The sequence below is a fragment of the Rhodococcus jostii NBRC 16295 genome (assembly GCF_001894825.1).
In the GTDB taxonomy this organism is placed as follows: Bacteria; Actinomycetota; Actinomycetes; order Mycobacteriales; family Mycobacteriaceae; genus Rhodococcus_F; species Rhodococcus_F jostii.
The window spans coordinates 228,250-285,920 of the sequence record NZ_BCWY01000001.1 but is presented as its reverse complement, the minus strand read 5'-3'; the positions used below and the strand labels follow the sequence as shown (position 1 = coordinate 285,920).

Below are 57,671 nucleotides of genomic sequence, written 5' to 3'. Positions count from 1 at the left end.
ATCTTGTGCTGTGGTGGGTGGATGTAAGAAGGTGGTGCCAGGTCAGAGCACCCTGCGGAGAAGGTCGACGATGGCGTCCGCGTCGCCGACCGGGACCGGGTTGGTCTTGTTCGTGAGGGCGTCGAAGGCGCTGGTGGCGACTCCCGGCAGATCGGACTCCTTGACCCCGTAGTCCGAGAGCCGGTTTCTGATGCCCAGCCGCACGGCGAAGTCCCGGAGGAACTGGGCGGCGGCCGCCGCAGCCGCGTCGTCGCTCATCCCACCGGTATCGACACCCAGGGATTGGGCGATTAGGCGCTGCCGGTGTGCGTTCGCCGGCCGGTTGTAGTCCATGACCTCCGGCAGCACGATCGCCGAGCACGCGCCGTGCGGCACGTCGCAGCGTGCGCCGAGCGGAAGGCCTATGCCGTGGCTCATCCCGAAGGGGATCAGCCCGAACGAGAAGATGGACATCATGGCGGCCTGCTGGCAGGCGCTGCGCGCGACCAAGTCGGCAGGGTCATCGACCGAACGAGGCAGCGCCGTGGCCAGCATCTCCAGCGCCCCCAAAGCAAGCGCGTCACCAAAGGGCAGGTGCTCGGTCGAGCAGACGGTCTCGACGCAGTGGTCGACGGCACGCAGCCCGGTGGAGCCCCACAGCCAGTCCGGTGTGGCCTGGGTCAGCTCGGCGTCGAGGATCACTGTCCTGGCTCGCATCTGCGGGTCGCCGAAGGCGTCCTTGCACTGACGGTCCGGATCACTAATGCCGGTGAAGGCGGTGAACTCGCCCGCCGACAGGGTGGTCGGGATGGCGATCAGCGGGATGAACTTCCGCTCGCTGACCTGCCCGACCAGGCCGCCGCCGGCGCGTGGCACCATCCTCAGCGCGTGCAGGTCGTCCGTGCTGCGGACGTCGTGGGCCAACGCCATCGCCACAGCCTTTGCGGTGTCGTTGGCCGATCCGCCGCCAAAGCTGATGACAGCGTCGATGCCGAGTCCACGAGCTTGCTCGGTGGCGGCGAGGACCGACGTCCGCGACACGTGCTGCACGGATTCCGCGAACACTCCTGCGCACCGCGTACCCAACAGCGATCGCAGCCGATCGACCAGGTCCGTCTTGGTGGCCAGGGTCCGCCCGGTGATGATCAGGGCCCGGGACGCGCCCGCCGCGTCCATCTCATCCGCGAGACCGGTCACCGAGCCGGGGCCGGTAATCACCCGCTCGACCGGGGAGAACCTGAAGTCCCCGCGGAAGGGGCCGCCGTCGTCTGGCTGCCCGAAAATCGCGGACGCGTTCTCGCTCATTGCGGTACTCCTCTTCGAAACTCACCGTCCACCGGACATGGTGGACGGCTCTGTGTTGGTCGCGACCCCGTCGCACCTCGGCGCAGGACGGCAGCCGGTGCCACACCACGTTCGACCGCATTGACATAGCGGGCGCCGCAGTGACGACGACTCGCGATGTCGCGCCGGCGAGCAGAGCTCCGACGGCGAGAACGGTCGATCCGCGGAGCTAGCAATCCGAGCCACTCTCCTGGTCCTGCCGGCGCGTCCCACTAGAGCTGGACTTTTCGAAGCCGGGACGCGGAATCGTCCGAAGCCAGGACTGCGCCAGCCCACCGTCCACCGCCAGTTCCTGCCCTGATAGGTAGCTCGCACTGTCCCCTGCGAGGAAGAGAACTGCGTCCGCGACGTCGGCCACGGTCCCGATGCGCCCGAGCGGTACGGCTGCCTCACGTTGGGCCAGGACAGCCGGATCGGCGTACATGCCCTCGGTGAGTTGTGTGCGGAGCAGGGCCGGGCTGACCAGGTTGCTCCGGATTCCGTACTCGCCGAGCTCGATCGCCAGAAGGTTCGACAGCATCCTCACCGCGGCCTTGCTCACGCTGTAGGCGCCGCTATACGGCTGCGGCAGGCTGCCGGAGACGGACCCGATGTGGATCATGCTGCCCGCGATTCCCGCGTCCGCCATTTGCCGGCCGAACGCCTGCGCACAGCGAAGGTAGCCGTTGAGGTTGACATCCATCACCCGTTGCCAGCGGTCGACGTCGATGTCCAGGAGCGCATCGGCGTACAAGGCAGCCGCGTTGTTGACGAGGACTCCGGACGGGCCGAGCTCTGCGGCGACCGTTTCCGCCGCAGCAGCGACGCTCTGAGTCGACGTTACGTCGCAGTCGACGTCGATCGCTGTGTAGCCCTGCTCCCGTAGTGTCGCCATGGCACGAGACACCCCGAGCCGGTCGATGTCCAAGCCAGCGATTCGCCCGCCCGCCCGAGCCAGTGTCAGAGCGATCTCGCTCCCGATTCCCCCGGCTGCACCGGTCACCACGCAGACCCGTCCGCGTAGGCCCAGCCCAACATTCCCAGCCACGCTCTCACCTTCCTTCAATGTCGGCGGACGGTTTGGTCAGCGCGACCGAGATGTCCTCGCCGACCAGCGCGCCCGAAAACGGATCCTTCGCGACATGGGAGTTGCAATGTCTTCCCCTTGGAGTCGCGCGGCATGGGCTCGTCCGCCCGCGTCCGGCAATTCCTCGGTGCTGACACCTACACTCCTCCTCGGTCCCGTGTCGGTGACCGGTTCGGCTACCACGGATCACGCTAGGCGCCGCTCCATGTCTCTTCCGTGTCGATCGCGGGCTGACCTCGAACATCGGGACTATATGAATCGGCGGCGTCGCCAGCTAGCATGAGCGCATGCTCAGCGCGGAGCGCCCTTCGCCCGCCACCCACAGCTCGTTCTTGCCCACCCCTCCGGGCCAGGGGCAGCGGGCAGTCGTCGTGGTCGGTCAACGGCCGGGAGAGACAGAACGTCGGCTCGCCAACTTGGTCGGTCAGGTCGGCTGGAATTCGGTGCGAGTTCTCGACGAGGAGAACATCGTGTGGGCGGCCACCGTGCACCATCCAGCTGCGGTGATCATCGTCGCCGACGCCGACGACTGGACGGTGCGCACCGTCCGCGCCGTGCGCGCCGCCACGCAAGGCGTGATCGTCGTCGTGGGACGGCTTGACGCGCTTCGAACTGTGCACATCCTGACGGTCGGCGCCGATTCGGTCGTCACTGACGATGCGCCGGACGCCGAGATACTTGCGCGACTGTTCGCCCTCATCCGCCGAGAGCCGGGAACCGTCGAGGAAAGCACTCACTACCTGCAGGCGGATGGACTGACCTTGGATCTGCGCAACCGCGAGGTCACGCAGGCAGGCGACACAGTCCGACTAACCTCGACCGAGTTCAGGCTGCTCCAACTCCTGATGCAAGAGCACGGTCGCACGGTGCCGAATCAGAAGATCATCGCGAGAGTGTGGGGTGGTGGCGCGGCGGAGGGGATCAACACCCTGCGAATCTTCATCGCGCGGCTTCGCCGCAAACTCGGTGATCCGGCGACGAACCCGCGACTGGTCGCCAGCATCCGCGGCCACGGCTACCGGTTCCTGCCGCAGGTAATCGAGCTGCGTACGGACGGGCGCGACGACCCGGCACCAGACGCGGAGCCCATGTCAGGCCTCGACGCGGTCGAGCGGCTCGCGCACTCGCTGGCCGGCTGCGCGGACACCCGGACGGTCAGCGAAGCGTTCGTGCACTTCCTCGTGAACGGGACGACGGTCGACGGTGTCGCCGTCCACCGCAAGGTGAACCGGCGGCTGTTACTACAGGCCCAGTACGGTCTATCGCCCGAGTGGGTCCGCCACGCCACCGACCTCCCGATCACGGGCGGTCTCGCGGCCGGGGCGGCCCTCGAGGCGTCGTCGGAGCTGGTCGTCCTCGACCGTGGGCCCCGACGTTTCAGGGACACCGCCCGCCTGCTGCAGGACGAGGGGGTCGCATCCACCCTCTTCCTCCCATTCAACTTCGGGCCCAACGCAATCGGCTGCGTCGGGGTCACCCGCCGTACGACCGGGCCGTGGAGCGCGCGCCCCCTCAGCGTGCTGCGCGCCCTCACCGCCGTCTACGGCAGTCAGGCCGCCGCACGGACTGCATAGCTGCCGGGGTGCGAGGAACAACGCAACTTCCGTCGAGTTGCTGCGCGTCAGCGCGCCTTGGACAGCACCTCACCCACGGTCCTCCACCCCAGCCGCACAGCTGACGACGGCTGCAGATCTCGGTTCGGTGTGCCTGAAAGACATAGTGCACGTTTCAGTTTCCCAGAAGAGGGGGATTTTCCGAGTTGCGGTGGGCGGCGCAAACTGCTGATTGCCGCACACATCACAGCTTCTGGATCGGCCTGGCGGGGCGTCATATGATTGCCACGCGCACTGGCTCCGCCATCCGTGGCGTCGCGGAGTAGCGCCTCCCCAGGTCAGCCAAACCCAGTGGCTGACGGAGGCTTCCACGCTTCGACGGTCCGACTTCACCCGACTCGGGACCGTCGATGGGAACCCCGCCTTCCCGCGCCGTGGGACGGCGGGGTTCCACTTCCTGAGCGAAGCTTGGGAACACCTCGTTGCTCGCAGACCTAGGGGATTTACTCAAGGGCAGTGATCTGGGCAGAGTTGAAAAACGGGTAGTCGGTCCACAATGATGTTCGGGACAAACCTCACTCGCACGGGCTCAGTCGCGCACCGTGAAGCGGTCCCGGCGATGAACGAGTACACCCACGGTCCGTCATCGAGAGCGACGATGGCGATTGTCACTGGGACGAGTTCTCCGTGGAGGCCGTCGACTTCACGATGCACCACTCTCGACGAGACAATTGATCCTGTTCCAGTGGAAGCGATGGGCTCGAGTTGAGAGCTGCAACATCGGGAACATGTCGCCATCATGGGCGCGAGTAGCGTCCCGCATTGTTCGCAGATCTGAATCAGCAGGTTCGATCGAGCATCTACCTGCTTCCGAGTCACAGATTGCAGAGTCACCGCGCGAACCGACCGCTAGATGCGTTGAGCACCGTCCTCATCGCATAACCGAAACAGTGGGGGTCATCAATGAGCCAGTCGTGTGTGCCCGCCACAGTGAACACAGGGGGCCCACCTAGAGCATTCCGGAGTGAGAAGTAGCTCGAGCGCGGGATGACTCGGTCGTTTCGTCCCCATAGAAGAGAAACAGGAAGTTGCCTGGTGGCAAGGCATTCGAGTTCCCGAGTTAGATCCACTGCCTTCGCGGTGACAGCGCTTGGGTGGAAGTTCCGCGGAAGAGGTGTCTGCGCCGTTGCCCCACCGAGAGAATTGACGAGGACGAGTTGCGCAACTCGATCGGGCCTTTCGTAAGCCACTTTTACGGCGATTGCACCACCCACAGAGTGACCGACCAGTGTGATGGGTGTGTCAATGCCTATTCCGGAAAGGAAGCTATCCAGCCAGCTGACGCAGTCGCTCAGCCACAGGTTCATGGATCCAGACGGCTGGTCCGCCGAGTATCTCGGTAACCGAGGCGCGTACACGTTCACGCCATTGTGAGCTAAACGGGACAACGCGCTCTGATAGCTGCGGGGTGATCCCCAGCCATGCACAAAGATCGCCGCAGGGCCAGCGCCGGCGACGCCATAGACGGCGTACCGACCTTGGGCAATGACGTGCCGCCAGCGAATCGGGGGTGGTCGATGATTCATCGGCGGAAGCGTGAGCGTGCGACTGGAATTTCGAACGGTGTTGTAGAGATACCCTTTCGGGTACAGAGCGGATCGGTGGTACATCATGATTACCTTGGTCGAGCCCGATTCCGGTGGATCGCGTTGTGTGCGCCCCGACAGCTAGTCTCGCGCATGCACTGTTGGCCGAATTCGGTTGGTTTAGACGCGGATTGGCGCGCAGATGCTGATGTTCTTGTGTCGCGAGCGACGACGCCGATACCCTATTACAGCCGTTCAGAGCCGATCAGCCGAGGGCTGATTGCATGAGTTCCGCGCCCGAGAGCGTTCTTCCATTCCCATCGACAGGCCGAGATGAAGTGACTAGTTGTCGAAAACACTTCTGATCCGTTCCTGTGGATTTCGGTAAGCGTACTCACGTGACCTGGAGATTCGATAGGTTGCAACACAGAAAAGTGGACGTGAGGCAAATCACATCGCGCTTGTAGGGCGTTCCCCTTGCGTTTCCCTGCGACGGGAAACGTGAGACACCGTGCGAGGCGGAACGTCACGCCGGAGGGGAACGAGGGTGGGTGCAGCCAGGGTCGTAGCCTGAGTTCCTGTGCGGTACACATCCGAACCCGGCCTGGACCTGACGCTGCTTCGCGGGCTGCGCACTCCGTCGGCGAAATGCGGACCGGCGGCCATCGGCGCCATCCTTCCGCGGATCGAGGCGCACCTCGCCGCCCATGACGGGTACGTCGCGTTCTCCGGCGGCAAGGACTCCCTGATCGTCCTCGACCTCGCCCGGCGCGTCGAACCGGAGGTGCCGGTGGTGTTCTTCGACTCCGGCCTCGACTACCCCGAAACCTACGACTACCTCACCGAACTCGCCCACACCTGGCGGCTGGACCTGCACCGCATCCCCACCGACCCACCACTACTGCAGGTGCTCGCCGACTCCGGCCACTGGGACCACTCCGCCCCTGTCGGCGCGGCCGTCGATTTGCATGAGGTGCTGATCACCGCACCCTCCCGCCGAGCCCACGAACTCCTCGGTGCTGGTGAGCTGTGGGGTGTGCGGGCCGACGAATCCGCCGCCCGCCGGCACCTCTACACCCGCGGTGGCCGCCGCGATGGCGTCATCTCCCGCGCCGACGGCACCACCGCGTACGGGCCGATCTGGGACTGGACCACCACCGACGTCTGGGCGCACATCGCCCGCCACCGGCTCCCGGTGAACCCGGTCTACGCCAAACTCCGTGAGCTGGGTGTCCCCGAGCAGCAACACCGCCTCTCCCACCTCATCGACGGTGGCCACCTCGACCGCGGCCGGCTGACCTGGCTTCGCCGCGGATGGCCGGCCATCTTCGAGCAACTCGCCGACACCCTTCCCCGCCTCCGCCAACTGACGTGACACGACGTCCGGACAAGCGATTGAGGCGATGACCTCGGGAGATGACATGTCCCCCATTGCACAGCCAGCCGCGGGATTCGTGTCTCCGCCGGGTTGCGGAACAGGAGCCACGTTTCGCTGCCGTTGACTTCGGGACAAAATCTTGGGGTTCAGGGCCGGTAGGGCACCGTGGAAAGTCGCACAGGCACCTTCTCGTAGCCCTCGGAGTCGAGTAGCTGTTCGACTGCTTGTTTGCGGAGTTCCGGGTGTGGCCCGGGCCCGACGACGACCTCCGCGACGGCATGGGCGGGGAACCCGATTTCGACATAGGGGATAACGCCCAATGCGCCTGACCTGAACTTGAGGTTTGGATTGGTTCTGTTGATAAGCAAGACACGCCACTCGTTCTCATGTTGGAAGGCGTCGTGCTTCATGAAGGCGAGTGCGGGAAGACAGATGTAAATGGCGTCGAAGCCGCCAGCTGAGAACGGGGCGGCGTTGGCGCCGAAGGACAGAATCTTCTCGACGACCGTCGCGCATCGTCGTTCTAAGTCCTTCGGGTGGTAGAGCACCCGCTGCGGCTTGGGCAAGGGAGCAGTGGCCTTGTCGTCTCCCTGCGGTTTCAGCTCGTGTGCGAGTTCGGCCAGGGCATCAGTACGGAATCCGATCGCGAACCCTCCCCCATTGGCTCCGTAGCCGCGCCATTGGCCGAGCTGGTCCCCACCTTCACAAAAGCACGTCACATAGGCGCCCCCGTGCGGGGACGTGTCGAAGAGCTGACCGCGTGCGAGTGCCGTAGCGGTGAAGCGAAGCGCGGTCGTCCGTGCAACGGCTGCCTCTTTCGCTTCAGCATCTTCGCCGGCGGGTGCCTGTTGATCGGCCGCTTTCCGTAGCGCCGCGACCATGGTCTCGCACCCGTGGCGTAGTTCCTGGGTGTCGTTGAGGTACCGGGTGTCTGTCGCCCAGAAGTTGCGGTTCTGGAGGATGCCGAGCAGACCTTGCGAGTCGGTGTAATGGTGAAGGGTCTTTGGGGTTTCGTCGCTCACTGGTCGGCCTTCCGGCGCTTCTCGTAAAGAGCGTCTGCCCGATGGATGGTCCGAACTGCGACGTCCAGCACCTTCGACAGCCCGTGATAGCTGGGTGAGAAATCGGCTTGAAAGCTCGTGCTGTCGAGCGTCCGGCGGCTAGTTTCGGCTGCGAACACCTGAAACGACCAGAATTTCCCGTGTGACATGCCAGAGCATGCGCGCCAGGCGAGTTCGACGGACCCCATAGTGTTTGGAGCATCGTCGATTTCCTGGACGACAGCCGTGTACCCCTTCCACTGGCAGTTCCTCAGGGTGAGGTCGGCGTCGCGAAGCAGTGTGCTCAAGCCGCTCTTGTGCTGCTCGGCGTCGTCCTCAGCAGCGCGTCCGGCGGCCTTGATTGCCTTCGACCGTTCCTTCGAATTGTCGATGTCGAGAGCGACGCGGCGTTGCAGGCGAGTAGTGCGTTCATCGGAGTCGAGGAGCCAGACGGCGGTGGCGGCCGACTCGAGAGCGCCCCGGATGAGCACGTAAGGCGCGTAGTGCTGGGGACCGTTCACAACGAGCAGTCGGTCGAGACCCCATAGACAGTCCAAGCTGTGGTGAAGAGCCCGATCGACGCTGTGGCTGACAAGAAGTCCGGTCATCCGTTCGTGGTCGAGGGCGAGGTCGCTGCCCGGATCGATGCTGTAGCCACCGGTCTCCCGTTTGCGTTCGACATCGGCGAGGGTCTTCAACAGTTGTTGAGTTTTCGCGCGTCCTGCTTCATCGAGGACATCCAGGCTGGTGGTCGTATCAGCGGTCACCGGCGGAGTCTACGGTCAGCGCCCGACAGAAGATCGACTGAATAGGTGAGCAAGGGGCCTGATTGCGGATCTCGACCGGTCGCCGGTCACTGATACACGTGCCACTCGCCTTTCTAGCGCTATCGCAATCGGGGGCTATGGTCGGCCGCACTGCAGATCTGTTGACCGGAGGCGTCACCCCTAGTTCGGATCGGTGTCTCCTGTTTTCTGTTGCGCAAGACGCTCCACGGCCTCCGCTTCTTCAGCTCCCGCCGGGCGCGTTGCTTCGGGCCTCGACCACAGGTTCGCACACGGACTGCTCATCAGCGGGGCGGTACTGGGCTCCTTGCGGCACGTCCTATGCCACGGCAAATGGTCGTAAACCCACCTTTTGATCGACTCGCAGTGGTAGATCCCGAAACTTTGAGACTGGCCGTTACTCTGCACTCAAACCCTTTCCGAAATGCAAATAGCAGCTACTAATGGCGGGGAATTATTTGTTCTCTCGGGAAACTTTTCTAATTGCATTCGGCCTCACCGACACGCGAGTCGAATCCGTGGGACGATTTCTTGACCTGCAGCGACGGAAGTATTACGCTGCAAGTCCGCCCGCGGACGCGGGCAGCTCGGCCGCTCACCCAATTTTACTGATGGCCCGAAGACTGCCCGAAATCGCGGACCGAAAGAAAGGTAATAATAAAATGCGCTTATAGAATAAGGAGAAACATAATGAGCGATATTTCTGATAGTAATGTTATTTCTAGAACTGATAGGTACGGACGTTGGATCAGTCAGCTCAGGAAGCTCGCAGGGTGTTGCCTGCGCGCGCTCTGGCTACTGCTGCAGATCCTTCGAGTCATCGACACGATGCGCTGGCTGGTCAGCCAGGCACAGAGCTGCATTGAGGAGCTCCGTGACGGTGACTGGCTGGATGGATGGAATCAGCTTCGGCGACATGCTGGAAACGATCTAATCCCGCCCAGGTTCCCGCCGGGGTGAACCACAACCACGGTTCACTCCGGCGGCGCCGGCCATGTTTCAAGAATCCGGTAGTTCGACCTCAAACGGTCAGGCGTTGTTCGCCGGCCCTCGCAGGCAGACTTGAGCGCTGCGGGCCGGTCCACGTGGCTATCGGTGGGACTTAAGTCCTCGCACCCAGTCGTGGATGTCCGCGATGACCTTGCGGGGGCGCGGCATCGTCGAGTGCACCCGCACTTCCCGGTAGCGGGGATGGTCGATCGCCAGCGACGGCAAATCGTCCTCCCGGAGCCGCACCACCACACACCCGGCCGCGAGCAGATCCCGGCTCTTCCGCTGATCGACGAGCACCTTCGCGTCCGCGGAATGCCAGTAGGCGCCGTCGTACTCGATCACCACGGTCAGCCCCTCGTGGTCGACGCTGATGTCCGTCGTCCAGGAGCTGCGAGTGGTGTACGCGTCGTCGGTCATGGTGATTCCGGAGCGGGCATTGCCGAACACCTCCACCGCGGCCGCATAGTGCTCGAGTTCGACACGCGATTTGCCGGCTTGTCGGCAGTCCGGGCACTCCGCCCCATTCGACCGGCTGCTCAGCTGTGCGCGCCACACGTGGGCGGGGTCGGTGGCGCAGACCCATTCCGGAACGAACGCCAGCGACGCATGCGGGCGCACGTGCCAGGCGGTGACCGCGTTGGTCGGACTCCACTCCGCGGCCAGACCCGGATCGTGCCAGGCCAAAGAGCCGAGGATGGTGCGGCAGACCGGGCAACGCAGCCGGCTGCCGCCGTCGCGGGCCCGCACCATCGTCTGCCACTCGTGCCCGCAACAGTCCGCCCGCCACCACATCTCACGCTGCGAGTCCCACACCACGTTCTGCGGGGTGTATTTGCCGTTACGGGTCGGATGCCACTGGGCGGCGATTTCGGGCAGCAGGTCAGCGAGCCACTTCTTCGACGTCGCCGACCCACGACAATGCGGACACCCCGAGGTGAGGAAACGCAGGGTTCTGATGCGGGGATGGTGCCCGTTCGGGCACCGGAACCGACGCAGCTCCCCACTTTCGTCGACCATCACCTCGCGGGGGTCGTCATCATCGGCCCATGCCGCTGCCAGCTCCGGAACAGCGGCCACCGGGGTGATCTTCCACCGCGTTCTCTCGACTTCCCACTCCTCGCGACGGCGGGCGGAACAGGCCCGGCATGCCGGACGGCTGGTCATGACGTTGACCTTCTCCTCGAACCGCAGCCCGCACTCCGGGCATCGCCAGTGGCAGGAGCGAGTGGCCAGGACCGTCACCGTGTCGAAGGCGGTGGCCTCGTTGTGGTCGTGGTCCCACCAATCCAGTGCCGGCGATTGCGATTCCGCCAGCAATGCCCGACCGGGTCGGGGTCTGCTGGGGTCGGAGGCGCGGGTATTGCGTGCACAGGTGCAGCCCGAGCTGAAGTCGGCCATCTGTGCAGCGCTGATCCGGTGGCATCTGCGGCAGCGGGCGAGTACCGGGTCATTGTTGTCGTGGACTTCACCGATCGGGTCGACGAGGTCGTAGCCGTGCTCGGCGAGGTGGCTGGCGATCCGTTCGTGCGGCCACCATCGCTGTTCGAGGAATTCGCGCACCTCCGGCTGCGGGTGTGCGTGAAGGATCTGCTCCGGTGAGTGGTGCCGCAGTAGTTCGAGCATTGTGCGGTCGAACTCCATCCACGGGTGTGAGCGGGTTCTGTTCGCCCGCTTCGTCCAGTGGCACGCCCGGCAGGTCGGTGTCCTCGAGGCGTTCTTTCGGACGACGTAGTCGAGTCGGTAATGGGCGCGCACACCGCAGGTCCGGCACGTCGTCAACCGCCAGGCGGCCGGCGTGGTGAACGGCTCCGCTGGTTCGAGGCCACCCGTGTGCAGGATTCCGTCGATGCAGTCGGTGCACCACGCGGGTTTGCTTCGGGACACGAAGGCGGCCGGCTGACCGCACCCCGTGGTTGCACAGTCCTGGGTCTTCATCGTCGCTGCCACCCTGTCCGCGCACGGCCCCGACCCCGCCCGCACCGTCCTCCCGCGCTCGAAGTAGTCGCGTCACCGGAATATTAGCGGGACTGACCTGCGGACATGGCATGTCCCCCAGGGCCAGTGACGGGAGCTACTCGAAGCGGTCTGGGGTGACCGCTCAGGGGCGGAATCAGGTCGATGCCGCGCGGAGAATGGAAGCAGGCGTCTCGGGGTCGGAGAATGCCTCGTCCACCATGCGCAGTGCGGGGACGACGACCGTTGCCTCGATGTGGTCGATGTGTTCGCACGTCCACCCGGTAATTCCCTCCGGCCCCTCGGATTCCGGTCCGAAGAACCGGTCGATACCTGCATCGCTGTAGCCCCAGTCGATGAGATCGTTCCGCGTGCACCATCCATCGCGCGGCTCGGTGACAGTGATCAGATAGGTGGTGGTACCGCCGACCACGTTCCCGTTCTCGTCGAACGCGCCGCCGCTGTTGCTGGCGGTGAGTCCAGGGGCCTTGTCGCGGATTTCGTCCTCGGTCGCCGGCCGTTGATACACGTACCACTCGCCTTTCTAGCGTTATCGCAATTGGTGGCTATAGTCGGATCACTGAATATGCACAGGATGAGCCGGAGGCGTCACCCCTTCTCGGGGTTGGTGTCTCCGGTTTCTTCTTTCGCGCGGAGCTCGGCGCCCAGTCGTAGTTTCAGCTCGCGGCGGGCACGCTGCTTCGGTGTCTCCTCCGGCTCGGGTTCATCGTCGACCGGCCGGAACGTCGCCCGTCCCAGCTTGATGTCCGGATGGACCACGAGCTCGGGGCGGCCCTTGTCGTCGGTGAACAGTCCCATCCTCATTCCCCTCATTCCTCGGTGATGCCCCGCAGCTGCACGATCATCCGCCGGCCGATACTGCCGTCAGGGCGACGGTATCGCCCCTCCCCAGCCGAGACCACCTCGAACCGCATCCCTCGCGGCAGCAGGTGCGCGGTGTCGTCGACCGTGTCCGAGCGGCCCAGATACATGCCCCGGCCGGTTTCGATCTCGAACACCACATCCCGATCGCCCAGCGTTCCATCGAGTTCGTGAGCGGCGTGGGTGGCCATCGTGTGCCGGTCGAAATCCAGGCGGGATCCGGGATGCAGGGTCGCGGGTAGGTTGACCGCCTGCTGCGGCACCGCGTGCGGGAGGGTCACCGCGCAGTACAGGATGTGGCCGCGATCGTTGAACCGTTCGGCGGTCTGAATCGCCCGGTCCACCCGCTGGACCTGGGAGCGCATCTTCTCGTCGAGTTGCTGCGCGTCACCGCGAGCCGCGGACAGCGCCTCGCCGACGGTCTTCCACCGGTCCGGGTCGCTGACCAGGTCCTGCACGCCGGTGTAGCCGACCTTCGGCAACTGCGACTGCGCCTTGTGCTTGTTCACCGACCGGACCTTGCGCTGGCGTGAACTCGGCGGCTGGCGAATCGAATCCGGGATCGGCAGCTCCCGGCGTTTACGCTCGGACACATCGGGGACGGTCGCGCGGGGGAAGGCGCGCTCGAGGTCCTTGCGGGCCCGGGTGAATTCGGCGTCCTCGACCATCCGGTCCAGCTGCCGAGCACCGTCGCGCTCCTGGGCGCGGTCGTCGTAGGTGGCGGCCGGCCGATAGCCGGCGGGCTTGGAAGCCGGAGTGGTGCTGGTGCCGGCCTCCGGATCCAGACGGGTCGGCGGCGCATCCGGGCTCACGTTGTACGCCACCAGATCTCCTCCCGCTGCGTCGAACACGCCCCAGATATGACGAAGCGTGGCAGGCATTAGTGTCCCAATTGACGGCCTGCCACGCTCGGACCCGACCGCAAGGCGGGTCTACCGCGGGAGAAGTATCCCGGTGACCAAACCAGTAACTCGCTCCCACGCGTGCTGTCGGCGTTTCCGCCGAACGCACACCAGCATAGCGAAACACGGCGGCGGCCGAGCCGGAGCAACTTGGGAAGGCAGGGGTGACCTTCCCGAACACGCCACGGTACATCGCGGCAGACGAATCGACCGAGTCCCCGAAGTCGGCGCCGTTTACGATCGGGGATGGCGGGGGAACGCCAATCACGCGAACAACGAGGGGGAACACGCATGTCTGCAAGTGCGATCACACAGGCAGAGAAGGCCGGCGCCGCCCCATAGAGTCAGGCGCTGCTGTCGGTATACGACACCGTCGTGCTGAGGTGGAGCAACACCCTCGTCTGGCGCTGCCCCAGCGAACGCCTGCTCGCGCACTACAACTCCCACCTCGGTGACCGGCACCTCGACATCGGCCCCGGAACCGGTTGGTACCTCCGCCGCGCCACCTACCCGACCCCGAACCCGATGGTCGAGCTGCTCGACCTCAACCCGAACACCCTGCAGATGACCACCACACGTCTCGCCGACCGTGGCATCACCGCGGCCGCGCACACCGGCAGACCAGATCGGCGCCGAGCACGTGTCCGGCCGCCGTCGACGCTCGTCCCGGAATGGGATCCTTAACCGGAGCAGCCACAACCTGTTTCCAGTACCAGGCGCGGAGATCGTGGGATTCTACTGTTCACGTGGACTGCGGATAGCTTTCAACGCGACGTATCGGCAGGCACATGGGTGGACGAAAGCCTGAAGCGATTCGCCATAGACCATCGTGCCGGCCTCGTCGGTCAGGTGGTGCCGCCGGAATTCGATGCATACGCACGGATATTTCATCCTGCCCATCGGCGCACAGGCACCTCCGCTGGGCAACGCGAGCCCATCACCTGGCACGCCGTCGCAGCGGCGAACGAGCGTGCCGCGCATCCACTGATGGAATGGAAGTAAAACAAGCATGAGCGAGGACTGCACCTCTACGGTCCAAGAATTCGGGATCGACCAATCAGCATTGGAATTCGAACCATTTGTGCAACTCTGACCAGAGAGTTTGCCGTTTCGGCGAGAAGTTGTGCATATGTGCGCTACCTCCAAGCTCGTAGAGTGTCACCTGCGGACTGGCCTTGTAGGCGTTGGACTCGTCCTTGAGATCCGGAACAATGTCGATCTGTCCCGTACCGACGAATACTGGAACATCCACCAGTGCAGCCTCTTTCCTGACAATCCCGTCGTTCAGGCACTCCGTCACGAATGGTGGGAACGTCTGAGATATCCAAGGCGGCAGGTCATGCGCCCGCCTCGTGGGAAAGCCGACGTTCATGTCTTCGTCGACCAGACGTTGAGGGACGTCGTCGCAGTGATATGCAAATCGCAAATGCGAACTATTCTCGACGATCGGTCCAGTCCAGGCGTCCTCGAGGTTCGTCTTGGCTCGGTCTGATTCCTGAACCCCGGGCTCGATGTATCCGTTAGGCGTCGGGATCATCGAGTGGACTGCGCTGAATCCCAGGACCGCGATCGCATCGAACGTCGAGTACAGGGCTTGTTGCACGATCAGTTGCATGGCCCCGAGCGAATGCCCAATGCCTAGAGTCTTGTCCACCTCGACACTTCCCCAGGAGCCGCCGAGAGTTCCGGCGCGCAGTCGCTCCAAGGTCCAGGCGACAGCCGAATCGACCGCACGGACCGTTGTTTCCAGGTCTCGTTCTTCTTGAGCTAGGCGTGTTCCATCGCCATCGCCGAAGGGATCGCAGCTGATGAAGACGATTCCGCGGCGTGCATGGTATTCGGCCTGGCTGGGCCGAGTCAGGTCAGGGTGATCGAGCAGGTAGTAGAATTTGTTGTATCCGCCACCTGGAAATCCGAAGCACACGGTGCGAGGACCGGAGAATTCCGGGTCAATGACCAAGACAGCACCGATTTTCCGCACACTGCCGGTCGGAACGGTCGGTGTCGCCTCCATATTGAAATGGAATTGCAGAAGTTCACGATCGGCCATGGAGCTACTCAATCCTATTCCTATTCGAATGGAGCCATTGTGGGGGAAATTGAAATGCGCAGCTCGGCGAAGATCTCTTCCATGACATGACGAATGCGCCGACAGCGGTCGCAGCCGCGATGGATCGAGATAACAGGCCGACTCTTCGGGTCAGAGAGACTGCGGCCGGTCCATCGACAGTGCCCGTGCACCACTGTGGGTGTCTGCGCTGCTCCCGGAGTCATCTCGGGCCGACTGTTCGACAAAATGATCGTCGATCGCAGACTCCTGAAGGAGGAGGGTAGCCAACAGTGCGACGATTCCGGCGGCAGCCATGTAGCAGGCGATAGCTGTCCAGCTTTGGAAACTACCCAACAGGTAGGTGGCGATCATCGGCGCGATCGACGCTCCTATCACCGCACCCACATTTGTGCTGATGGCGAGACCGGAGTATCTGACCGCCGTCGGGTAGAGCAACGGATAGAAGGCGCCCTGTACGCCATAGGTCGCCGAGAACCCGACGAGTGGGACGAGGAATCCGAGGACCATGAGCCCGAGGTTGCCTGTATTGAAGAGCGGGAACCAGATGAACGGCGAGACGATCATGACCGCAATCCCAGCGCAGAAGATGAGCTTCCGATCGATCCTGTCACCGAGCCAGCCGAAGAACGGAATGACGACCGTGAGCAGTGCCGCGACGATCATCGTGGTGGTGAATACTTTCGTAAAGCTGACAGCAATCGTTTTTCCGTAGGCAGCCGAGAATGTTGTTACAACGTAGAACGTAATTCCCACGGGCAGCGTCGACAGCGCAGTCAGGATGAGTGTGCGCGCGTGCCTGCGGATCAGCTCGGCCGAGGGCCGACTCGTTGTTTCCTCCGCAGTCTTCGCAGCAGTGAATACGGGACTCTCTTCGAGTTTGAACCGAATATAGAAGGCGATGATCAGAAGTGCGAGGCTGAGCAGGAAGGGCACTCGCCACCCCCAGGACAGGAGTTGGTCCTCTGGCAATTGACTGATCGCAAGGAACACCCCGTTGCCCAAGATCAGGCCCCAAATGTTGCCCGATCCCACGATTCCCGCGAAAAGCGTCCGATGCGACCGCGGCGCGTGTTCGAGCGTCATGATGAACCCGCCACTTGCCTCACCGCCAAGCGACAAGCCCTGCAGCAGACGCAGCAGAACGAGACAGATGGGCGCAGCGATGCCGATCTTGTCGTAGGTGGGCAGCAGCCCGATCGCGAACGTGGCGACTCCCATCCCGGACAGGGTGATCATCAGAATCGGGCGGCGACCTAGGCGATCGCCGAAGTGGCCGAGTATCCACCCTCCGACTGGCCGAGCGACAAACGCAATTGCAAAAGTCGACAGGGACAACAGGGTACCTACCAGCGGGTCGAATGTAGGGAAGAACAGCTGGTTGAACACCAGAGACGCCGAAAGGCCGTAGATGAAGAACTCGTAGTACTCGATTGTGTTCCCGAGCAAGGTTGCCGCTACGACCTTGCGGCCCTGGTACAGCTGGGATTTGTCGCCCTGTGAGGTGGATTTCATTGTCTCGCTTCGCTTCGCTTCGATCGTGCGGGTACTGGCACGTAGGCGATCTGACCGTCTCCAGACCACCTGTCTTTACTTGCCCTCGAGTGTGCTGCCGCCATCAACGACGAGAATTGCACCCGTCACGTAGCTGGCTTGGTCGCTTGCCAACCAGACACCGATGTTGACGATCTCGTCCGGAGTGCCCATCCGTCCGAGAGGAATGCCCGCTTCGAGTGCGGCGATAACGGCCGCCGGATCTGGCGAAGCGTCGGCGTATCCGCGCGCCATCTGCGTGTCGATGCAACCTGGCGCGATTGCATTGACCCGGATGTCTGGCGCGAGCTCGACGGCGCACGATTGGGTCAACTGTAGGCAGCCGGCCTTCGATGCCCCATAGGGAATTTGAGTTGGGTACACCCGGAATCCGCCCATCGAGGACACGTTGGTGATGGAGGCTCCGCGGCGACCGCGCATCAGGGGGACGAAAGCGCGGGTGACGAGAAAGACTCCCGTCAGGTTGACATCAAGTGTCCTGTGCCACTGTTCGTCCGTGATGTCGGCAAGGGGACTGACCGCCATCACCCCTGCGTTGTTGTAGATGGTGTCGACGTGCCCCCGAGTCGAGCGCACGTGCTCGGCCATGGCATTCACCGCTGAGCTGTCGGTAATGTCAGCTTTGTAGAACTCGACGTCATGTCCAATAGCGGTCAACTCGTCTACGAACTCCTCGGCGCCAATATCGGTGACGTCAGTGGCGACAACAGCGGCACCTTCTGCGGCGAATCGCCGGCATGCAGCGCGACCCATATCTCCCATCGCCCCGGTCACGAGTGCGACCTTTCCGTCCAAGATTCCCACAACTACTCCAATCTGAGGCGACCTGACGAGTCGCCAACTTTCGTATGACTTTCACGACGAACCTGGACAGTGGGCGCCGGCAGCAGTCATCGACGTGCTCGTGGGGTGAACTCGATATGAAGTTCATCCAGGCAACGCACGACATAGTTGGGTCGATAGGTCAGTGCATCTGGAGAGTCCACGAGTCGTATCGATTCGAAGCGCTCGACCATCGCCTTGAACGTGTGATACATCTCCCGGCGGGCGAGCGTGTTGCCGAGGCACACGTGAAGCCCGGTGCCGAACGCGAGATGCCGCCGCGGGTTCTTTCGATCAAAGTCGAGCTCGTCCGGGTCTTCGTAGTGCCGTTCATCTCGGTTCGCGGATCCAAAGCGAAGATTGACCACCGAGCCGGCCGGAATGGTGACCCCATGTAACTCGACGTCTTCGGCAGCCTGCCGGAACATTCCTTGTACGGGGGCCTCCAGACGTACCACCTCTTCGATGAACGTATCGAGGTAGGCGTCGGGGTCAGATGCGAGCTTGTCGAACATCTGCGGATTCTCTGCCAGGAGTCGCGCGCCACCGGCTAATGCACCCGTGGTCGTCTCGCCGCCGCCGACCATCATGTCCGTCGTGACGAATCCATGAAGTTCCTCGTCCGTCAGAACACGATGCCATTCGGGGACCGGGGTGTTGACGATCGTGCTGAGGAGGGTGTCGTCCGGCTCGCGGCGTACACGCTCGAAGTGAGACTGTGCGTACTTCTGGAAGTCGAGTTCTAGCTTGGCGGCGCGTTGCTCGATGTCTGGTGTCGCCATGAGGCCTGCACGGGCAATCCATGCGAGGGTCATGTCCTTCACGAGTGGCAAGCCGGTTGCTGGCAGTCCGACGTGCTTCATGATCGCGGTCAGCGTCATCGGCGCCGCGAACTGGCTCACCCACTCACACCGACCGTCGTCGATGAATCCGTCGATCAAGTCGTCAACGGTCTCACCCACGATCCGATCGAAGTGCGCCTGATTCGTTGGCCGGAACGAGGCCTCGAAGAGTGACCGTCGGACCTGAGAATGCTCTGGTTCGTCGCGTGCGTTGAGAGCGGGGCCTGGCTCCCATCCGTCGTTCTCGTAGGCTTTTGCCAGGGCGTCGTTCTTCAGCTGGGACTCGAAACGCTGCTTCGAATCTCCGCCGTCCACTGACAGTCCGATCTCTCCGACTGTCTGCGTCGAGATCGTGTTGCGGAAACGTTTGGTGTCCATCTCGACGGCGCGTATGTCGTCGTAGCGTGTGAGCACGAACATCCCGGTGGTGGGGTCTTGCCATACCGGCGAATCGTTGCGTAGCTGGCGATAGGCCGGAAATGGGCAATCGTTTGTGCGCCGGTCGAAGAAGTCGACGTTGTGGGCTGTCTCGGTCATGTTCGTTCCTCCGTCTTTCGGTGTGCCTGCCAGTACCGACCCTTGTTTCGTTCAGCTGAGGCCCGTCACCCACTCATCGACGGTGAGGACATCCGCATGCGCGGGGAAGACGTTCTCCAGCAACATTCGGTGCACTGCCGTATCACCGTCAGCGCACCCGTCTGACAGAACCTTGATGTGATAGTCCAGGTCGGCGGCTGCCCGCAGCGTCGACAGGACCACGCCGGAGGTTGCCACGCCAGCTAGCACGAGAGTTTGGATTCGTCGCGAACGGAGGATCATCTCGAGGTCGCTGCCGGCGAATGCGCTGACACGCCGTTTGGTAACCAGAATGTCCGATTCGCGGGGTCGGAGCGCGTGGTGGACTTCCGTTGCCGGATTCTTCTCGGTGAAGTCGAAGTTGGCGGTGACAACTCCGAAGATCTTGTTGGTCGAGGCGACTTCGGGATATCCGTCGCGGAATAGGACGCGCACGTGGATGACGTCGATGTCGGATCGTCGTGCAACTTCGGCAGCGCCTGCCAGTCGGGCCAACAGCTCGTCATCCCCACCAAAAGCGGGGACGACGATGGGCATGAGGTCCATCAGCAGCAATGCCGATCGAGCCTCGTTTCGTACAGCTTCAACTGCCTTACTCACAAGTCCTCCAGTTTGGGCGGCGGACTGAGCCGCCGCGTGAGATATCCTTCGTAACAATCGGTTTGCCAATAGTCATGAGGTTCGCCACTGGCAGTGGCGGGGCTGCTACTCAGTCGGACGTCGAGAACTCGCTTGGAGCAGCTCCTCGAGTCGGTGGATCTTTACTCTCGCCCTCCCCAGCCTCGCCCCGCGTGCTACCTCGGCGCCATCGATCGCGTTCCATCCGTCCCAGGGGACGACCTCGACGCCACGTTGACGCAGCAACGAGACGACGGCGCCGGGATCGCGTTCGAGAGCACGTGGGAAGTCTCTGGCATTGCTTAGAAGTGCCTTCACGGTCTCCAGCGAATCGCGGCGATTCGTTCCTATCACTCCTGTTGGTCCCCGCTTGAGCCATCCAGCGACATAGACCGCGGGGCGAGTATCGTCGCCATCGAACACCCGACCGTTCGTGTGCGGCACCGTGGCGGTGACTGCGTCGAATGGGAGCTCCGGAAGGGGTTCGGCGCGGTAGCCGACGGAGGTGAGCACCAAACCGGCTTCGATCACCTCCCGGCGCGCACGTTCAGCCTTCCCGTGGTCGTTGTCGCCTTCGGTTGCCTCCAGTACGACGGATTCGGCTCCCGGGTGCCCGAAGACTGCGACCGGGCGACGGAAGAACGTGAAATGTATCCGGCGCGCACGTCCCCTCGGCAGGCTTCCGAGTGTCCTCAGTGCCGCGACCATGCGGGCGGTCGGGGGAGCGGCTTGTTGCAACTCGGATTCGGTCACACGTAGGACGCATGGGTCAACGATGACGTCGACATCATCGAGTTTTCCGAGTTCGACAATCTCCTTTGTGGTGAACTTCGCTTGCAGCGGTCCCCGGCGTCCCACGATGTGCACGTCCGCGATGGGGCTCTCCACGAGGAGTTCTAAAACGTGTTGCGGCACATCCGTTTGCAGCAAGGTTTCACGTGGATTGACCAGCATCCGAGCGACATCGAGAGCAACGTTGCCGTTACCGATTACGACCGCCTGTTCGGCTGTGAGGGCAAGGCGTTCAATTGTCGCGTTCGGGTGCCCGTTGTACCAGGCGACAAAGTCCGCCGCCGCGAAGACTCCGGGGAGGTTCTCGCCCGGGATGCCAAGTCGCCGCGTGCTGTTGGCCCCACAAGCGAAGATCGCGACGTCGTAGTGCCGCCGTAGGTCGAGCATCGTGATGTCGCTTCCGTATGCGACATTGCCCAGAAATCGGACGTGTTCGTGGGACAGGATCTCACCGAAGGAATCGATGATGGACTTGATTCTCTCGTGATCAGGTGCCACACCGTAACGCACGAGACCGTATGGCACAGGCAATCGTTCGATGACGTCGACGGATATCGACGTGTCCGGCAGGGACTCGAGTAGTGCCTCTACGCAGTATGCCCCGGACGGCCCGGAGCCGACGACGGCCACGCGAAGATGCCGATGGTGCGGTTCAGACACTACTTTTCCTTCGGCTCGAGCTCACGAATGGAGGGTGGGTCGAACCCGAGTGGGCCGTGCTTCTTCGCGCTGCGCGGAGAGCCCACTGCGCTGAACACCTGGTCGGTAGCTGCGAGGAATAGTGATGTTTCAGGGCCGTCCTCTGCGTAGAGGACGGCGTCCTGCGGGCAGACCAGTTCGCAGGCGCCGCAGTCGATGCATTCGTCGGGCTGGATGTACATCATCCTGTCGCCCTCGTAGATGCAGTCGACTGGGCATTCGAGAACGCACGACTTGTCCATGATGTCGACGCAGCCGGCTGTCACGACGTACGGCATGGTTCTTCTCCTCTCTGTCGAAGTGGGCGACGACGGAATCGTCGCTCCATTCCGTCCCCGGTGATGGGCGCTGCGCTATCGCAGGATGGATCCACCATCGATGGCAATCTCTTCACCGGTCACGAAGCTGGATTGGTCGCTCGCCAGCCACAGCGCAAGATCTGCGACCTCGGACGACTGACCGAACCGTTGCAGGACGGTCTGCTGGCTCATGGTCTCCCACGCTGTCTCGGGATTCGGCAGCCCTGCCGCGAAACCCCTCGCCATCGGGGTGTCGATCATTCCTGGGCAGACGACGTTGACTCGGATGTTCGGTGCAAACTCGACGGCTGCAACCTTGCTGAACTGGATGACACCGGCTTTGGCCGCGCCATAGACAGAGAGGCTGTCCCATGCCCTCAGCGCCCCCGTGGAGGACAGGTTGATGATCGACCCTGACCGGTCGGCCATCAGGGGTGCGAAAGCCCTCGTCATGAGGAAGACGCTCTTGAGATTCACATCCAGTATTCGGTCCCACTCATCGTTGCTGGTTTCGAGGATGGGCTTCAGCTGCATGAGTCCGGCATTGTTGTAGAGGACATCGATGCTTCCGTACTGCGCGGCGACAACCTCGGCGGCTTCGTCGACCTCCACTGCTGAAGATACGTCCACTTTTCGGAACTCGAACTTCGAGCCAGCCTGCGCCATCTCCTTGGCGAACAGTTCCGAACCCTCGTCAGTCCAGTCCATTCCGACAACGGTCGCGCCTTCGGCGCCGAATCGCTCGCATACAGCGCGCCCCATTCCACCGAGAGCTCCCGTCACTACGGCGATCTTTCCGTCAAGCGTGAGCATTGCATTCCCTTCTCCACGTGTACTGGTCATTTCAGAAGCGCAAACAAACGTGGTCACGTCTCCGAAGCCGGCGCCGCGGCTCACCCATCGGCACTGACGGGCTGCGTCCTTACTCGAACAATCCTGATTGCCTGTTCTGGGCAGCTCTCGGCGCCCAACGCAGCGGTGTCTTCCCTCCCCGGTTCGACCTCGCCCTCAGAGCCACGCTCAGCGTTGAAGCCATCGTCGTCCGCCTCGAAGACTCCCGGAGCGAGCGAGTAACAACGGCCATGACCCGTACACAGGTCCCCATCAATCGAGTACCTCATCGGGGATCGCCGACCTTCGCACCTGGTGTGAATGTGACTGGCAGTTCGTTGATGATGCGCAAAAGACCTGTGGAATAGGTGACGGTGGCATCGGCCTTGAGCGCGATATCGGGCAGGCGGCGAAGAATCTGTTCGAGGGAGGTCTTGAGTTCGAGTCGCGCAGCATGCGAACCAACGCATCGGTGCGGACCCAACCCGAATACAGCACTTCTGGTCTGATCACGATCGGGCCTGAACTCTAACGGCTCGTCATAGACTTCGGGATCGCGGCACGCGGCAGCGAAGTTCACCACGACACGGTCGCCTGGCTGAAACTGGGTGCCGGCCACCTCGATCGGTTTCGTCGCCGTGCGAGACGTTCCCGTAACTGGAGAGTTCAGTCGAAGCAGTTCCTCGACCGCACGTTCGTGTTCGTCGGGATTCGCTGCGAGCCAGTCCCTGTCCTCGGGGTGGCTTGCCAGGTGCAGCACCATGCTGCCGATCGCGGATGCTGTGGTTCCGACTGCTCCTGAGAGGAAAAGCGTGGCAACGTTGACCTTGTCATCCCAGGAGCATGGTTCTCCTGTTTCCGTGTCCACCCCCTCCAGGATCGAGTCGATGAAGTCGCCCCGGGGTGGTTGCTGTTGGCGCTCCTCGAGGTACCCCTCGATGTACGTGTGCAGGGCCGCCCAGGCGGGGCCTTGCTCCTCGGGGGATCCCATGATCGCGTCGTCGACGACGTCCACCAGTCGGTCGAGATCCTCGAGAGGCGCCTGCAGCAGGGTCACGAAGAACACCCGGCCGGGCAGAAGCGCCGCGAATTCCTTCACGAAATCGCACTCACCAGTCTCGATGAAGTTGTCGATAAGGGCGTCGACTTGCTTGCGCACCGAGTCCTCCCACTCCGCCACCTTGCGGACTGTGAAGTGCTTGTTCAGTGCGCCCCGCCAATTGGTGTGGTAGGGCGGATCGATCTCCTCAGGAAGCACAGGAGGCATACCGTCCGGACGATTCGGAAACATCCCGTCGACACTGGTGAACGTCCGCCAATCCTGAGCGACCCGTCGAACATCCTCCTGCCGATTCACGACGTAGTAGCCGCGACCTACCTTGCTGTGAGCGACCGGGCATTTCTCGAGAAGTTCCGCCAGCACCTCGTCGTAGTCGTCGTTGAACTCCGTCGAGTCGAGATCGAAGTCGCTGAAATGGTCGCGCATCGCGGACCGCTGCTCTGTGGTCACCGGCACATTCCTCCATCAGTGTGATCTGAACCACTTTCATAGAATGAAGTTCATCATGCACCTAATGCGCCCATAGTGCAATAGCTCACACAGACAACCTCAACCCCGCCGACCTTGGTCCCGGCACGATGCCGCAGCTAGTGCAATCTCCGTAAGTTGCTGGCGCTCCGACTAATCGGCTGCACTCGCGATCGCCACCGCACCACCATGGTGGACTCCCCCATTGACATCGATGCGCCAATGGCGCCCGCGCTTCAGCCGTCGCCGACTCCGAGTTGTCTAATTAGGCGCATTATTCTTCTGTTACATTTGCCTCTTCGCCGCGGCGAACTACTGACGACCGCGGTGCGCGTACCGATTGATTCGGCATGCGACATTTTGAAACGACATGTGAGGAATGCTCGGATGAGAGATAGCTCCGTCATCGTTGCCGGCGCGCGCACCCCGGTGGGCCGACTGATGGGATCGTTGAAGAACTTTTCAGGATCAGACCTGGGCGGAATCGCAATCAAGGCTGCGCTCGACAAGGCCGGCATCTCTGGCGACGAGGTCCAATACGTGATCATGGGCCAGGTCCTCACCGCGGGAGTGGGTCAGATACCTGCGCGGCAGGCTGCGGTCTCGGCCGGCATTCCCATGACCGTTCCCGCGCTCACGGTCAACAAGGTCTGCCTGTCTGGGATCGATGCCATAGCGCTCGCTGACCAGCTCATCCGTGCCGGAGAATTCGACGTGATCGTCGCCGGCGGCCAGGAGTCGATGAGCCAAGCACCTCACCTATTACCCAGGTCCCGAGAGGGATTCAAGTACGGCGAGGTCCTCATGACCGACCATCTCGCCTACGACGGTCTCTACGACATTTTCACCGACCAAGCGATGGGCGTGCTCACCGAAACCCGGAACGCCACCGACCCGAGGCCCGTCACGCGCGAGGAGCAGGACAACTTCGCTGCCGATTCGCACCAACGTGCAGCAGCGGCATGGAAGAACGGGGTGTTCGACGACGAGGTTGTTCCCGTCACCGTGCCACAGAGGTCGGGCGAACCGCTCGTCGTCAGCCGGGACGAGGGCATTCGACCCGACACCACGGCCGAGACGTTGGCGTCCCTCCGGCCAGCGTTCAGCAAGACCGGCACGGTCACGGCCGGCTCGGCATCCCAATTATCGGACGGCGCAGCCGCAGTCGTCGTCATGAGTCGATCCCGTGCCGAAGCACTCGGGCTGCCCTGGCTGGCTGAAATCGGGGCGCACGGTGTCGTTGCCGGCCCTGACTCGACTCTGCAGGATCAGCCCGCCAATGCGATCGCCGCCGCCTGCTCGAAGGAAGGCATCGCGCCGTCCATGCTTGACCTGGTCGAGATCAACGAGGCGTTCGCCGCGATCGGCATCGCCTCGACCCGCGCCCTCGGACTCGACCCGGAACGGGTCAACGTCAACGGTGGAGCGATCGCAATCGGGCATCCGCTCGGCATGTCCGGCGCCCGCATCACCCTGCACCTTGCACGCGAGCTCCGGCGGCGCGGCGGCGGAACAGGGGTGGCCGCACTCTGCGGCGGCGGCGGGCAGGGCGATGCCCTGCTTCTACACGTACCGCGTCCGTAGCCACTTCGAAGCTTGATATCGAACGTCAGCCGAGCCGCGACCGGACGAGTTCAGCCAACTCCTCCGGTCGCGCACTCTGCACAGAGTGCAATTCGGTGTCGATGGTGACGACTTCAATAGTTCTCGCCCGTCTCACGAACTCGGTAGCGTCCTCGAGTGGGACGACCCCGGATCTCGCTGCACGGACGAGTGTCACGGGGACCGTGAGTTCACTGACCCTCGACCACTGTTCGCTGTAGTCGACTGGTCGGCTGTCCGCATTGACGCGGCGGCGATGATCGGCGCGCCAACGCCACAGCCCGTCCGTTCCCTGTATTGCGTTGTGCCGGACTCCCCGCCGTAAGCCATCGCGACTACGAGTGGGTTGCACTGCAGCGGCAGCGTCGACCATATCTTCGAAAGTCACGAAGTGATCAGACCCTGCGGGCGGCCCCACCCTCCCGGTGTCGTGTGCGTGCCGTGCGGCTACACGGAGACCGGATTGCGGGGTCACATCGACGACGACGAGGTGGCGCACCCATGTGGACTGTGTAACCGCGAGGCAGATTGCGGTCAAACCACCAAGTGACATCCCAACGAGAACGCACGGGTTCGGCGCACCGTGACGTAGGTAGCCCGCGACAGCGGCGGCGTGTGACGATGGCGTGTAGTCAGGGTCATCATGCCAGTCCGAATGCCCGTGCCCGGGAAGATCCACTGCGAGAGCAGGACTGCCCAGTGCGAGAATGGTCGCATCCCAGGTGTGCGCGTTCTGCCCGTTTCCGTGGAGGAAGACAACTTCCGGTGCGCTTGTGCCCCAATGCAGGCCACTGACAGTCCGGGTGTCCACTGTGCGGTTGGCGCGACGCACGACAGGCACTTGAAGTGTCGGTGAGATGGACCGCGCAATCTCCGGCAAGCTAGCGAACTCGTCCATCATGAGAGGTTCGGGTATGCGATCGTTAAACTGTGCATCTCGTCGTCGGCACAGTTCGATTCAGGGATGACCTGCCACAATTTCTCGATGAACCGACGCTTGGTCATTCCGAAGTTCACGAGGATTTCCTCCTCCGTTGCGCCCCCATATGGTGCCCACATGTTGGCGAACTCGATGAGGCGCTCGGCCTCGGTGTCAGGATGCTTGCGTTTGCGGTTGGCTTCGAGCCAAGCAGCGCGACGCCTCTGGCGCCATTGGCGATACTCGCGGGAGTTCATCGGATTTCACATCAAATCAGGACTGAGAACAGCTTCGGAGTTTGGCGTGATCCCTGCGGCCCGCACTGCGAAGGACCCGAGCCGCAAGGCGCTCCTTCCGGAGCGTCGAAGCTGTTCGGGTCCTTCGCGGTGTCGGATGCTCCTTGTGCCCGATCCGGACGGCAGCCGGTGCTTTAGGACGGCGACGGGTTCGGACTAGATAGGAGGCCCGGGGTCAGCTCCTGTCAGCGACGGTGGGAGCCCGTCGGTGATTGTCGACGTCGTCGGCGTATCTGCTTGAGACTGCCGCCGAGACGACGTCGGGTCCTTGATCAGCACGCGGTGTGGCTGTGCCCGCGGCGCCGGCGGCCGAGGAGTCGGTACTGCTGCGCCTGTTCTTGATGGTCAGTCCCAGAATGAGCGTCGCTATGCACATTCCCGCGCACATCAGCCACACCGCATTGAAAGCCGCCCATGAGGGAGAGTCCGAGGCAGCCGCTGCATCCGTTGAGAGAATGCTTGCCGCGATCTGAGCTCCGGAAGTTGCACCGACTGCTTTGACCACGAAGTTGAGGCCGCTGAAGGCCGCAACCCGCTCAGGGGGGACGCCAGAGACAACAAGGTTCATCGCCTGGGTGATCGAGATACCGCACCCGAATCCGACCAGGAGCAACCCAATGAGAACCATGGTGAAGTTGCCGGCGGACGCCATGAGGGAGAACGCCGCTGCTGCGATGGAGACCGGCCCGACAATCGTCGCGGTGCGCTGGCCGAGTTTGCGTTCGATCCACGTGGCGAGCGGCGCGGTGGTTCCGATGAGCATGGCCGGAACCAGCATGAAGCCGGTGAGGGTCGCGGATGCTCCGAGCCCGTATCCCGTGCCGATCGGCTGCTGGATCTGCATCGGCACGGCGACGAGCATGGCGTTGATGCAGAAACCAGCCATCACCATCAGCCCTGCTGCTGTGAAGACAGAGTGGTGGGCCAGGAGGCGGACGTCGACCAGCGGATCACTGATCCGCAATTCGGCTAGGCCGAAGACGAACAGGAGGCCGAGCGCGGCCCCGAGCAGCGCCAGGAACCCAATCGAGGTCCAGCCCCAATCGGGAGCGTAGGTGAACGCGAGGAGGAGTACCGAGAGGCCGGCGCCGAGCAGCGCGCTTCCGAGAAGATCTATACGCCCGTGGCTCATGTTTGCCGGCGAGGCGGGGACGAGCCACCAGACAGCGGCAATGATGAGAATCAGAAGGAAGAACGGGAACCAGAACAACCAGCTGTAGTGGAGGTTGTCGGCGATCGGACCGGAGACGAGCATGGCGAGTGCGGTGCTGCCGAAGATGGCGCCCACCATGATTCCGTTTCCGGCCTTAGTCCGCTCGACTGACTGCGTCTCGCGCATGATTCCTACTGCTAGTGGCACCGTGCTGAGACCGAATCCCTGGAGCATCTGTCCAGCGATCAGCATCGGCATGGACGCCGACAGGGCCGACACGAGAGCACCTATCGTGACGATGACCAGGACTCCCAGCAGGACCCGCCGCTTGTCCCAAATCTCTCCGAGTCTGGCGACAATGGGCGTCACGATGGGACCGGTCAGCAGGACGCCGGTCAGCACCCAGGCGATGCTGGCACGCGAAGCGCCGAGTTCGGCCTGCAGGATCGGCAGCGCAGGTGAGGTCATCGATTCGAGCCCCTTGTAGGCGGCCACGGCGCCGATGACAACGGCGAGTATGACGCCCGCCTGGGCGCGCTGGGCTGATGGAGCAGGGGATTTCATCGGCGTTCTCCAAGACGTGGATCGGTTGAGCGCTGCGGTGAGGGATGGGCCCGCATTCTGCAGATCAGGTGTACGCGGGACGTGGAAGCGACGCATCTCCGGCCTCCAGGCGCGGGGGGCGGAAACAGAGATCGTCGACACATTGGGTGCATCCGGACTATTCGTCGCATGATTACCCAATAGAATCACGTGACCTGAGTCACGTCAAGATGCACCGTCCCTGGCGGCCCACCTCGCCGGCCACGACCGGTCGCCCCGCGCTCCCGGGCGACCCCGCCAGGGGAGTGCGCACCCGACGTCGTCGTTGACGTGACGTGCGCCACGTGCTTCTATTTGTCTAATCATGCGCCGAATGCGCCTGAAGGTGAGGAGTTACCTTGTTGCCTACCCGTTCGCCACACGCGAGCTCTAGTCCAGCCGCGGTCATGCCGCCGTCGTCAGCTACTTCTACGGATTCGAACGCGAACCGCGGGTTGAACAGTCTCAGCGTCACAGCCCAGAACGTGAGCCTGGACTTCCCAACCCGCGACGGATCGTCGTTGCGAGTCCTCGACGATGTCTCCGTACAGATCGAGCCGGGACAGTTCGTCTCACTCCTCGGCCCCAGTGGGTGCGGCAAATCCACCTTCCTCAATGCCGTCGCCGGCCTGGCGACGATCTCCTCCGGCACCCTGCGAATCGGAGGCAGGGAACTGCAGTCGATCAATGGTCGGGCCGGTTACATGTTCCAAGAGGACACCCTGCTGCCCTGGGCGAGCGCCCTCGACAATGTTCTCCTACCAATGCAGGTATCCAATCGGGTTGACCGAGCCGAAGCCGGTCGCCTTCTCGCGTTGGTCGGGCTGGAAGGCTTCGAGAACCGCAAACCTCGCGAGCTGTCCGGCGGTATGCGCAAGCGAGTGCAGTTCGCCCGCCTCCTCGCGCAAACTCCCGAGATCATTCTGATGGACGAACCGTTCGGTGCGTTGGACGCGTTGACCAAAATCGTTATGCAGCAGGAACTTCTACGTGTATGGCAGATGAACCCGAAGACAGTTCTCTTCGTCACCCACGATCCGAGCGAAGCAATCCTGTTGAGCGACCGAATCCTGATGTTCAGCGCTCGCCCCGGACGCATCGTCGAAGACTACTCGGTCGACATCGAACGTCCGCGCGGCGATCTGGCACAGATCATGAAGCGCGATGACTACCGCGAACTCTATGACGAAATCCTGCACAAACTGATGTCCGGAGGCGACGACCATGCCTGACACCGCGGTAACGACCGACAAACCCCGCGAGTATGAAGGGGAGAAAAGTCCCGGTTCGCGGACCACCAGCAGGAGAAAGATGCGGTTGGGTCCGACCCTGAAACTTCTCACCCTGCAGGTTCTGCTCCTGATCGTGGCGCTCGCCATGTGGCAGGCGGCGGTAGAGATCGGCTGGATCGACCCATTCTTCGTCAGCGAACCCACCGCAGTGATCGAACGACTGCGCGAAGTCCTCGTCGACAAAGAACTCTATGTCGATGTGGCATTCACGATGCAGAACGTCCTCGTCGGATTTGCGCTGAGCGCGGTCACCGGTGTCGCCAGCGCCTGCATCATGTACAAGTTCCCACTGCTGCAGAAAGTGGTCGACCCGTACATTCTTGCCCTCTACAGCACCCCCCGCATCGCGATCGCCCCGTTGTTCATCATCTGGTTCGGGATCGGACCGGCGTCGAAGATCGCCTTGGTCTTCTCGCTGTGCTACTTCATCATGCTGCTCAATACCTATGCGGGCCTGACCAACGTCGATCAACGGCTCATCAGCCAGGTGAAGATGATGGGAGCGAGCGATTGGTTCATCTTCCGGAGGGTCAGCCTGCCGGCGTCGGTGCCGTGGTTGCTCTCGGGTACACGCGTGGGATTGGGATTCGCCCTCATCGGCGCGGTCGTCGGCGAACTCATCATCTCAGAACACGGACTGGGCCTACGCATCTCGCGGGCGTCAGGTCTGTTCGACACCACCGGGGTCTTCACCTATCTGATCATCGTCGCGGCCCTGGGCGTGATCCTCGATCAAGCGGTGCGCCTGCTCGAAAAGTCCCTTTCCTCTTGGGGCAGTGCCACCGCCAAATAGTCAGCCACGCCTCTCGACCCGTCTGACGGCACCCGGCCACACGCCTGAAGTGCTCGCAGGCTCGTCCTCCCCAACCCGAAAGGAACACGCCATGCGAACGCGTGTTTTGCCTGTACTTATTGCCCTCTCGACGCTCTTGTTCGTCAGCGCCTGCGGCGGCGCCACCTCCCGCAACGCCGACGGCAATGCGATCAAGATCGCCGGGGTCAATTTGATGTGCTTCAGTCCCGCCTTCGTCGCCGAGAAGCTCGGCTACTTCGACGACGAAGGCCTCGACGTCACCATCGTGCCCACCGACAGCGGTGATGCCTCGGTCACGGCACTGCTCGGCCGCAGCGTCGTCGCCGTGACCACGGGCTTCGACACCCCGATCGAACTGACCGGGAAGGGACAATCCATCCAGAGTCTGGCGGGCCTCGAGATGGCGACGATCTATGCGTTCGTCGGCGGTAACACCTTTCCTCAAATCCCGCCGAACAACCCGCAGGCCTTCGTCGATGCGATGAAGGGCAAGAGGTTCGGTGTTGCCGCGTCCGGGTCCACCGGGGACAGCATCGCTCGCGGGATCTTTGCCGAGTACGGGCTCAACCCCGATACCGACGTCACCATCATCGCCGTGGGTACCGGCGCCGAAGCCAGTGCGGCCCTGCGAACAGGGTCGGTCGACGCCCTCATCACCTATGAGCCGGATCTGACCCAGATCACCACCTCGGGCACGGGACGGATCGTCTTCGACCTGCGCACCACCACGACCGAATCCACCTACTCCAAGCTGCCGACCTCGACCCTGCAGGCGACCACCGAGTGGATCAACGACAACCCCGAGACCGCCCGGGCGCTCGTGCGTGCGGTGACACGAGCGAACAACACTCTGCGCGACGACCCCGCAACCGCACTCCCGGTGCTCGAGGAGCTCTACCCCGACCTGGCACCGGACCTCGTCGCGAACATCTACAACGCCTCGCGCGATCACTTCACCTCGGAGATCTCACCGCAGACCTACGACGCGGCAATGAAGATCTACCAAAACACCGGCCTGATCACCGACGATGTTCCCTACGAGGAGGTCGTCGCCACGCAGTTCTCCGACATCTGGAATTTGAAGACTTCGGAGTAACACCATCACACCGGTCCAGTGACCCGACAATAATTAGCGGTACCCAGAAGGAGCCTTAGTGTCCACCGTAAATGTCGTCGCCACCGGCGACGCCATCGTCACCCACCGCATCTCGGCGAACCCGAATGCCAACTTCACCGCCCTCGTCGACCTGTTGCGCAGCACCGACGTGACCATCACGAACGTGGAGATGGTCTTCCCCGGCCCCGGCCGCAAGCCGTCGACCACGTTCCACGGCACGCACCTGGGCGTCGAGCCCGAACTCTTGTCCGAGTTCGAGTGGCTGGGCATCAACCTCTACGGCATGGCCAACAACCACGCCAGCGACTACGGCACCGACGGCTTGGTGGCATCACTGGAGGAACTCGAAAAACGCGGACTTGCCTACGCGGGCGCCGGCCGCACATTGCGAGAAGCCCGCCAGCCGCGATACTTCGACGCCCCCGGAGGCCGTGTCGCCTTCATCTCCGCGGGCTCGAGCAACGCTCGACTGTCCCTCGCCGCCGACCCTGGCATCGCCGACGCCGGCCGTCCCGGTATCGCCCCGGTGCGACTGCAGAAGACGCACTACATTCGGCAGGACCGTTTCGAGGAACTCCGCGAGATTCTTGCCGACGCCGGCGTCAACGTCACCTCGAGCGGCACCACCGCACCGGGTATCCATTTCCCGTACCCCGACCGCAACGTCTACGACCCGCCGCCGCCCGGTGGGATCGCCGTCGAGGGGGTTCATTTCGTCCCGGATGCGAACCCGCGAGTACAGGAAGATGCGTTGACGCGGGATGTCGAAGCACTGCAGTACGTGGTGGATGAGGCGCGGCGTCAGGCGGATCTGGTGATCGTCGGCCTGCACTGCCACGAGGGCATCCAGGGCCGCTGGAACAACGAGGTCCCGGCCGAGTTCCTCCGTCCCCTCGCCCACGGGCTCATCGATGCCGGCGCCCACGGCGTTGTTGGTCACGGCCCGCACATGCTCCGTGGGGTCGAGCTCTATAAGGGGCGTCCCATCTGCTACTCGCTGGGCAATTTCGTCTTCAACCTCGAGGTGATCTCCGCCTTCCCGCCGGAGGTCTACGAACAGCAGGGCATGGCACCGACCTCGACCACCGCCGACCTTTACGACGCGGTGACCGGGTACGCCGACCAGCCGAAGTTCTGGGAGTCGGTGGTCGCCCGCTTCTCGTACGAAGACGGTGTCCTGACCGGCACGGAGCTGCATCCGATCACTCTCGGCCGAACCGAACCGCGAAGCCGCCGCGGGTGCCCGGAATTCGCCTCCCCCGACGACGCCATCCGCATCCTCGAACATCTCGACGAGTTGTCGGAACCCTTCGGATCACGGGTGAAGATCGAACGCACCGGCGATTTCTACGTCGGCCGGATCACGTCCACGTGATCGCCAACGGAAAGTCCGGCGCCGCGTCCAGTTCGGTTCTGCGAGAGCACCAAAGCCCTCGTTGAGTCCGACTCATCGAGGCATTCCATCACCGTGCATGCGGCCGCGGCCGCATGCACGGTGATGTCTGAGAGGAGTGTCCTGCAGTGATCACGTCAGGTCCGACAACTTTCCGGGTCGCTGCCGGAGCCATCGCGGTGACCACCTCGACGGCGCTGCCGGTTTTCCTCACCGGCGCCCTGGCAGTGCAGATTGCCGAAGACCTGCACCTGGATCCGGCTGGCCTCGGGTTGGCGGTCGCGCTCTACTTCGCGGTGAGCGCGACTGTTGCACTGCCCGCCGGCCGAATCATCGACCGCTTCGGTAGTGGCGTGTCGAGCACTGCGGCAGTAGTCGGAGCGGCAGTGTTCATGTTGCTGATCGCCGGTCTTGCGCAGTCGTACCGATCGCTGCTCGTTCTTCTCCTCGCCAGCGCGTGGTGCAATGTCGTGGGCCAGCTGTCGTCGAACTCGTCGCTGGCGAGGTCGATGCCCGCGGACCGCCTGGGATTGTCCTTCGGCGCAAAACAAGCGTCCGTTCCGATTGCGACACTGCTCGCCGGAGTTGCGGTGCCGGCCATCGCACTGCCGTTGGGATGGCGTTGGTCCTTTGTCATCGGCGCCGCGGTCGCGCTGTGCGCGCTGGCCGCCACCCCTCGTGGCAGCCGGCCGGCGCGTCCACCCCTTCCAGCAGCACGATCGGCCACCCCGCTGGCTCTCGCTGTCATCGGCGCGGCGGCGAGCCTTGCCGCCGCGGCGGCGAACGCCATGACCATCTTCCTCGTTGCGTCCTCGGTGTCCCGTGGCATCGCTCCCTCGACCGCCGGGCTGGTCTTGACCCTCGGCAGCGTGATCGCACTGTTCATGCGGATGCTGCACGGGTGGCTTGCCGACCGGCGCCCGACCGGTCACTTCGCTTATGTTGCCGGAAGTCTCACCCTCGGAGCGATCGGGGTTGCGCTCCTTGCCCTACCGGGTACGGTTCCCCTCCTGGTGGGTGTCGTACTGGGCATGGGCCTGGGCTGGTCCTGGCCGGGGCTACTGCAGTTCGCGATCATCCGGCTCAATCCCTCGTCGCCGGCCACCGCGACAGGTGCCGTACAGGTCGGTGTCTACGCGGGCGGATGCCTCGGCCCACTCTGTTTCGGGTTCATCGCAATGCACTTCGGCTTCGCAACAGGGTGGATCCTCGTCGCGGGCGCGATGGTGATAGCGGCCTGCGTGTTGATGATCGGCCGACGCATGCTGCGCTCGGGCTCACCGCACAAGCGCGATGACCGCACCACTGTCGCATCAGAACACACGTCGTCCTAGTCTTGCTGCTCTCGCACTGCACGTGCTCGTGCGAACGCAGGACGGGCATGGATGCGACCGGCGTTCGCGTCGCTCCCATGCCCGATTGCTGTGGTCGTCAGTGCCAACCAGTCATCACGGACCCGAAACCTTCGGGAACATCCCTTAGCCATTGTTCTTGAGGCACGATCGGCCGTTCGAGTCGACCGGCGCGACCCATCCGCTCTTCGAAGGCCTCGAGGTGTTTCATCATCGCGCGCGTAGCGCGGGCGGAATCGCCAGCCACGATCGCTTTGGCGATAGCCATGTGCGCATTATTCGCTTCGTCGACGACCGAATCATCTATCGATTCGCTGCGAAGATGTTCTCGGAGAAGGTCATGCGGCACCATGACCAACACGCGCAACAGCAGGTTGTCGGCCAGCTCGGCGACACGCTCGTGGAAGGCGACCTCATTGTTGTATCCCGGCATCGAGCCGTGCTCGGCGAGCTTGAGCAGGCTGCACTTGTCCTCCTTGCTCGCGATGGAGGCGGCGAGGCCTGCCGCTGGCGGCTCGACCATCTTCCGATAGGTCGTCAGATCACGCAGCGGCGCCTTCGACAGTGTGAGCACCGGCGCGATTCCGTGGCTCAGACTCGACAGATCGGGCTGCGCGACGAAGATGCCGCCGTGAGAGCCGCGCTTGATGACAACGAGGCCTTGCGCTTCGAGAAGCCTGATCGCTTCTCTGACCGAGGCTCGTCCGAGACCGCTCTGCTCGATCAGCTCGGGTTCGCTCGGTAGCGCCGTACCCGGTTCGAGGCCGTAGCCGAGGATCTTGGCGCGGATTTCCTGCGCCAACATGGCCGCAGCCTTGGGCAACTTGCGGTCACTTGCGACAGCAAAAGACCGCACGGGAGTTGCGGTGCTACGTTCCCCGTTCGTACTCAGCGCAGGCATATCGGCCACACCGGACCTTTCGTCAATGCCTGTGACCGCGCAGTATGGGTGTCACCCTCTCAGCCACAGGAGTTAGGTGCATCATTCGACAAAATCTTATCATTCCCCTACCAGCAAGTCGGGTTCCGCGCGGGGTGTCTGGCCGCCCGTCAATGTTGGATTTCGAGTGTGCGGGGAGTGCAGTCGACCCGGCCGGGTCCGCGCGAGTTCGGTCCCGGCCGGGTCACCTCTGACTACTTCTCGTAGAAGTAGAGCGCACTACCGTAGGTGGGCGCGTCGACGCGGTGTTCCTGCCCCTGGTAGGTCACGACGCCGGTCGCGTGTCCGGCCCCGTAGAGACCGGCCCACTTGGCCCGCGGGTCCGGGTCATCGAAGTAGTCGCGAAGAGCCAGTCGGTTCGGGTTGCGCACCACATCGATGGAGGCGCTGCCGCCATCGCCCTCCGCGGTGAGCCGGTATCGCATCGGGTGGTCGATCTCCTCGAACCCGGGGAGCTTGGCAGTCTCCTGGATGTCGACCTCTACGTCACCGAAGTCCACCATCGACTTGCCGTCGACTGTGAACGTCAGCGTCTGGAGCTGGATGCTTCCGTCGTTCTTCCAGACCTTGTAGAAGAGCGGGATGCTGAACGGCGAGTCTCCGGCTCCGGGGATGCTCTCCCACAGACCGCGGTTGATACCCGGAGTCCAGAAGCGCCCGCGGCGCCGTTCAAGGTAGCCGGCCCCCTTCACACTGGTCGAGGTCCCGCCGCGGGTGAGCGTTCCCTGCACCGTGAAACGGGGAACGTAGTGCCAGGTGATACCGCGCAGGTTCGGCAGTGCCTCGAACGCGGGAGTCTCCGCGCTCATGTGGACCTCGAGCGACACCTCCTCGCCGTTGTGGGTGCCTTCGACGTAGATGTCGTACTCGGGGAAGGTGCCGCGGATGTACTGGTTGCCGAACTGGACGTCGACACCCGACCGCGAGGTCTTGAAGGTGCCGAGCGGCTGGTACAGCTGCGTGAGGTCGATGACCTCATCCTTGGTGTGCAGCGAGCAGATCCAGGCTTCGTCGAGCGACCCGAGTGCCGGCCAGAAGTACAGGGCCGTATCGTTGCCGGCCTCGTCGACGAGGTCGGCGTGCGCGCACCACCACTGCATCTTCGGGCTGTAGTAGGTGCCCTCCAAGTCCTGGGTCAATTCGGCTGGTTCGAGAATGGACAATTTCGTTCCTTTCGGTGATTACAACGTGAAGACGGTCTGTGTAACCGTCGTCGTCAGTGGTCCGACAGTTCCTTGCCGACAATGCCGACGAAGGAGACGCATCGGCCTGGCCGTCCGCCAAGGTTGTGGGTGAGTCCGATCTTGGGATCCTTCAGTTGCCGCGGTCCTGCCTCACCGCGGAATTGCAGCCAGCACTCGAACATCATTCGCAGGCCCGTCGCTCCGATCGGGTGTCCGAACGACTTGAGTCCTCCGTCGATGTTGACCGGCAGGGCACCGTCCGCGTCGAAGACACCGTCGAGGACGTCGAGCCATCCGTGTCCTCGTTCGGAGAATCCGAGATCTTCCATGAGCACGAGCTCGGTCGGGGTGAAGCAGTCGTGGACTTCGGCGAGCGAGATTTCTCGCCGTGGGTCGGTGATGCCGGCCTGCCGGTACGCATCGGCCGCACAGGTGACAACTTCCGGCACCGAGGCGAACGACGCGTCGTCGTCGAGGATGGAGTATCCGTTTCCTGCCACCACCGACAGCGCTTTGACGAACATCGGAGTGTCGGTGTACTTGTACGCGTCCTCGGCCCGCACGACGAGAGCCGCCGCGGCACCGTCGGCAACTCCGGAGCAGTCGAGCACCCCGAGCGATCCGGCCACCAACGGCGACCGCGAGACCGCCTCGGCCGTAACAGGAGTGCGGAACTGCGCCCGCGGATTCAACGCGCCGTTCGCGTGGTTCTTCACAGCGATATGACTGAGCGTCTTGCGCATCATCGTCGGGTCGACATCGTATGCCTGCTCGTACGCGGGAGCTAAGTACGAGAATGCCGCTGGCGCCGTGGTTTCCACCGATGTACCGTCGTCCGGCGGGTCGTTTCGGACCAGTCCGGAGAATCCGGAGTCCTTCAGTTTCTCGACTCCGGTGGCCATCACGACGTCGTAGGCGCCGGAGGCCACCGCGTAGACGGCACCACGCAGGGACTCCGACCCCGAGGCGCACATGTTCTCCACGCGCGTCACCGGTTTTCCCCGGGACTTGAGGGCGGTGGACAAGGTCAGTCCGCTGTACCCCGAATCCATCGTGCCGAGCCAAAATGCGTCCACGTCGTCCAGGGACGCATTGGCGCTTTTCAGGCAGTCGGTGGCCGCTTCGACGAGGAGATCCGAGGTGCTGCGATCCCACAGTTCACCGAATCGTGTGCAGCCCATTCCCACGATGGCGACCTTGTCGCTGATGCCATGGCTACTCACTGTGCACCGCCCTCCGCTGTTGCTTTCCACACGTAGTTGTGCACGCCACCACTGGAATGGCGGCGGCGAAACGTCATCCGCGCCGGCGCGCCGACGAACAGTGAGTCGGGATCGGTGTCGGTGATCTCCACTTCCAGCCGCCCTCCCCCGTCGAAGCCGACGACTGCCGCGACCATCGGCGGGTTCAGGGTGTACGCCAGCCGGTCCACACTGAAAGTTCGAATGGTGGCGTTCTTGTCCGTCATCACGACCGGGTCGCCGTGCTCGGTCGAGCCGCACCGGACACACACTTGTTGAGGTGGTGTCGACACATTGCCGCATGCCAGGCAGGTGGATCCCTGCAGCGCGTACTTCCACTTCACGCCGCGCATCGCGGCGGGAGCGCTGACGGTCCGCGGTTCCGGTCGTCGTGGCGGCTCCCGGTCGAGGATTCCACGCCAGGTGAGGGCATCCAGATAGCTGGGGACCACACCGGAGTCGATTGGGCCGGGGTGGAAGGCGCCGTGCACGTTGTCGGTGACGCGCACCGTGAGTACATCGCAGCCGTCGGCCAGGCTGACCGCGGTCAGCGTGTGCCCGCTACTGGCGGCGGCGAGTGCATCGGACAGCTTCACCAGCAAATCTGCGGTGCCCGCGTAACCGACCCCGTCGAGGGTGTGGACGGTACCCAGGGCGGAGAGTTCCTTGCCAGCCGCCTTGGTTAACCGTGCCGAGGGTGCGCTGACCACGACCTGATCACAGGTATCGACCTGGGAGTCTTTGAGAGCATCCGAGAGCAGCGACAGGTACCGCGAGACCGGGAACCGGTCTTCCGACTGACTGATCCAGGGCTTTTTGGGGTCACGCCAATGGTCTTGGATCTCCTCGGTCATGCTCACGGAGCCGGTGATGACTGCCGCCGCAGAGTCGGCGTCACCAACCAACAACGCGGCACCGGCGTCGCCGTGCAGCAGTTCGATGGGTGAACCCGGCCGGGAGGTGTTGATGTCGCCGGCCAGGATGAGTGTTCCCGGTTCGGCGGACAGCAAGACACCGAGCACCGACCGAAGCGAGCCTCCGGCGTCGTAGGCGGGCACATTGGGATCGAGGCCCAGTGCGGCGTGCGCCGCACTGGCGTTGTTCTTCACCAGGTAGGGCGCCGTCGTGGAGCAGAAGACCAATGCCTTGGTCTGTCGCAGTGCATCGGTCGGCAGTCGGCGGGCCGCCTCGATCGCGAGGGTGAGGGAATCTTCGTCCGGCCCGGCAAGGCTGCGTTCGCCGCGCCCACCTTCACGGTTGTGGCTTCTGGCTATTTCGGCTCCGGTCAGCCGGTAGCGAGGAAAGTAGCTTGCGGCCGCGCGGATCCCGATTTCGGTCTTCACCATCTCACCCCAGAGCTCCCCTGGCCGACAGGTCATCGATCTCGGCGCTGTCGGCGCCGATCCAGTCCCGCAGGATGTCCGCGGCATGCTGCCCCGGCCTGTCGGCGGGGAGCCGATCCTGGGGCTGCTTCGCGTTACCGGTCATCCGCCAGGGCGCACCGGGCGCGATGAGGTCATGACCTCGAACATTCCACTCGGAGAAGAAGTCCCGGTCGTGCAGCTGAGGATGCTCGAGGATCGCGGCGACGTCGTTGACACTGGCGCAGGCGAGGCCGGCGCCGGCGAGTGTATCGACGAGCTCGGGGCCGTCCCACTTGTCGAAAATCGGGCGGAGTTGCTCGTTGAGTAGTTCTCGATTGCTGACCCGCATCGGTGCTGTCGCGAACTCTGCTTGGGTGCAGAGATCTTCGCGTCCGAGTACGGAGCAGAAGGTAGCCCAGTGCGCCTCGGTCAGGATGGCGATCGCGACCGGAGTTGTGGCGGTGGAATAGACCTCGTAGGGAGCCAGCAGTGGGTGCGCTGTTCCGATCGGCTTGGGCATCACACCGGAGAGTCCGTAGCTGAAGATGTTGAACGCCATGGTCGACGCGGCCACGTCGAGCATGGAGACATCGATGTAGCGGCCCTGCCCCAGGGCTTCCTTCCCCCGGAGCGCGGAGGCGACGGAGAATGCTGCGACCATGGCGGCGAGCACGTCGACCACGGCGGTCCCGACTTTGGCCGGCGACTCCTCATCGGTCCCGGTCACCGACAGCAACCCCCCTTCGGCCTGAATCAGCAGGTCGTAGGCGCGGCGGTCACTGTAGGGTCCGGTCTCGCCGAATCCGCTGACCGAGCAGTACACGAGATCGGGGTGCGATTCGGTCAGGGTGTCGTAATCGAGCCCGAGTTTACGCATCACGCCGGGCGAGAAGTTCTCGACCACGGCATCGGCTTCGGCGATCAACCGCTTGGCCGTGGCGAGTCCCTCGGGGGACTTGAGGTCGAGGACGATGGACCGCTTGTTCCGGTTCACCGCCAGGAAGTGGGGGCTCAGTCCGTCGAGGTCGTTGCGCGTCCATGCACGGACGTGATCGCCGGTTCCCGGGGGCTCGACCTTGACCACGTCCGCCCCCATATCGGCGAGCATCATGGTCCCGTACGGAGCCGCCCAGGCGTGCTCGAACGCGATGATCTTGATTCCGTTCAGCGGCCCCGCGACCGGGTAGGTACCGGATGGATAGGACATCATGCCCTCCGAAACTTGTTGTAGTTCGGTTCGCGCTTCTCCGCGAATGCTGTTGTGGCCTCGCGCTGTTCGTCAGAGCCGAAGAAGGAGGCGAGGCTTTCGACGATCATCGGGATGACGTCGTCGCCGAGCACGTTCTCGGCACCGATCGCGGTCTTGAGGACTCGCAGGACGGTCGGGCTCTTACCGAGTAGGTCCTGGCACATCTTCTCGACGGCGTCGTCGAGGGTGCCGCTCGGGGCGATCCGGTTGATCAGGCCCATCTGGAGGGCTTCTTGAGCGGTGTACTGCTCGCACAACATCATGATCTCGCGGGCCTTCTTCTCGCCGACGATCTTCGGCAGCAGGCGGGTGAGGTAGATCGGCGCGCCACCGACCTTGGCCCCGACCTGGCCGAATCGGGCGCCCTCGTCGGCGATGGTGATGTCGGCGAAGCAGTGCAGTTCGTGACCGCCGCCGATGCACCAGCCGTTCACGGCGGCGATGATGGGAATGCCGATCCCGCGCATCGTGGCGAACAGATCGCGCAGTTGCTGCGCCACCGCCCGCCATCCCCGGGCGTCCAGACGCGACACCAGTTCCTTCTGGTCCGCGCCGACGCAGAAGGCGCGGTCGCCCGCCCCGGTCAGCACCGCGACGCCGATCGTCGGGTCCTCGTCGGCGCGCCGGAACGCTTCGATCAATTCCTGGACCGTGGTCGTGCGCAGCGCGTTGAGCGACTCCGGCCGGTTGATGGTGATGGTGGCCACGCCGTCGCGCGCGGTGTAAATGATATCGGTGTATGTCACGTTCATCGTCCCTTGAAAACTGGTGTCCTGCGCTCCGCGAAGGCCGCGAGACCTTCGGCGAAGTCGGCTGTCTTGAAACAGATGTGTTGCCCCCAGCTCTCGAATTCGAGCTGCCCCTCCAGGGTGAGCTGATCCGAACGCTGGATTGCGCGTTTGGTGAACGAGAGCGCCACCGCGGGCCCGGCCGCCAGCTGCGCAGCGAACTCGTGCACCGCGTTGCTCAGTTCGGCGTCGGGCACGACCTCGTCGGCGAGACCCAGTTGCAGCGCCTCGTCCGGTGTCACGGTCGCCCCGGTCATCAGGATCCGGGCGGCACGCGAGCGGGGAATCAACCGGGGCAACAGGTACGTCAGGCCACTGTCGGGCATCATGCCCCGCCGCACGAACGCCGCCACGAAGGTCGCCGATTGCGCGAGGAAGCGGAAGTCCGCGGCGCACGCGATAGACATTCCGCCTCCGCCGGCGACACCGTTGACCGCGGCAATGACGGGTTTGGGGATCGACCACACCGGCTGTACGAAGGCCCCGACCGCGCGCTCCAATGTTGTCGCATCGGCGGCTTCGACGACCTTGGGAATACGCTCCTTGACGTCTGCGCCCGAGCAGAATCCGCGGCCGGCGCCGGTGATCACGACTACCTTGACTCGGTCGTCGTTGGTCACCTCGCGGCATAGCGCAGGCAAGGTCGCGGTCAACATCTCGGTGGTCAGCGCATTGAGCGTGTCCGGGCGGGACAAGGTGATCGTCGCGATGCCCAACTCGTCGACCTCATAGAGGATGTCGGAGGAGCCAAGCTGCGTCACGTCCGTCATTTCGCTCTCCGTTCCGATCGCAACTCGATCTGGCCACCGTCGAGGACCATCGCCGCACCGTCGTCGGTGAACGACCGGAACCGGACCGTGTCACCGTCCTGCCACATATCCGTCCGCAGCCGCTGGCCCGGGAAGACGGGCGCCTTGAAGCGCACCTGAACGGACTCGAGGGCGCCGACGTCGCCGTCGGCCAGCTCTCGGATCACCGACCACGTCGCGTGCGCGAAGGTGCACAGACCGTGCAGAATCGGGCGCTCGAAACCGGCCTCGACCGCGATCTTCGGGTCGGCGTGCACGGGGTTGTAGTCGCCGCTCAGGCGGTAGATCAACGCCGCTCGCGGTGAAATCTCACTCTCGACGGACGCCGTCGGAGAGCCCTCCGGCCACGGCGTGGCCGGTTGCTTGGGCCGGACCGGCCCGCCGAAGCCGCCATCCTTGCGGCAGAACAGCGTGCTGTCGGAGGTGGCGACCAGTTCACCGGTCTGCGCGTCGAAGAGGCGGCGTCGCCAGCGGACGAGGGCTCCGCGGTTGGGCCCCTTGTCCTCGACGTCGACCACCTGTGTCTCGCACCGCAACCGGTTGTCTGGATGCAGCGGGGCGTGAATCTCGAGCGACTGCTCACCGTGGACGACGTGCACCCAGTCGATGCCGGTGACCGGATCCCGGAACCACGGGCCGGGGTGGCCGATGACCGCTGCCATGGTGGGCAGAACCGTGAGATTGCGTTCGTAGACGTACGGGAGTTCCGCCTCGTCGGTCGGATCCGAGCCCAGACCGACCCCGAGCGCGTAGAGCATGGCATCGCGCGCGGTGTAGGAGTGCTCGGACGTCGGGAACGGATAATCGAGCAGTTTTGCGGCGTCGATAGTCATCGCGTGTTCGCCTTTCAGGCGGGGTCGTAGGAGAAGATCTGCGGCGAGGTCTCGAGCGGGACGAGGCTAGTGGCGATGGCGGGCCCGAAGTGCGAGGCCAGCGTCTCGGCGCTCCAGCCGTCCGTGCGGGTCATCGTCTTGAGTGGTCGCGGCTGGCTCATCAGCATGATCTCGTTGCCGCGCACCACGAAGATCTGGCCACTGATGTTCTCGGCCTCCTCACCGAGCAGGTAGTTGACCAGGGGCGCAACCTGTTCGGGCTTCATTGCTTTCATCCGTGCGAGCCGGGCCTTCTCGGCCGGCGTCTCGTCCGGCAGGGTTCCGATCAACCGGCTCCACGCGAAGGGGGCGATCGTGTTCGACCGGACGTTGTACCGGGCCATGTCCAGTGCGATCGACCGCGACAGGCCGACGATGCCGAGCTTGGCGGCGGAGTAGTTCGCCTGTGCAAGATTGCCGATCAGACCGGCCGTCGAGGTCATGTGGACGAACGCGCCGAACGACTGCTCGCGGAAGACTTCGGCGGCCGCCCTGCTCACCGAGAAACTGCCCTTCAGGTGCACCTTGAGTACCGAATCCCAGTCGGACTCGGGCATCTTGTGGAAAATGCCGTCGCGCAGGATGCCGGCGCAGTTCACGACGCCGTCGAGCTGACCGAATTCGTCGACGGCCGAGCGGATCATCTCCCGGGACGCATCCCAGTTGCTGATGTCCGCTGTGCTCGCCAGCGCCTGCCCGCCGGCGTCGCGGATTTCCTTCGCGACAGTCTCGGCGGGTCCGTCGTCCGCTCCGTCTCCCTGCGGCCCGGCACCCAGGTCGTTGACGACAACGGACCACCCGGCACCCGCCAACGAGAGTGCCACTGCACGCCCGATCCCACGGCCCGCTCCGGTAACCACCGCGACCCTGCTGGTCATTCGATCATCTCCTCTTCTCGACTTACACCGCTGCGCGATGTGACCGCAACGACGTGGCAACGACCACGTGACGCCGCCCACTTGACACATTAGGTTAATCTTGCGCCAGATTCCAATAATTCGCAATCATCCCCGGAAGGAGCTCGCATGGGAGTCATCGACACCGACTGTGTCGAAGGCATAGGTGTGGTTACGTTGAACGATCCCGCACGACGTAATGCGATCACTGTCGATCTCGCCGACGAACTCGCCGACGCTCTCGCCCACTTGGAGGGCATCCCGTCAGTGAGAGCAGTCGTGGTAACCGGAGCTGGTTCGGCGTTCTGCGCGGGCGCCGACCGCGGTGCCCTGATCCACGCCGATGAACAGGTCCTCCGGCGCATCTACGAGGCGTTTCTCCTCGTCCGCAACTTCCGGCTGCCCACGGTGGCGGCCGTCAACGGCCCGGCGGTCGGGGCGGGTTTCAACCTCGCCCTCGCCTGCGACGTACGGATCGCCGCGGAGTCGGCGGCCTTCGATGCCCGGTTCATTCAGATCCCTATCCATCCCGGTGGCGGTCACACCTGGATGCTGAATGAATTGGTCGGTCCGCAGGCGGCCGCCGCAGTGACCCTGTTCGGAGCAGCCGTCGACGGTGCCCGCGCCAAAGAGATCGGGTTGGCCTGGTCCTGTGTGCCAGACAGCGACCTGCTCCCCGCCAGCTTCGACTTCTGCCGAACCATCACACGCGCCCCCCGTGCGCTCGCAGTCCAGGTGAAGTCGACGTTGCGGTCATCGGCACAGTTTCGCGACCACGCCCAGGCGATGGAACACGAGCTTCGAGAACAGCTGACGAGCGTGCGTAGGCCCGAGTTCCGTGAACAGTTCAAGGTCGGCCGATGAGTACGGCCGTCGAGTCGGTGCTCGAACTCTTCACCGAATCCGTCGCCCCCGAACCAGAAGAGATCACCGCCGAACGTCACCGCGTCCGCGCCTTCCTCGAGCAGGCCACGCAATCGGGTCTGATGATCTCCGAATGCGACAGCTGGCTCTCCGGCCACTCGGCTGCTTTCTCCGCCGAACTGGGCCGGCAAGGCTGGATCGGAATGACCTGGCCCGAGCAGTACGGCGGGCGAGCGACATCGGCACCCGCACGGTTCGCCGTGATCGAGGAACTACTGGCCGCCGGCGCACCGGTGGCGGCGCACTGGTTCTCCGACCGCCAGATCGGCCCCTCTCTACTGCGCCATGGCTCCGAGGCACAACGGGAGTTCTTTCTCCCAGCGATGACCCGCGGTGAACTCTTCTTCTGCATCGGCATGAGCGAACCGGAATCCGGATCCGATCTCGGATCGGTGCGCAGCCGCGCGTCACAGACGACCGGTGGATGGCTGGTGAACGGATCGAAGATCTGGACCAGCCACGCCGACAAGGCGCATTACATGCTGGCGCTGGTCCGAACCGGACGAGTCGAGGAACGAGCTGCCGAGGCGCTGACCCAGGTCATCATCGATATGCGGCAACCGGGGATCACAGTGCGGCCCATCCGGACGTTGGACGGGCGCGAACATTTCTGTGAGGTGATCTTCGACGACGTCTTCGTCCCCGATGACAACGTGCTCGGTCGTGTCGGCGGCGGCTGGCGGCAGGTCATGGGTGAACTCGGCTTCGAGCGCAGCGGCCCGGAACGTTTCCTGTCGACGTTTCCGATGTTCGCCGCCCTCGCGTCCGACAAGGGCGAGCCGAATCAGGCGCGGGACGAAGATCTCGGGTCCGTCATCGCCCGGTTGTCCGTGCTTCGCGCGATGTCGACGCGGATCAATCATCACCTCGACGGTGCCGAGGCGCCGGGGGTGGCGGCGGCGATCGTCAAGGATCTCGGGACGACTCTCGAGAACGACACGATCGACATCACCCGACGGTGGATGGATAGCATCGCCGACCCGCAGCGGGCGTCCGATGTTTCCCGATGGTTCGCCCAGGCCCAAACCCACGCCCCTGGCTTCACCCTCCGGGGTGGCACCAACGAGATCATGCGCGGAATCATCGCGCGAGCATTGGAAGTTTCATGAGTGACTTGGATTCCTTGCTGTCGCAGCTTTTCGGTAAGGAAGACGCTTGTGCCGGTGAGAATATCGACGGGACCGCCTGGTCCAGGCTTGTCGAATCCGACCTCACCCGTGTCGGTATCGAAGACAGTCTCGGCGGCGCCGGCGGCGACTGGTCGGATGCCGCCACCGTCACCATCCGAGCGGCTCAGGCCGGAATCGCCGCCCCTCTCACCGAGTGCCTGTTCATTGCCAGCCACCTGGCCGCGAAGACCGGTAACACGCTCCCCCCTGGACTGGTCACCGCGGCAGTCGCTGCGCACGAAACCAGCACGCTGACGAAAACCACCTATGGCTGGCACCTCACCGCAGCCTTCGACAAGGTGCCCTGGGGCAGCGTCTGCGACGAACTGTGGGCCATTGCTCCCACCACGCCAGGGAAGGTCGCGTTCGTCCGGATCAACCGGAAGTATCTGGCCGCGACCCCGCGACTCAGTCTGGGAAGCGAACCCCGCGACGATCTCCATGTCGACACCGCGATCGGCGTCCACAACGTGATGGATGAAGACGTCATCGACGAAGTGATGCTCTTGGGGGCACTGGGGCGCAGCTGCCAACTCCTGGGCGCCCTTCGCTCCTGCCTCCGACTCTCCCACGAATACGTACTGGTCAGACGCCAGTTCCGCAAACCCCTTGCCGCGCACCAAATCGTGCAGCACACGATCGCAACCATGGCCGAGGAAGTCGCCGCAGCCGAGTCAGCCGTCATCGCAGCAGTACAACAGCTTCCCGCACCGGGGCACTCCCCTGCGGCCCCAGCCGTCATGGCGATTGCCGCCGCGAAAGTACAGACCGCAACCGCAGCGACCCGAGTCGCCCGTGCAGCCCACCAACTACACGGGGCAATGGGACTGACCGCCGAGCACCCCCTGCACTTCTATTCGACCAGGCTCTGGTCGTGGAGAGACGAATTTGGATCAGGCGCGTACTGGTCGGCGAGAATCGCCGATCTCGTGCGCACCCACTACTCCGGCGATGTTTGGGTGGCACTGACTACTCCGCTGCCCGACCTCACCGTCCACGGTGCTGCGACCGCAGCCACCTCCGACCGATCGAACGGATAACCTATGCAACTCGACAATCAGGGAGTTCTCGTCACCGGCGGCGCCTCCGGACTCGGCCTCGCCACCGTCCAGCGTTTCCACAAAGCCGGCGCCCATGTCGTCATCGCCGACCTGCCCGGTTCGCCCGGCGAGGCGGTGGCATCCGACCTCGGGGAGCGATGTGAGTTCGCGCCCACCGACGTAACCCAGGAAACCGATGTGCAGCAAGCGCTGGCGCGGTTCGGCCAGACGCCACTGCGCGCCGTGGTGAACTGCGCGGGAATCGCCCCGCCCAAACGGATCATCGGCAGGAACGGCCCACACGACCTCGACCACTTCCGGAAAGTCATCGAGGTCAACCTGATCGGCACCTTCAATGTCCTGCGGCTTGCCGCCGATACGATGCGGGTCAACGAGCTGTCCGACGGCGACCGCGGCGTCATCGTGATGACGGCATCGATCGCGGCCTTCGACGGCCAGATCGGCCAGGCCGCATACAGTTCTTCCAAGGCCGGAGTGCACGGTCTCACCCTTACCGCCGCCCGGGACCTCGCCGAACACAACATCCGCGTCTGCGCCGTCGCACCCGGCATTTTCGAAACTCCGATGCTGCTCGGCCTCCCCCCCGCAGCACAGCAGGCTCTCGGCGCCCAGATCCCCCATCCCAGTCGACTCGGCAAGCCGGAGGAGTTCGCCCAGCTGGTCGAGCACATCGTCGAGAACCCGATGCTGAACGGGGAAACGATCCGCCTCGACGGGGCGATCCGGATGCCTCCGAAATAGTCGCATCGAGATCGCACTACCCCTGTTCGTGACGTGCACAGCCACTCTGTCAGCGCGTCGCAGGTACAAGCGACCCCTCGGTCGCCCAGCCGCTCGTGAACTGGCGCAACACAACGACACCTGGTGCGCCAGTTCACCAGCAACCACTCGAGACCATGTGGGATCAATTCCCGGCACCACTGGAGGAGCGATGCCTGACATCGACCACTCAATGATCACCTTCGCGAAGCGGTGGTCACCCTACGGCGGAGGGGACGAATACATTCTTCCCGAATTCGGGATCACACCAATGCTCTTTTACCAGCGGCTACACACGACGCTGGAGAGGAAGTTCGTCGAGGGTCTCGACCTCACCACACGACTGTCGCTCCGTGAGTTCTGTGCGCGCAAGCTGGCAAGGAACACCGTGCGCGTCGAGTAGCCACTCGTCGCGAGCAACTCCGGCCCGTCGTGGCATCGACGAGGGAGTCGTCAAGGACCTCACGACAGGGTTCCCTGTTCGGCGAACCACGCGGCGATCTGGGTGCGCGAGGTGAATCCAAGTTTGACGAGGATGTGTTCGACATGCCCTTGAGCAGTCCGAGGTGAGATGACCAAGTTGGTTGCGATCTCACGGTTGGTCAAACCGTCGGCCACCAACCCTGCGACCTGGCTCTCGCGACGAGTCAGCACGGGGTCGGCGGTTCGGGGCGAGGGCGCCGGGTTCTCGTCGAGGGCGTACGCGGCGGCTTCGGCGAAAGTGAGCGCCTTCCCGCGCTCGAAAGCGACCGTGTAGGCCCGGTCGCCGAGAGCACGGCGAGTCCGCTGCTCGCACCGCTCGTGAAAATCCGCCACACCCGGAATGTGCACCGACGTACTTCCCACGGTCTTGCGTAGTGCACGGGCAGCACCCATGAGCACGGCCGACTTCTCCTCGTGAAGTTCCTCTGCAGCAATCCAACTCAACGCCTCGAGGCACAGCGCGCCGCTGACGGGGTCGTCGACCCGACGAGCAAGACGGACGCCCTTCTCGAGATTTCCGACTGCACGGTCGGAGTGCCCCTGGCGCCACGCGACGAGCCCGAGTGCCCAGAGCGAATATGCCCGGTACACCGCTTCTCCGCGGCTTTCGGTGATCCGCAGCACCTCATCGTGCGAGGCGGCGGAGAGCGGGATGTCATCGAGCAGCCAGCCGGCGACCCCTCGGGCGACGAGGGTTTCGATTCGCCGCACCAGGGTCGATTCGGTGTTCAGTCCGTCAAGCGCCTTCTCGAAGCAGGCGAGCGCTCGGGCCGGGTCGCCGCCATACATCGCCAGGTTTCCCTCGACGTACCTGACGCCCGAAAGAATGTCTGCATTACCTAGCCGGTCGGCGAGCTCACGCGCCCGCGCGAGTAGCGACCACCCGGCTTGGAGGTCGCCCTGCAATCCCGCCAGTTCACCGTCGATATACAGCGCTTCGACACGCTCCGGTGTCGGAGTATCGTCATCGAGCACCAAGAGTCGATCGAGCCAACGTCTGCCCTCACCGAAGAGCCCGCGCGTGAACCAGAACGGATAGAGGGCCACCGCAATACGGAGACCTGCTCGCGCCTGTCCCGCCACGACCACGCAGTATTCGAGAGCGTCGCGGATATTCGCCTGCTCCCGCTGCAATCGAGCGATCCACTCCGGTTGCTGAGGTGAAATCCATTCACGCTCGGCGCCCTCGACCAACTGCACGCACCAATCACGATGCCGCAGCCGAAGCTGTGCAACCTCACCACGTTCGGTCAGCCTCTCGCGCCCGTACTCACGGAGGACCTCGAGCATCCGGAACCTCACCCGGCCCGCAAATTCCTCCCGGATCAGAATCGACTTGTCGACCAGCGACTCGAGCAAATCGAGGATGTCGCCCGAGTCCGAACCCGGGTCGGCAACTCCTTCGGCACCGTCCAGGTCGAATCCTCCCGTAAAGATCGCGAGGTGCGCCCACAGTACTTGCTCACGCGATGAGCACAGCTCGTAACTCCAATCCACCGACAGCCGCAGCGACTGCTGCCGGTTCGGCGCGCCCCGGTTACCACCACGGGTGAGGAGCGAATACCGATCTGCCAGCCGGTTGCGGATCTGGGTGGCGGACATCGCTCGCAGCCGCACAGCGGCAAGTTCGATCGGCAGCGGAAGTCCATCGAGTTGCTGGCAGATCTGCCCGATGGTCGCCTTGTTGTCCTCGGTCAGCGCGAACTCCGGTAACGCGGTGCGCGCCCGGGCGACGAACAGCTGGACCGCATCGGAACTCGACTCGCCGCGGTGAACGGGATGGCCAGGATCGGGGACGGTGAGGGGTGGAACTCGCATGACCATCTCGCCGCCGATCCGCAGCGGCTCCCGGCTCGTTGCGATGATCCGAAGATCCGGACACCCATGCAGGAGTGGCTCGATCAGTTCGGCGACCGCGGCGATCAGATGTTCGCAGTTGTCCACGATGATCAGGAGCTGACGCTCGACGAGATACTCACTCAGCAGCGTCAGCGGAGAACGCAAGGACCGCTCGCGGAGCCCGAGAACCGCGACGAATGTTTCCGGCACCAGCAGGGGATCACGAATCCTTCCCAGCTCCACCAACCAGACCCCGTCGCTAAAGGATCGACGGGTGTCCGCCCCGACCCTCAGTGCCAGTCGCGTCTTCCCCACACCTCCGGTTCCCGTGAAGGTGACCAGATGCGATTCGGAGAGAAGGCGTTTGGCTTCCGTGAGCTCGTGACGCCGGCCGACGAAGCTGGTGAGCTCGACAGGCAGGTTGCCGTCCTTGCGGCGTAGTGGAACGGGTGACGACGTGAGGGAGTGTCGACCGAGGGACCACTCGTCGGCGGCTGCACCCTCCGCGGGCGGCACCATGTGGGCCGCGGAGGCCCCTGGAAGTGGCATGCTATCCACCTCGCAGCCGTGGCGGCGTTCGGCGTCTCGAATGAGGTTGCCCAGCTCTTCCGCGGACACCGGCCGATCTGCTACCGTCCGCGACATAGTTCGCTCCACCAGCTCGCTAAGGTCGTCCGGCAGCTTCCATTCCGTCAGGTCGGGAGCCGGCTCGCGTGCTATCCGTACGAATTGTGCGACGAGGCTTTCGCCGCTGTGCTGAGTAAAGGCAGCATGTCCAGTTATTGCACAAAACAATGTTGCGCCGAGACTATAGATATCGGATTGTACGGACGGCGGTTTCCCTTGAAAGATTTCCGGCGCAGTGAATGCGGGAGATCCTGTTACGGCGCCGTGCGCTGTTTCAAATCCCCCGGAAATGTGCGATATACCGAAGTCGGTAAGCTGCGGTTCGCCATAATCGGTGAGGAGAATGTTTCCCGGTTTCACGTCACGGTGGAGTATCCCTACACGGTGGATCGTTTCCAGCGCACCGGCCATCTTGACGCCGAGCCGGAGCACTGCAGGCCAGCCTTGTGGGCCGTTGCGGCGGATCTCCAGCTCCAACGATCCGATCTGGTGATATTGCATGACGATGAACGGGCGACCAGCGGCGGTCGTACCCACGTCGTGAACGATGACTATATTTGGATGCCCCGATAGCCGGCCCATCGCTTTTTGCTCACGGAAGAACCGCGCTAGGTTCTCAGAGTCGAAACCGGGCGTCAGTACTTTCACCGCGACAGTGCGGTCCAGTGAGGGTTGCCAACAGCGGAAGACAACGCCGAATCCGCCCTGACCGATCACCTGCACATTCTCGAACCCAGCTTCACTGAGTTCGTCTACGATATCGGGCGTGATATCGCGTTGAGTTGCGAGAGGGTCAAACTCAGCCATCTACTTATTCCGAAATACCCAATAACACCGATCGGTCTCTAAACCAAAGCGGGAAGCTGCCGCCACGCACCACCATAGACGCAGGAACCGACGCATTCAGATCACCTCTTGAGATTCAAGATTAACCCGTAAAGATTCGCCACGCCGCTCTTCTCTCGGATACAAAATTCGCCGTAGGACAGTAGTGTCCCGGTCGGTCGTCGAGATCTTCCGCCAGCGCCCTATCACCCGCTTGTGTAGCGCGCCTTAGCTGGGCACACACGGGTGCGGATTTCGATGGAAAGTCCGACCTGCGGTGACCTGCATCTCGATCGCCCTGTAGGCAGCCATATGACGACCACTGCGGCTAAAGGTTGGCCCGGAGTTAGTCGGTCACAGCAAGTTACCTTGCCGCACTGTCAAAGCGGTTCCCGAGTTCCTTCTCCGCATCTGACAAGTTTCCGACGCTGCACTCGACAACTAGCTCTCCGACGAGGTCGATGAATTCATCGCATGGCGCCCTATCGCCCCCGGCTTCTTCGTTGCCCGGGTACATGCTGTCGAATTTTCCGGTCAACTGAGTAATCGCTGGTTGGAAAACATGCCGTGGGGTGCCACATCCGCAGGTCACCGCCATATTCTGCCGGACCTGCCGTCGGTCGGACGAAACGCCGTCGCCCTGCCGGCCGGGTGTGGGCGGCCCGTACTCTTGCCCAATGCCCGCATGCCCCAGAAGCCCCAGTGCCGACGAGGCGCTGCCGTCTCTGGCGACCGATGACACCTCACCGCATCCGCAGATCATCACGGCGTCGGCGCGCACCGGAACGGACATCGAGCTGCGGATCCACACGTCCATCGCACCGTTCGACGCTGCCGCCGAGGAGTGGTTCCCCGCGGCGGCCGGGTTCGCCGTCACGGTCATCGTGCACACCGTCGACGCCGAGACGGGCCGGCGACAGTATCTGCCGCCCGCGGAGCCCGCCGAGTGGGCGCAGGCGATCTTCTCGACCGTCGATACTCCGCAGAGGTATTTCCTCGGCGCCGTCGACCCGGACACCGGCCCCCCATCGACGCGGGCAGCTCGCCTACCGCCTCTACCTCGACACCGACCGGCAGGCGATCCCGGTGCCTCCTCGGGTGCTCACCTGCCCGCACTCTCTGCTCTCTGCCATCGCCGGGAACGAGCAGATCACCATTCCCACGACGGCCTGACGCTCACCGACGGAGCGGCGCAACCAAATCTGATCTTGACCTGCCATGACGACATGTCCCCCAGTAACCAAATACACGCGGCCCCAACCGGGTCGGCTGGTACGACGCGGCGATGGCGCACCGCGCGGCCACAACATCCTGGACGTGGTCGTCACAGCCTCCGGAGACCGCGACCCGGTAAGCGCGGGTACCGATTGTTTCGGTGAGGTCGGTGACCGTGGTCGCGATGGCCGCCGCGACGAGGTGGGCGTGGGCCAGACGATCGACTCGAGCTGAGGACTCCTCGAGGCCGGCCACGGTCGTCCTCGGCGGCAGCGAGTTCGGCGGACCGGGTCGGCCACCGTGCCCGCTGCCTCACGCAGCGCCAGCACGGCGTCGTCGATCTGGGTTCACGCTCGCCCCGCCGCCAACCGGAGTTCCCAACCCCGAACCCAGCTGCCACCCGGCAACGAGATGAGAGGGAACCGCCCCTCATCTCGAGTGCCGGTACAACTGGAAACCTCACCCTGCCACGTCCAGCCCACCGGCGAACGATCAACCAGTCCGGCGGCCCGACGCCCGAACAACAGGCCCCCTACGCTCCGTAGCTACGGGCAGATGCGACAGCCGGGCACCAGATCCGCGCGCATACCCAGGCTGACCGCGGCATCGATGATGCGCGGCCACATCCTCGGATCCGCCAGCGCGAAGTCCTGGACCTCCCCGCGCGCACTGCGGACCACCTCGATCCGAGACCCGGTGTTCCACAACGCCAAAGCGGGACCGTTCGAATGCGCAGCATCGTAGTAGACCCCACGGATCCGCTGCCGAGCCACCGGCTGATCCTCATAGATCGCCCGCGCCCAGGCCTGGGTACGCGGACGCGGATAATCACCGGTGGCCAACGACGGCAACGCACCGATCCGCATCGCCGCTCCCTGACCCCGCAGATCCAGCACCGCCAGCGGTGCCGTCGGTCGCAGCAACGCCACCCGGTAGCGCGGGCACACCGCAGCAGCCGGGTAGTCGCCGAACACCTCCCCGACTGCCGTGGCCACGTTGCCGGCGACATACAGCACCGAGCGGCGTTGCGGGCACACGCGCGGAACGCCACCCGGGCCCGGCAGGTGCGGATCCAGCCGATGCAACGGCCCGAAGCTGCGGTGCGTGATCCCGTCCGGGGTATGCGGGGACGGGTGATAGATGCGGCACCACCGCCACGGGTACCCGGCGCTGGGGTCGCGCCACCGCCACATCCAGCCCTGTCCGCCGTGCAGCGGCCGTGCCGGTGCGGCGAGTGCGGCTACCACGCGGCCGCGGTACCCACCTGGGCCACCCGCACCACGTCATCGACGTGCCCGGCCGCCAGGGCCTCGGCCGGAGTTGCCTCGCCCAGGTCCCGGTTCGGGGTCAGGGCCCATTCGGTCAACGACACCGCTCCCCCGGCGAACACCGCACTCACCCGCGCGAGTCCGGGCACAAATCCCAGCTCCGAGTCCGCGTGGAATTGCCAGGACGGCAACCTCCACTCCCGCCCCTTCTTCAACCCGACCAGATCCCCAGCCTTGAGGCGGTCGAGGACCGCCTGCTCGGAAACGTCGAGCAGTTCCGCTACCTCCGGGCGGGTCAGCGACACCTCCACCACCGTCCGACGCGCCTGGTACTGCCGGCGCAGATTCGCCAGAGCGACCCGTTTACGCTCGGCCGACGACGGTCCCGGACCCCACAACACGGGATCCAGTCCGTCGCCGTCGTCGCCGACCACCCCGAGCACGAAACCCTCCCGCTCGCTCTCCGGCACACTGGCGAGCGCATCCTCGAGGACCGAAGGAAACCCCGCCGCCCGGCCCGCGCGGCTCTTCCGCCCGGCCGCCGTACGGGGGTTGGTGCGCCCAGCGTGCGCCTTGGTGCTCATACCCCCAATGCTACGGCACTAACCAAGATAAACAAGTTACGCAACCTGCGGTCTCCGGAGCGATACGAGTCTCCACCACGTCGACCCCCGGTTCACCCGCAAGGCCGCGACCTCGTGGCCCGGATCATCGCCCACCACAGCGCCATCCTCTCCCCCACCTAACCCCATGTCGGACGTGCCTCAACCTCGGCGAGAGCTCGCCGAGCGGCGGTACCGCAGCGCATAAGGAGCGCGCGCATCGATGCAACAGCACCCGCCTCCATCGCTCCCGGGACCTGCGTGTCACCTCTCTGCGCCTCGCGTCTGCGCCCCACGTCCATCCCACCGGCCGCGTTTGCCGGGCACGCCGCGGGGGGATCCCGCCGTGAGGACGACCCCGTCGTCGGATCACGCGAGAGGCATGTCGATGAACGCTGTCACCACCGGCATCGTCGCCGGTGCCGCGGGCACCACAATGCTCAATGCCGTCACCTACCTGGACATGGCGATCCGGGGCCGCCCCGCGAGCACCGTCCCGGACAAGACGGTCGAGTCCGTCGCGTCCGCGCTGGGCATCGCGATACCGGGACGCGGTGACGCGCTCGCAGCACGGCGGTCGGCGTTCGGCGCGCTCGGCGGGATCGCCGTCGGTGTCGGATTCGGCGTGGCCGCCTCCCTCATCCACCGGGCCGGCACCCGCCTGACCCCGACCGCGGGAACGATCGGGATCGGTCTCGCCGCGATGGCAGCCACCGACATCCCGATCGCCCTCCGCGGCATCAGCGACCCCCGGCAGTGGACCACCCAGGACTGGCTCAGCGACGTCGTACCGCATCTGGTCTACGGCGCCACCGTCACCACCGTCCTGCGGCAACAGGACGAGGCGACGGGGCACCGCAGGGAGCCGGGGGCGGAACGGTCGAGCACCGTCCGGTCGGCCGCGATCGGGGTGGCCAGCGGCCTGCGCAGTTCCACCGGCATCGCGGCGGCACTCCTCTCCGGTGCCCCGGGCTCGGCACACCGGGCCCGACTCCTCGGCGCGACCGTGATCGTCGGCGGCGAACTGGTCGCCGACAAACATCCGAACGTGCCCTCGCGCCTCGCCCCGCCCGCGCTCGCCGGACGAGTCGTCGCAGGCGGCTGGGGCGCCGCTGCACTGGCCCGCCGTGACCCGGCCGACACCGCGTCGGCCCTGATCATCGGAACCGTCGGCGCCCTCGCCGGCTCCTACGGCGGCGCATGGTGGCGGCAGTGGGCCGGCCGGCGAATGCCGGACTGGCAGGCCGCGCTCGCAGAAGACGCCGTGGCGCTCACGATGGCGGCGGCCGCACTCCGACCTCCCGCACGGTCCTTGTCGGTCAGCGCCTCGACATAACCCCGTGTCATCCCCGAAAGTTCGGTCGAGGATTTCGAACGCCCGACGCCCCGCCGACCTGGCGCCCCTTGCAGTCTCGCCGGGGAACAGGCCGTTCCTTTGGCGAGCGCGCGCTCGCCGAGGGCGCTGCGGGCTCCACAAGCCTCCCGCCGCGACAAAACACCGCCGGCCCCGCATCGATCAACGGACACTGGAGCTGACACTGCCGGTTCTCGGTCCGCCGGCAGAATCACCGTCGGCACCTCTCGACAGGCTCAACCGTCTATCGGTAACCCCGGCAGTTAGAACTTGCGGAGATCATCCCTGCGGATTCAGTTTCGGTGGTATCTCGACCAGGTCGCCGCTGAGCGAGGGTGGTCAGCTGGTCTCACCGTCAGCGAGTACAAGGCCAGTTCTGCTGGAAGTGATTGGCAAGCAGTCGATACATATCAACTCGCCACAGCGAGATCGTCGATGTGGGGAGGCTCTATCCCGGCGGGGGCGATGGCCTGTGCCGCGCAGAGGTTCGCGTAGTGCAGGATGCTGTGTAGGTCGTCGAGGCCGATCGTACGCAGACGCCGAGCGGTCTTGCGGGCCAGCAGACTGCGGACGGTCATGGCGTGCAGCAATCCGGCCATGAAGGCGTCACCCACCCCGGCGGTGTGGGCCACTTCGACGCGATGGCCTCGAACGCGCACGGACCCGCTCCTGGTGTAGCCCGTGGCTCCGGCAGAGCCGTGGGTGACGACCACGATCGCCGGGCCCCGAGACATCAACCACCGGATCGCATCACCGTGGCGCTCGCCCGGCCGTAGCCAGGCCAGATCCGCATCGCTCAGCTTGACGACATCGCTCCTGGAGATCATCTCGTCGATTCGTGCGATCGAGATGTGCCGGGGGCCCATCGCTGAGGGCCTGACATTGACGTCGTAGCTGATGGTCGTGTCCGGGGTCTGCCGCGAGACGAGTCGTGCCACGTCATCGGCGCCGGGTGCTCGGACGACGGCGATGGAGCCGACGTGCAGGTGACCACACGAGGGGACGTCGGTGTGGACCAGTTCCCAGCAAAGGTCGACGGTGGGGGCGCCCGGTCGGTCGGGGTGGGCGGTGACTGTCGAGGTGCGGGTGGCGGGATGGCCGGCCTGAACTATCCGGACGCCGCACCGGGTGAGTTCGTGGTTGATGGTGCGGCCGTGAGGGTCGGCGCCGAATGTGGTCAGCAACGTGGTGACTATTCCGAGCCGGCCGAGGCTCCACGCGAGGGCGGCGGGGCTGCCGCCGACACGTTCGCGGCGGTTGCCGTCGGCATTGAGTGTGATGTCGATGAGGGATTCCCCGACGACGGCGATGTCGCATCGGGCGGTGGAGGTGGTCATGTCGGGACGCTTCTCTGCTGGTTCGGGAGGGTGTGGGCCGGTAACGGTGCTCACGGTTCGGTTCCGTCTCAGGCCTGTTGAGGGGTGGGCGGTGGTGGCTGCCCGCCGGTGAGATCGCCTGGCTGTCAGAGCATGTCGGTGCGAATCTGATGCCGGCCGTCCATGGTGTTAGGCACGAAGCCGTCAGCGACCGTGTCTCCTATTGCGGTAGCCGTTCGCCACCCGGTGTGGTGGCGAAGATGTGCGCGTGTGATG

The 57,671-nt window shown here is 64.1% G+C and carries 52 protein-coding genes and 1 pseudogene (1 of these 53 running past the window's edge); 16 read left to right on the top strand and 37 right to left on the bottom strand.

Translation table 11 applies throughout. The features are described 5' to 3' along the window. Positions 1-42: 42 nt before the first annotated feature. Entirely contained in the window at positions 43-1,284 is a 1,242-nt protein-coding gene (locus RJ1_RS01355; RefSeq protein ID WP_083400312.1) for an iron-containing alcohol dehydrogenase, read from the bottom strand. A 208-nt stretch (positions 1,285-1,492) separates the two neighbouring features. Then, positions 1,493-2,350, bottom strand: a complete 858-nt coding sequence (locus RJ1_RS01350; RefSeq protein ID WP_061042672.1) for an SDR family NAD(P)-dependent oxidoreductase — start codon at positions 2,348-2,350, stop codon at positions 1,493-1,495. 326 nt (positions 2,351-2,676) lie between these two features. Between RJ1_RS01350 and RJ1_RS01345 the strand changes: the two genes are divergently transcribed. Then, the gene (locus RJ1_RS01345; protein WP_073358078.1) at positions 2,677-3,963 is read left to right on the top strand and encodes a winged helix-turn-helix transcriptional regulator; all 1,287 of its coding nucleotides are present in this window, start codon (positions 2,677-2,679) and stop codon (positions 3,961-3,963) included. A gap of 869 nt (positions 3,964-4,832) precedes the next feature. Here the strand turns inward: RJ1_RS01345 and RJ1_RS48755 are convergent. Further along, complete coding sequence (locus RJ1_RS48755) at positions 4,833-5,528, bottom strand: alpha/beta fold hydrolase (protein ID WP_073358076.1); 696 nt, start codon at positions 5,526-5,528, stop codon at positions 4,833-4,835. A gap of 580 nt (positions 5,529-6,108) precedes the next feature. On the opposite strand from RJ1_RS48755, the gene RJ1_RS01330 reads away from it, so the two are divergent. Further along, positions 6,109-6,903: a phosphoadenosine phosphosulfate reductase domain-containing protein gene (locus RJ1_RS01330; protein ID WP_073358075.1), complete on the top strand. Its 795-nt coding sequence runs from the start codon at positions 6,109-6,111 to the stop codon at positions 6,901-6,903. Positions 6,904-7,052: 149 nt separating this feature from the next. On the opposite strand, the gene RJ1_RS01325 is transcribed toward RJ1_RS01330, so the two are convergent. The 6 genes from RJ1_RS01325 to RJ1_RS01300 form a co-directional block, all read right to left on the bottom strand. Next, complete coding sequence (locus RJ1_RS01325) at positions 7,053-7,928, bottom strand: DUF2971 domain-containing protein (protein WP_073358074.1); 876 nt, start codon at positions 7,926-7,928, stop codon at positions 7,053-7,055. Beyond that, positions 7,925-8,713 (bottom strand): hypothetical protein, encoded by a 789-nt coding sequence (locus RJ1_RS01320; RefSeq protein ID WP_073358073.1) that lies wholly within the window; start codon positions 8,711-8,713, stop codon positions 7,925-7,927. The genes RJ1_RS01325 and RJ1_RS01320 overlap by 4 nt, the downstream gene beginning before the upstream one ends. Before the next feature lie 1,107 nt (positions 8,714-9,820). After that, on the bottom strand, positions 9,821-11,659 hold the full coding sequence (locus RJ1_RS01315; RefSeq protein ID WP_073358123.1) for a zinc-ribbon domain-containing protein: 1,839 nt from the start codon (positions 11,657-11,659) through the stop codon (positions 9,821-9,823). Between the two features lie 175 nt (positions 11,660-11,834). Then, complete coding sequence (locus RJ1_RS01310) at positions 11,835-12,206, bottom strand: hypothetical protein (protein WP_054248630.1); 372 nt, start codon at positions 12,204-12,206, stop codon at positions 11,835-11,837. An 80-nt stretch (positions 12,207-12,286) separates the two neighbouring features. Beyond that, complete coding sequence (locus RJ1_RS01305) at positions 12,287-12,496, bottom strand: hypothetical protein (RefSeq protein ID WP_041813653.1); 210 nt, start codon at positions 12,494-12,496, stop codon at positions 12,287-12,289. Between the two features lie 11 nt (positions 12,497-12,507). Then, a complete protein-coding gene (locus RJ1_RS01300) occupies positions 12,508-13,383 on the bottom strand; it encodes a hypothetical protein (RefSeq protein WP_073358072.1) in 876 nt (291 codons plus the stop codon). Between the two features lie 453 nt (positions 13,384-13,836). On the opposite strand from RJ1_RS01300, the gene RJ1_RS01295 reads away from it, so the two are divergent. Next, on the top strand, positions 13,837-14,145 hold the full coding sequence (locus RJ1_RS01295; RefSeq protein ID WP_240319579.1) for a class I SAM-dependent methyltransferase: 309 nt from the start codon (positions 13,837-13,839) through the stop codon (positions 14,143-14,145). Between the two features lie 373 nt (positions 14,146-14,518). Here RJ1_RS01295 and RJ1_RS01285 read toward each other — a convergent pair whose 3' ends face one another. The 10 genes from RJ1_RS01285 to RJ1_RS01240 form a co-directional block, all read right to left on the bottom strand. Further along, positions 14,519-15,511: a hypothetical protein gene (locus RJ1_RS01285; protein ID WP_073358071.1), complete on the bottom strand. Its 993-nt coding sequence runs from the start codon at positions 15,509-15,511 to the stop codon at positions 14,519-14,521. A 150-nt stretch (positions 15,512-15,661) separates the two neighbouring features. Next, positions 15,662-17,044, bottom strand: coding sequence for an MFS transporter (locus RJ1_RS01280; RefSeq protein ID WP_073358070.1), 1,383 nt, complete (start codon positions 17,042-17,044; stop codon positions 15,662-15,664). 75 nt (positions 17,045-17,119) lie between these two features. After that, entirely contained in the window at positions 17,120-17,887 is a 768-nt protein-coding gene (locus RJ1_RS01275) for an SDR family NAD(P)-dependent oxidoreductase (protein ID WP_083400310.1), read from the bottom strand. Positions 17,888-17,973: 86 nt separating this feature from the next. Next, entirely contained in the window at positions 17,974-19,284 is a 1,311-nt protein-coding gene (locus RJ1_RS01270; RefSeq protein WP_073358068.1) for a cytochrome P450, read from the bottom strand. Positions 19,285-19,335: 51 nt separating this feature from the next. Further along, entirely contained in the window at positions 19,336-19,923 is a 588-nt protein-coding gene (locus RJ1_RS01265) for a cysteine hydrolase family protein (protein WP_255284863.1), read from the bottom strand. A gap of 105 nt (positions 19,924-20,028) precedes the next feature. After that, positions 20,029-21,363 (bottom strand): FAD-dependent oxidoreductase, encoded by a 1,335-nt coding sequence (locus tag RJ1_RS01260; protein ID WP_205415327.1) that lies wholly within the window; start codon positions 21,361-21,363, stop codon positions 20,029-20,031. Between the two features lie 29 nt (positions 21,364-21,392). Further along, positions 21,393-21,710, bottom strand: coding sequence for a ferredoxin (gene fdxA / locus RJ1_RS01255; protein WP_073358065.1), 318 nt, complete (start codon positions 21,708-21,710; stop codon positions 21,393-21,395). A gap of 75 nt (positions 21,711-21,785) precedes the next feature. Beyond that, on the bottom strand, positions 21,786-22,544 hold the full coding sequence (locus RJ1_RS01250) for an SDR family NAD(P)-dependent oxidoreductase (RefSeq protein ID WP_073358064.1): 759 nt from the start codon (positions 22,542-22,544) through the stop codon (positions 21,786-21,788). A gap of 80 nt (positions 22,545-22,624) precedes the next feature. Beyond that, positions 22,625-22,852 carry a ferredoxin gene (locus RJ1_RS01245; protein WP_073358063.1) on the bottom strand — a complete coding sequence of 76 codons (228 nt, stop codon included), beginning with the start codon at positions 22,850-22,852 and terminating at the stop codon, positions 22,625-22,627. Continuing rightward, on the bottom strand, positions 22,849-24,048 hold the full coding sequence (locus RJ1_RS01240) for a cytochrome P450 (protein WP_073358122.1): 1,200 nt from the start codon (positions 24,046-24,048) through the stop codon (positions 22,849-22,851). The genes RJ1_RS01245 and RJ1_RS01240 overlap by 4 nt, the downstream gene beginning before the upstream one ends. Positions 24,049-24,477: 429 nt before the next feature. Between RJ1_RS01240 and RJ1_RS01235 the strand changes: the two genes are divergently transcribed. Then, positions 24,478-25,674, top strand: a complete 1,197-nt coding sequence (locus tag RJ1_RS01235) for an acetyl-CoA C-acetyltransferase (protein WP_073358062.1) — start codon at positions 24,478-24,480, stop codon at positions 25,672-25,674. A 25-nt stretch (positions 25,675-25,699) separates the two neighbouring features. On the opposite strand, the gene RJ1_RS48750 is transcribed toward RJ1_RS01235, so the two are convergent. The 3 genes from RJ1_RS48750 to RJ1_RS01220 all read right to left on the bottom strand — a co-directional run bounded on the left by RJ1_RS48750 (position 25,700) and on the right by RJ1_RS01220 (position 28,624). Further along, positions 25,700-26,590, bottom strand: coding sequence for an alpha/beta fold hydrolase (locus RJ1_RS48750; protein WP_369691047.1), 891 nt, complete (start codon positions 26,588-26,590; stop codon positions 25,700-25,702). Then, the gene (locus RJ1_RS01225) at positions 26,590-26,868 is read right to left on the bottom strand and encodes a hypothetical protein (RefSeq protein WP_073358060.1); all 279 of its coding nucleotides are present in this window, start codon (positions 26,866-26,868) and stop codon (positions 26,590-26,592) included. The genes RJ1_RS48750 and RJ1_RS01225 overlap by 1 nt, the downstream gene beginning before the upstream one ends. 214 nt (positions 26,869-27,082) lie before the next feature. Next, positions 27,083-28,624, bottom strand: coding sequence for an MFS transporter (locus tag RJ1_RS01220; RefSeq protein WP_073358059.1), 1,542 nt, complete (start codon positions 28,622-28,624; stop codon positions 27,083-27,085). 503 nt (positions 28,625-29,127) lie between these two features. On the opposite strand from RJ1_RS01220, the gene RJ1_RS01215 reads away from it, so the two are divergent. The 5 genes from RJ1_RS01215 to RJ1_RS01195 all read left to right on the top strand — a co-directional run bounded on the left by RJ1_RS01215 (position 29,128) and on the right by RJ1_RS01195 (position 34,592). Continuing rightward, entirely contained in the window at positions 29,128-29,874 is a 747-nt protein-coding gene (locus RJ1_RS01215) for an ABC transporter ATP-binding protein (RefSeq protein WP_198602261.1), read from the top strand. 79 nt (positions 29,875-29,953) lie between these two features. Beyond that, positions 29,954-30,727 (top strand): ABC transporter permease, encoded by a 774-nt coding sequence (locus RJ1_RS01210; RefSeq protein ID WP_073358057.1) that lies wholly within the window; start codon positions 29,954-29,956, stop codon positions 30,725-30,727. Between the two features lie 91 nt (positions 30,728-30,818). After that, on the top strand, positions 30,819-31,844 hold the full coding sequence (locus RJ1_RS01205) for an ABC transporter substrate-binding protein (RefSeq protein WP_083400305.1): 1,026 nt from the start codon (positions 30,819-30,821) through the stop codon (positions 31,842-31,844). A gap of 58 nt (positions 31,845-31,902) precedes the next feature. Continuing rightward, positions 31,903-33,240 carry a CapA family protein gene (locus tag RJ1_RS01200; protein WP_073358055.1) on the top strand — a complete coding sequence of 446 codons (1,338 nt, stop codon included), beginning with the start codon at positions 31,903-31,905 and terminating at the stop codon, positions 33,238-33,240. Between the two features lie 146 nt (positions 33,241-33,386). Then, entirely contained in the window at positions 33,387-34,592 is a 1,206-nt protein-coding gene (locus RJ1_RS01195; protein ID WP_073358054.1) for an MFS transporter, read from the top strand. Positions 34,593-34,689: 97 nt separating this feature from the next. Here RJ1_RS01195 and RJ1_RS01190 read toward each other — a convergent pair whose 3' ends face one another. The 9 genes from RJ1_RS01190 to RJ1_RS01150 all read right to left on the bottom strand — a co-directional run bounded on the left by RJ1_RS01190 (position 34,690) and on the right by RJ1_RS01150 (position 43,935). After that, the gene (locus tag RJ1_RS01190; RefSeq protein ID WP_073358053.1) at positions 34,690-35,415 is read right to left on the bottom strand and encodes a FadR/GntR family transcriptional regulator; all 726 of its coding nucleotides are present in this window, start codon (positions 35,413-35,415) and stop codon (positions 34,690-34,692) included. Between the two features lie 329 nt (positions 35,416-35,744). Continuing rightward, a complete protein-coding gene (locus RJ1_RS01185) occupies positions 35,745-36,713 on the bottom strand; it encodes a hypothetical protein (protein WP_073358052.1) in 969 nt (322 codons plus the stop codon). 53 nt (positions 36,714-36,766) lie between these two features. After that, complete coding sequence (locus RJ1_RS01180; protein ID WP_073358051.1) at positions 36,767-37,957, bottom strand: acetyl-CoA acetyltransferase; 1,191 nt, start codon at positions 37,955-37,957, stop codon at positions 36,767-36,769. Further along, positions 37,954-39,321 carry an OB-fold domain-containing protein gene (locus RJ1_RS01175; protein WP_073358050.1) on the bottom strand — a complete coding sequence of 456 codons (1,368 nt, stop codon included), beginning with the start codon at positions 39,319-39,321 and terminating at the stop codon, positions 37,954-37,956. Before RJ1_RS01175 ends, RJ1_RS01180 begins: the two co-directional genes overlap by 4 nt. A 1-nt stretch (position 39,322) precedes the next feature. Then, positions 39,323-40,546: a CaiB/BaiF CoA transferase family protein gene (locus RJ1_RS01170; protein WP_162850257.1), complete on the bottom strand. Its 1,224-nt coding sequence runs from the start codon at positions 40,544-40,546 to the stop codon at positions 39,323-39,325. Then, on the bottom strand, positions 40,546-41,334 hold the full coding sequence (locus RJ1_RS01165; RefSeq protein WP_073358121.1) for an enoyl-CoA hydratase-related protein: 789 nt from the start codon (positions 41,332-41,334) through the stop codon (positions 40,546-40,548). Before RJ1_RS01165 ends, RJ1_RS01170 begins: the two co-directional genes overlap by 1 nt. A gap of 2 nt (positions 41,335-41,336) precedes the next feature. Continuing rightward, positions 41,337-42,146, bottom strand: coding sequence for an enoyl-CoA hydratase/isomerase family protein (locus RJ1_RS01160; RefSeq protein ID WP_073358048.1), 810 nt, complete (start codon positions 42,144-42,146; stop codon positions 41,337-41,339). Beyond that, on the bottom strand, positions 42,143-43,018 hold the full coding sequence (locus tag RJ1_RS01155) for a MaoC/PaaZ C-terminal domain-containing protein (protein WP_073358047.1): 876 nt from the start codon (positions 43,016-43,018) through the stop codon (positions 42,143-42,145). Before RJ1_RS01155 ends, RJ1_RS01160 begins: the two co-directional genes overlap by 4 nt. 14 nt (positions 43,019-43,032) lie before the next feature. Then, complete coding sequence (locus RJ1_RS01150) at positions 43,033-43,935, bottom strand: SDR family NAD(P)-dependent oxidoreductase (RefSeq protein ID WP_073358046.1); 903 nt, start codon at positions 43,933-43,935, stop codon at positions 43,033-43,035. 147 nt (positions 43,936-44,082) lie between these two features. On the opposite strand from RJ1_RS01150, the gene RJ1_RS01145 reads away from it, so the two are divergent. The 5 genes from RJ1_RS01145 (at position 44,083) to RJ1_RS01125 (ending at position 48,269) form a co-directional block, all read left to right on the top strand. Further along, positions 44,083-44,817, top strand: coding sequence for an enoyl-CoA hydratase-related protein (locus tag RJ1_RS01145; RefSeq protein WP_073358045.1), 735 nt, complete (start codon positions 44,083-44,085; stop codon positions 44,815-44,817). Then, positions 44,814-45,986 (top strand): acyl-CoA dehydrogenase family protein, encoded by a 1,173-nt coding sequence (locus RJ1_RS01140; protein WP_083400302.1) that lies wholly within the window; start codon positions 44,814-44,816, stop codon positions 45,984-45,986. Before RJ1_RS01145 ends, RJ1_RS01140 begins: the two co-directional genes overlap by 4 nt. Continuing rightward, entirely contained in the window at positions 45,983-47,086 is a 1,104-nt protein-coding gene (locus RJ1_RS01135) for an acyl-CoA dehydrogenase family protein (protein WP_073358044.1), read from the top strand. Before RJ1_RS01140 ends, RJ1_RS01135 begins: the two co-directional genes overlap by 4 nt. 3 nt (positions 47,087-47,089) lie before the next feature. Next, positions 47,090-47,848: a 3-hydroxyacyl-CoA dehydrogenase gene (locus RJ1_RS01130; protein ID WP_073358043.1), complete on the top strand. Its 759-nt coding sequence runs from the start codon at positions 47,090-47,092 to the stop codon at positions 47,846-47,848. Between the two features lie 190 nt (positions 47,849-48,038). After that, positions 48,039-48,269: a DUF3263 domain-containing protein gene (locus RJ1_RS01125; protein ID WP_073358042.1), complete on the top strand. Its 231-nt coding sequence runs from the start codon at positions 48,039-48,041 to the stop codon at positions 48,267-48,269. Between the two features lie 59 nt (positions 48,270-48,328). Here the strand turns inward: RJ1_RS01125 and RJ1_RS01120 are convergent, their stop codons facing one another. Together RJ1_RS01120 and RJ1_RS47160 are read right to left on the bottom strand one after the other, a co-directional pair. After that, positions 48,329-51,622, bottom strand: a complete 3,294-nt coding sequence (locus RJ1_RS01120; protein ID WP_073358041.1) for a protein kinase domain-containing protein — start codon at positions 51,620-51,622, stop codon at positions 48,329-48,331. Between the two features lie 382 nt (positions 51,623-52,004). After that, on the bottom strand, positions 52,005-52,523 hold the full coding sequence (locus tag RJ1_RS47160; RefSeq protein WP_174694931.1) for a hypothetical protein: 519 nt from the start codon (positions 52,521-52,523) through the stop codon (positions 52,005-52,007). On the opposite strand from RJ1_RS47160, the pseudogene RJ1_RS47450 reads away from it, so the two are divergent. Further along, positions 52,432-52,813, top strand: a pseudogene (locus tag RJ1_RS47450) (hypothetical protein). The gene RJ1_RS47160 and the pseudogene RJ1_RS47450 overlap by 92 nt on opposite strands. A gap of 587 nt (positions 52,814-53,400) precedes the next feature. Here RJ1_RS47450 and RJ1_RS01110 read toward each other — a convergent pair. Together RJ1_RS01110 and RJ1_RS01105 are read right to left on the bottom strand one after the other, a co-directional pair. Beyond that, a complete protein-coding gene (locus RJ1_RS01110; protein ID WP_073358040.1) occupies positions 53,401-54,102 on the bottom strand; it encodes an RES family NAD+ phosphorylase in 702 nt (233 codons plus the stop codon). Beyond that, positions 54,096-54,707, bottom strand: a complete 612-nt coding sequence (locus RJ1_RS01105; RefSeq protein ID WP_073358039.1) for a helix-turn-helix domain-containing protein — start codon at positions 54,705-54,707, stop codon at positions 54,096-54,098. The genes RJ1_RS01110 and RJ1_RS01105 overlap by 7 nt, the downstream gene beginning before the upstream one ends. 406 nt (positions 54,708-55,113) lie before the next feature. On the opposite strand from RJ1_RS01105, the gene RJ1_RS01100 reads away from it, so the two are divergent. Continuing rightward, positions 55,114-56,061: a hypothetical protein gene (locus RJ1_RS01100; protein ID WP_073358119.1), complete on the top strand. Its 948-nt coding sequence runs from the start codon at positions 55,114-55,116 to the stop codon at positions 56,059-56,061. Positions 56,062-56,489: 428 nt separating this feature from the next. Here RJ1_RS01100 and RJ1_RS01095 read toward each other — a convergent pair whose 3' ends face one another. Together RJ1_RS01095 and RJ1_RS01090 are read right to left on the bottom strand one after the other, a co-directional pair. Next, positions 56,490-57,416 (bottom strand): PfkB family carbohydrate kinase, encoded by a 927-nt coding sequence (locus tag RJ1_RS01095; RefSeq protein WP_073358038.1) that lies wholly within the window; start codon positions 57,414-57,416, stop codon positions 56,490-56,492. A 199-nt stretch (positions 57,417-57,615) separates the two neighbouring features. After that, a protein-coding gene (locus tag RJ1_RS01090) for an ABC transporter ATP-binding protein (RefSeq protein WP_073358037.1) crosses the window boundary here: on the bottom strand, positions 57,616-57,671 show its end. The gene runs 1,021 nt beyond the window's last position; only the last 56 of its 1,077 coding nucleotides appear in the window; its start codon lies off the right edge, out of view; the stop codon is at positions 57,616-57,618.

Bases quoted from the DNA above. Each gene is read 5' to 3' on its own strand.
- RJ1_RS01125 (WP_073358042.1), top strand. From the start codon at position 48,039: ATGCCTGACATCGACCACTCAATGATCACCTTCGCGAAGCGGTGGTCA.
- RJ1_RS01225 (WP_073358060.1), bottom strand. From the start codon at position 26,868: ATGAACTCCCGCGAGTATCGCCAATGGCGCCAGAGGCGTCGCGCTGCT.
- RJ1_RS01285 (WP_073358071.1), bottom strand. From the start codon at position 15,511: ATGGCCGATCGTGAACTTCTGCAATTCCATTTCAATATGGAGGCGACA.
- RJ1_RS01095 (WP_073358038.1), bottom strand. From the start codon at position 57,416: ATGACCACCTCCACCGCCCGATGCGACATCGCCGTCGTCGGGGAATCC.
- RJ1_RS01150 (WP_073358046.1), bottom strand. From the start codon at position 43,935: ATGACCAGCAGGGTCGCGGTGGTTACCGGAGCGGGCCGTGGGATCGGG.
- RJ1_RS01245 (WP_073358063.1), bottom strand. From the start codon at position 22,852: ATGAGGTACTCGATTGATGGGGACCTGTGTACGGGTCATGGCCGTTGT.
- RJ1_RS01135 (WP_073358044.1), top strand. From the start codon at position 45,983: ATGAGTGACTTGGATTCCTTGCTGTCGCAGCTTTTCGGTAAGGAAGAC.
- RJ1_RS01240 (WP_073358122.1), bottom strand. From the start codon at position 24,048: ATGCGCGACCATTTCAGCGACTTCGATCTCGACTCGACGGAGTTCAAC.
- RJ1_RS01145 (WP_073358045.1), top strand. From the start codon at position 44,083: ATGGGAGTCATCGACACCGACTGTGTCGAAGGCATAGGTGTGGTTACG.
- RJ1_RS01305 (WP_041813653.1), bottom strand. From the start codon at position 12,496: ATGGGACTGTTCACCGACGACAAGGGCCGCCCCGAGCTCGTGGTCCAT.
- RJ1_RS01190 (WP_073358053.1), bottom strand. From the start codon at position 35,415: ATGTTGGCGCAGGAAATCCGCGCCAAGATCCTCGGCTACGGCCTCGAA.
- RJ1_RS01175 (WP_073358050.1), bottom strand. From the start codon at position 39,321: ATGGTGAAGACCGAAATCGGGATCCGCGCGGCCGCAAGCTACTTTCCT.
- RJ1_RS48750 (WP_369691047.1), bottom strand. From the start codon at position 26,590: ATGGACGAGTTCGCTAGCTTGCCGGAGATTGCGCGGTCCATCTCACCG.
- RJ1_RS01250 (WP_073358064.1), bottom strand. From the start codon at position 22,544: ATGCTCACGCTTGACGGAAAGATCGCCGTAGTGACGGGAGCTCTCGGT.
- RJ1_RS01235 (WP_073358062.1), top strand. From the start codon at position 24,478: ATGAGAGATAGCTCCGTCATCGTTGCCGGCGCGCGCACCCCGGTGGGC.
- RJ1_RS01220 (WP_073358059.1), bottom strand. From the start codon at position 28,624: ATGAAATCCCCTGCTCCATCAGCCCAGCGCGCCCAGGCGGGCGTCATA.
- RJ1_RS01315 (WP_073358123.1), bottom strand. From the start codon at position 11,659: ATGAAGACCCAGGACTGTGCAACCACGGGGTGCGGTCAGCCGGCCGCC.
- RJ1_RS01120 (WP_073358041.1), bottom strand. From the start codon at position 51,622: ATGGCTGAGTTTGACCCTCTCGCAACTCAACGCGATATCACGCCCGAT.
- RJ1_RS47160 (WP_174694931.1), bottom strand. From the start codon at position 52,523: ATGACCGTGACGGCGAACCCGGCCGCCGCGGGGAACCACTCCTCGGCG.
- RJ1_RS01270 (WP_073358068.1), bottom strand. From the start codon at position 19,284: ATGACCGAGACAGCCCACAACGTCGACTTCTTCGACCGGCGCACAAAC.
- RJ1_RS01355 (WP_083400312.1), bottom strand. From the start codon at position 1,284: ATGAGCGAGAACGCGTCCGCGATTTTCGGGCAGCCAGACGACGGCGGC.
- RJ1_RS01140 (WP_083400302.1), top strand. From the start codon at position 44,814: ATGAGTACGGCCGTCGAGTCGGTGCTCGAACTCTTCACCGAATCCGTC.
- RJ1_RS01280 (WP_073358070.1), bottom strand. From the start codon at position 17,044: ATGAAATCCACCTCACAGGGCGACAAATCCCAGCTGTACCAGGGCCGC.
- RJ1_RS48755 (WP_073358076.1), bottom strand. From the start codon at position 5,528: ATGAATCATCGACCACCCCCGATTCGCTGGCGGCACGTCATTGCCCAA.
- fdxA (WP_073358065.1), bottom strand. From the start codon at position 21,710: ATGCCGTACGTCGTGACAGCCGGCTGCGTCGACATCATGGACAAGTCG.
- RJ1_RS01345 (WP_073358078.1), top strand. From the start codon at position 2,677: ATGCTCAGCGCGGAGCGCCCTTCGCCCGCCACCCACAGCTCGTTCTTG.
- RJ1_RS01205 (WP_083400305.1), top strand. From the start codon at position 30,819: ATGCGAACGCGTGTTTTGCCTGTACTTATTGCCCTCTCGACGCTCTTG.
- RJ1_RS01160 (WP_073358048.1), bottom strand. From the start codon at position 42,146: ATGACGGACGTGACGCAGCTTGGCTCCTCCGACATCCTCTATGAGGTC.
- RJ1_RS01155 (WP_073358047.1), bottom strand. From the start codon at position 43,018: ATGACTATCGACGCCGCAAAACTGCTCGATTATCCGTTCCCGACGTCC.
- RJ1_RS01105 (WP_073358039.1), bottom strand. From the start codon at position 54,707: ATGAGCACCAAGGCGCACGCTGGGCGCACCAACCCCCGTACGGCGGCC.
- RJ1_RS01100 (WP_073358119.1), top strand. From the start codon at position 55,114: ATGAACGCTGTCACCACCGGCATCGTCGCCGGTGCCGCGGGCACCACA.
- RJ1_RS01130 (WP_073358043.1), top strand. From the start codon at position 47,090: ATGCAACTCGACAATCAGGGAGTTCTCGTCACCGGCGGCGCCTCCGGA.
- RJ1_RS01210 (WP_073358057.1), top strand. From the start codon at position 29,954: ATGCGGTTGGGTCCGACCCTGAAACTTCTCACCCTGCAGGTTCTGCTC.
- RJ1_RS01170 (WP_162850257.1), bottom strand. From the start codon at position 40,546: ATGTCCTATCCATCCGGTACCTACCCGGTCGCGGGGCCGCTGAACGGA.